The organism is Enterococcus avium ATCC 14025 (genome assembly GCF_000406965.1).
GTDB classification, from domain to species: Bacteria; Bacillota; Bacilli; order Lactobacillales; family Enterococcaceae; genus Enterococcus_A; species Enterococcus_A avium.
The window spans coordinates 1-47809 of sequence record NZ_KE136369.1; the positions used below are offsets into that span (position 1 = coordinate 1).

46 protein-coding genes and 5 pseudogenes are annotated in these 47809 nt (G+C 36.9%); 34 read left to right on the forward strand and 17 right to left on the reverse strand.

Annotated features, from left to right (window positions below; genetic code table 11):
• A partial coding sequence (locus OMU_RS21990) for an IS256 family transposase (RefSeq protein ID WP_016182046.1) occupies positions 1–569 on the forward strand: 569 nt, incomplete at its 5' end.
• A gap of 122 nt (positions 570–691) precedes the next feature.
• Here OMU_RS21990 and OMU_RS23075 read toward each other — a convergent pair.
• Both OMU_RS23075 and OMU_RS21995 read right to left on the reverse strand, forming a co-directional pair.
• A pseudogene (locus tag OMU_RS23075) lies at positions 692–889 on the reverse strand (integrase core domain-containing protein); the annotation flags it as partial.
• A 140-nt stretch (positions 890–1029) separates the two neighbouring features.
• Positions 1030–1809: pseudogene (locus tag OMU_RS21995) on the reverse strand (IS3-like element IS1485 family transposase); the annotation flags it as partial.
• 75 nt (positions 1810–1884) lie between these two features.
• Here OMU_RS21995 and OMU_RS22005 point away from each other — a divergent pair.
• A protein-coding gene (locus tag OMU_RS22005) for an IS3 family transposase (RefSeq protein WP_115341634.1) occupies positions 1885–3047 on the forward strand; the annotation gives its coding sequence in 2 pieces (ribosomal slippage) (positions 1885–2161 and positions 2161–3047; 1164 coding nt in all).
• Positions 3048–3196: 149 nt separating this feature from the next.
• Here the strand turns inward: OMU_RS22005 and bsh are convergent.
• Positions 3197–4171: a choloylglycine hydrolase gene (gene bsh, locus OMU_RS22010; RefSeq protein ID WP_002287105.1), complete on the reverse strand. Its 975-nt coding sequence runs from the start codon at positions 4169–4171 to the stop codon at positions 3197–3199.
• Between the two features lie 161 nt (positions 4172–4332).
• Here bsh and OMU_RS23615 point away from each other — a divergent pair.
• Both OMU_RS23615 and OMU_RS23245 read left to right on the forward strand, forming a co-directional pair.
• Positions 4333–4589, forward strand: a pseudogene (locus OMU_RS23615) (hypothetical protein).
• A 193-nt stretch (positions 4590–4782) separates the two neighbouring features.
• Positions 4783–5183 (forward strand): annotated as a pseudogene (locus tag OMU_RS23245) (transposase); the annotation flags it as partial.
• A 113-nt stretch (positions 5184–5296) separates the two neighbouring features.
• Here OMU_RS23245 and OMU_RS22025 read toward each other — a convergent pair.
• Positions 5297–6459, reverse strand: a protein-coding gene (locus tag OMU_RS22025; protein WP_115341635.1) for an IS3-like element ISEfa8 family transposase whose coding sequence is annotated in 2 segments (ribosomal slippage) — positions 5297–6183 and positions 6183–6459 — 1164 coding nt in all. Because the reading frame shifts where the segments join, the coding sequence is not laid out codon by codon here.
• 801 nt (positions 6460–7260) lie between these two features.
• Here OMU_RS22025 and OMU_RS22035 point away from each other — a divergent pair.
• Positions 7261–7974, forward strand: coding sequence for a helix-turn-helix domain-containing protein (locus OMU_RS22035; protein WP_016182050.1), 714 nt, complete (start codon positions 7261–7263; stop codon positions 7972–7974).
• A gap of 1115 nt (positions 7975–9089) precedes the next feature.
• Here the strand turns inward: OMU_RS22035 and OMU_RS23255 are convergent.
• Positions 9090–9236 (reverse strand): annotated as a pseudogene (locus tag OMU_RS23255) (ISL3 family transposase); the annotation flags it as partial.
• 51 nt (positions 9237–9287) lie between these two features.
• Between OMU_RS23255 and OMU_RS22040 the strand changes: the two are divergent.
• The 12 genes from OMU_RS22040 (at position 9288) to OMU_RS22095 (ending at position 19792) form a co-directional block, all read left to right on the forward strand.
• On the forward strand, positions 9288–11309 hold the full coding sequence (locus tag OMU_RS22040; RefSeq protein WP_016182052.1) for a BglG family transcription antiterminator: 2022 nt from the start codon (positions 9288–9290) through the stop codon (positions 11307–11309).
• A 155-nt stretch (positions 11310–11464) separates the two neighbouring features.
• A complete protein-coding gene (locus OMU_RS22045; RefSeq protein WP_071875980.1) occupies positions 11465–11860 on the forward strand; it encodes a PTS sugar transporter subunit IIA in 396 nt (131 codons plus the stop codon).
• A gap of 26 nt (positions 11861–11886) precedes the next feature.
• A complete protein-coding gene (locus OMU_RS22050) occupies positions 11887–12345 on the forward strand; it encodes a PTS sugar transporter subunit IIA (RefSeq protein ID WP_016182054.1) in 459 nt (152 codons plus the stop codon).
• A gap of 16 nt (positions 12346–12361) precedes the next feature.
• Positions 12362–12640, forward strand: coding sequence for a PTS sugar transporter subunit IIB (locus OMU_RS22055; RefSeq protein WP_016182055.1), 279 nt, complete (start codon positions 12362–12364; stop codon positions 12638–12640).
• An 11-nt stretch (positions 12641–12651) separates the two neighbouring features.
• Positions 12652–14025 carry a PTS galactitol transporter subunit IIC gene (locus OMU_RS22060; RefSeq protein ID WP_016182056.1) on the forward strand — a complete coding sequence of 458 codons (1374 nt, stop codon included), beginning with the start codon at positions 12652–12654 and terminating at the stop codon, positions 14023–14025.
• A 19-nt stretch (positions 14026–14044) separates the two neighbouring features.
• Complete coding sequence (locus OMU_RS22065) at positions 14045–15055, forward strand: Gfo/Idh/MocA family protein (RefSeq protein ID WP_016182057.1); 1011 nt, start codon at positions 14045–14047, stop codon at positions 15053–15055.
• A 15-nt stretch (positions 15056–15070) separates the two neighbouring features.
• Positions 15071–16246: an SIS domain-containing protein gene (locus tag OMU_RS22070; RefSeq protein ID WP_016182058.1), complete on the forward strand. Its 1176-nt coding sequence runs from the start codon at positions 15071–15073 to the stop codon at positions 16244–16246.
• A 27-nt stretch (positions 16247–16273) separates the two neighbouring features.
• Positions 16274–16390 (forward strand): copper homeostasis protein CutC, encoded by a 117-nt coding sequence (locus OMU_RS22075; RefSeq protein ID WP_016182059.1) that lies wholly within the window; start codon positions 16274–16276, stop codon positions 16388–16390.
• A 717-nt stretch (positions 16391–17107) separates the two neighbouring features.
• On the forward strand, positions 17108–17536 hold the full coding sequence (locus tag OMU_RS22080) for an RNA polymerase sigma factor (protein WP_016182060.1): 429 nt from the start codon (positions 17108–17110) through the stop codon (positions 17534–17536).
• Positions 17523–17765 (forward strand): helix-turn-helix domain-containing protein, encoded by a 243-nt coding sequence (locus OMU_RS22085; protein ID WP_016182061.1) that lies wholly within the window; start codon positions 17523–17525, stop codon positions 17763–17765. Before OMU_RS22080 ends, OMU_RS22085 begins: the two co-directional genes overlap by 14 nt.
• 435 nt (positions 17766–18200) lie before the next feature.
• Positions 18201–18509 (forward strand): helix-turn-helix domain-containing protein, encoded by a 309-nt coding sequence (locus OMU_RS22090; RefSeq protein ID WP_016182062.1) that lies wholly within the window; start codon positions 18201–18203, stop codon positions 18507–18509.
• Positions 18510–18613: 104 nt separating this feature from the next.
• On the forward strand, positions 18614–19792 hold the full coding sequence (locus OMU_RS22095) for a site-specific integrase (protein WP_016182063.1): 1179 nt from the start codon (positions 18614–18616) through the stop codon (positions 19790–19792).
• 222 nt (positions 19793–20014) lie between these two features.
• Here OMU_RS22095 and OMU_RS22100 read toward each other — a convergent pair whose 3' ends face one another.
• The gene (locus OMU_RS22100; RefSeq protein ID WP_016182064.1) at positions 20015–20620 is read right to left on the reverse strand and encodes a DUF1349 domain-containing protein; all 606 of its coding nucleotides are present in this window, start codon (positions 20618–20620) and stop codon (positions 20015–20017) included.
• 331 nt (positions 20621–20951) lie between these two features.
• Between OMU_RS22100 and OMU_RS22105 the strand changes: the two genes are divergently transcribed.
• Positions 20952–21497, forward strand: coding sequence for a hypothetical protein (locus tag OMU_RS22105; protein ID WP_016182065.1), 546 nt, complete (start codon positions 20952–20954; stop codon positions 21495–21497).
• 112 nt (positions 21498–21609) lie between these two features.
• Here OMU_RS22105 and OMU_RS22110 read toward each other — a convergent pair whose 3' ends face one another.
• A complete protein-coding gene (locus tag OMU_RS22110) occupies positions 21610–23145 on the reverse strand; it encodes a helix-turn-helix domain-containing protein (RefSeq protein WP_016182066.1) in 1536 nt (511 codons plus the stop codon).
• 451 nt (positions 23146–23596) lie between these two features.
• On the opposite strand from OMU_RS22110, the gene OMU_RS22115 reads away from it, so the two are divergent.
• Complete coding sequence (locus tag OMU_RS22115) at positions 23597–25144, forward strand: helix-turn-helix domain-containing protein (protein ID WP_016182067.1); 1548 nt, start codon at positions 23597–23599, stop codon at positions 25142–25144.
• A gap of 320 nt (positions 25145–25464) precedes the next feature.
• A complete protein-coding gene (locus OMU_RS22120) occupies positions 25465–26163 on the forward strand; it encodes a winged helix-turn-helix domain-containing protein (RefSeq protein WP_016182068.1) in 699 nt (232 codons plus the stop codon).
• A 97-nt stretch (positions 26164–26260) separates the two neighbouring features.
• Here OMU_RS22120 and OMU_RS22125 read toward each other — a convergent pair whose 3' ends face one another.
• The 3 genes from OMU_RS22125 to OMU_RS22135 form a co-directional block, all read right to left on the reverse strand.
• Positions 26261–28009: an NADH-dependent [FeFe] hydrogenase, group A6 gene (locus OMU_RS22125; RefSeq protein ID WP_016182069.1), complete on the reverse strand. Its 1749-nt coding sequence runs from the start codon at positions 28007–28009 to the stop codon at positions 26261–26263.
• 12 nt (positions 28010–28021) lie between these two features.
• Entirely contained in the window at positions 28022–29899 is a 1878-nt protein-coding gene (gene nuoF, locus OMU_RS22130; RefSeq protein ID WP_016182070.1) for an NADH-quinone oxidoreductase subunit NuoF, read from the reverse strand.
• A 113-nt stretch (positions 29900–30012) separates the two neighbouring features.
• Positions 30013–30516 (reverse strand): NADH-quinone oxidoreductase subunit NuoE family protein, encoded by a 504-nt coding sequence (locus tag OMU_RS22135; protein ID WP_016182071.1) that lies wholly within the window; start codon positions 30514–30516, stop codon positions 30013–30015.
• A 503-nt stretch (positions 30517–31019) separates the two neighbouring features.
• Here OMU_RS22135 and OMU_RS22140 point away from each other — a divergent pair.
• From OMU_RS22140 to rsgA, 6 genes are all read left to right on the forward strand, one after another.
• Positions 31020–32105, forward strand: coding sequence for a hypothetical protein (locus tag OMU_RS22140; RefSeq protein WP_016182072.1), 1086 nt, complete (start codon positions 31020–31022; stop codon positions 32103–32105).
• Positions 32106–32321: 216 nt separating this feature from the next.
• Positions 32322–32990 (forward strand): MmcQ/YjbR family DNA-binding protein, encoded by a 669-nt coding sequence (locus tag OMU_RS22145; protein WP_016182073.1) that lies wholly within the window; start codon positions 32322–32324, stop codon positions 32988–32990.
• A gap of 119 nt (positions 32991–33109) precedes the next feature.
• Positions 33110–34090 (forward strand): LacI family DNA-binding transcriptional regulator, encoded by a 981-nt coding sequence (locus OMU_RS22150; protein ID WP_016182074.1) that lies wholly within the window; start codon positions 33110–33112, stop codon positions 34088–34090.
• Positions 34080–34460 (forward strand): VOC family protein, encoded by a 381-nt coding sequence (locus OMU_RS22155; RefSeq protein ID WP_016182075.1) that lies wholly within the window; start codon positions 34080–34082, stop codon positions 34458–34460. Before OMU_RS22150 ends, OMU_RS22155 begins: the two co-directional genes overlap by 11 nt.
• Positions 34461–34571: 111 nt before the next feature.
• Entirely contained in the window at positions 34572–34898 is a 327-nt protein-coding gene (locus OMU_RS22160) for a carboxymuconolactone decarboxylase family protein (RefSeq protein ID WP_016182076.1), read from the forward strand.
• Between the two features lie 406 nt (positions 34899–35304).
• Positions 35305–36645, forward strand: a complete 1341-nt coding sequence (gene rsgA, locus OMU_RS22165) for a ribosome small subunit-dependent GTPase A (RefSeq protein ID WP_016182077.1) — start codon at positions 35305–35307, stop codon at positions 36643–36645.
• A 45-nt stretch (positions 36646–36690) separates the two neighbouring features.
• On the opposite strand, the gene OMU_RS22170 is transcribed toward rsgA, so the two are convergent.
• Positions 36691–37107 (reverse strand): Lrp/AsnC family transcriptional regulator, encoded by a 417-nt coding sequence (locus tag OMU_RS22170; RefSeq protein ID WP_016182078.1) that lies wholly within the window; start codon positions 37105–37107, stop codon positions 36691–36693.
• Between the two features lie 144 nt (positions 37108–37251).
• Here OMU_RS22170 and OMU_RS22175 point away from each other — a divergent pair, with 144 nt between their 5' ends.
• Both OMU_RS22175 and OMU_RS22180 read left to right on the forward strand, forming a co-directional pair.
• The gene (locus tag OMU_RS22175) at positions 37252–37839 is read left to right on the forward strand and encodes a DJ-1/PfpI family protein (protein ID WP_016182079.1); all 588 of its coding nucleotides are present in this window, start codon (positions 37252–37254) and stop codon (positions 37837–37839) included.
• Between the two features lie 102 nt (positions 37840–37941).
• Positions 37942–38406, forward strand: coding sequence for a VOC family protein (locus OMU_RS22180; protein ID WP_016182080.1), 465 nt, complete (start codon positions 37942–37944; stop codon positions 38404–38406).
• A 38-nt stretch (positions 38407–38444) separates the two neighbouring features.
• On the opposite strand, the gene OMU_RS22185 is transcribed toward OMU_RS22180, so the two are convergent.
• Positions 38445–39185, reverse strand: a complete 741-nt coding sequence (locus OMU_RS22185; RefSeq protein ID WP_016182081.1) for a cyclase family protein — start codon at positions 39183–39185, stop codon at positions 38445–38447.
• Positions 39186–39200: 15 nt separating this feature from the next.
• On the reverse strand, positions 39201–40424 hold the full coding sequence (locus OMU_RS22190; protein WP_016182082.1) for a cysteine desulfurase-like protein: 1224 nt from the start codon (positions 40422–40424) through the stop codon (positions 39201–39203).
• A gap of 223 nt (positions 40425–40647) precedes the next feature.
• Here OMU_RS22190 and OMU_RS22195 point away from each other — a divergent pair, with 223 nt between their 5' ends.
• The gene (locus OMU_RS22195) at positions 40648–41337 is read left to right on the forward strand and encodes a GntR family transcriptional regulator (protein ID WP_016182083.1); all 690 of its coding nucleotides are present in this window, start codon (positions 40648–40650) and stop codon (positions 41335–41337) included.
• Positions 41338–41429: 92 nt separating this feature from the next.
• Here the strand turns inward: OMU_RS22195 and OMU_RS22200 are convergent, their stop codons facing one another.
• Complete coding sequence (locus tag OMU_RS22200; protein WP_016182084.1) at positions 41430–42026, reverse strand: PadR family transcriptional regulator; 597 nt, start codon at positions 42024–42026, stop codon at positions 41430–41432.
• A gap of 25 nt (positions 42027–42051) precedes the next feature.
• Positions 42052–42423 (reverse strand): hypothetical protein, encoded by a 372-nt coding sequence (locus OMU_RS22205; protein ID WP_034876421.1) that lies wholly within the window; start codon positions 42421–42423, stop codon positions 42052–42054.
• Between the two features lie 162 nt (positions 42424–42585).
• Between OMU_RS22205 and OMU_RS22210 the strand changes: the two genes are divergently transcribed.
• The 3 genes from OMU_RS22210 to OMU_RS22220 all read left to right on the forward strand — a co-directional run bounded on the left by OMU_RS22210 (position 42586) and on the right by OMU_RS22220 (position 44518).
• A complete protein-coding gene (locus OMU_RS22210; RefSeq protein WP_016182086.1) occupies positions 42586–43407 on the forward strand; it encodes a MerR family transcriptional regulator in 822 nt (273 codons plus the stop codon).
• A gap of 63 nt (positions 43408–43470) precedes the next feature.
• A complete protein-coding gene (locus tag OMU_RS22215; RefSeq protein WP_016182087.1) occupies positions 43471–43875 on the forward strand; it encodes a BtrH N-terminal domain-containing protein in 405 nt (134 codons plus the stop codon).
• On the forward strand, positions 43757–44518 hold the full coding sequence (locus OMU_RS22220; RefSeq protein WP_229078977.1) for a BtrH N-terminal domain-containing protein: 762 nt from the start codon (positions 43757–43759) through the stop codon (positions 44516–44518). The genes OMU_RS22215 and OMU_RS22220 overlap by 119 nt, the downstream gene beginning before the upstream one ends.
• Positions 44519–44570: 52 nt before the next feature.
• Here the strand turns inward: OMU_RS22220 and OMU_RS22225 are convergent, their stop codons facing one another.
• Entirely contained in the window at positions 44571–46046 is a 1476-nt protein-coding gene (locus tag OMU_RS22225) for an AcpB/EbpR/MafR family transcriptional regulator (RefSeq protein WP_016182089.1), read from the reverse strand.
• A 184-nt stretch (positions 46047–46230) separates the two neighbouring features.
• On the opposite strand from OMU_RS22225, the gene OMU_RS22230 reads away from it, so the two are divergent.
• Positions 46231–46962, forward strand: a complete 732-nt coding sequence (locus tag OMU_RS22230; RefSeq protein ID WP_016182090.1) for a TraX family protein — start codon at positions 46231–46233, stop codon at positions 46960–46962.
• A 17-nt stretch (positions 46963–46979) separates the two neighbouring features.
• Positions 46980–47471: a GNAT family N-acetyltransferase gene (locus tag OMU_RS22235; RefSeq protein ID WP_016182091.1), complete on the forward strand. Its 492-nt coding sequence runs from the start codon at positions 46980–46982 to the stop codon at positions 47469–47471.
• A 92-nt stretch (positions 47472–47563) separates the two neighbouring features.
• Here the strand turns inward: OMU_RS22235 and OMU_RS22240 are convergent.
• A partial coding sequence (locus tag OMU_RS22240; RefSeq protein ID WP_016178671.1) for an ISL3 family transposase occupies positions 47564–47809 on the reverse strand: 246 nt, incomplete at its 5' end.

Consider the following 47809-nt stretch of genomic DNA (forward strand, 5'->3'; position numbering starts at 1 on the left):
AAGCACGTGGTGTCGAAGATGTTTTTTTCATTTCTATGGATGGGGTTTCTGGTCTTGAAGAAGGCGCAAAAGCGATCTTTCCATCGGTAATTGTTCAGCGCTGTATTGTTCATCTTGTTCGAAATGCATTGCGCTATATTCCAAGTAAGGATTATAAGGAAGTCTGCCGAGATATGAAAAAATTCTACGGTGCTTCGTCTCTAAACGCTGCACATGCTGCTTTTGACAGTTTTCAAAATCGGTGGTCTCATTATTCTGGTGCTGTAGATGTCTGGAAACGGAACTTTGCACATGTTGAACAACTATTTGATTATGGTACTGCCATTCGAAAAATTATGTACACTACCAATGCGGTTGAAAGTGTTCACTCCAGCTTCAGAAAAGTCACAAAAAAAGGAGCGTTCTCTAATGAGAATGCACTCCTAAAACTACTTTATTTACGCACGAAAGAATTACACGCGAAGTGGTCAGGTGGTCGAATTCAAAACTGGGCTATGGTGCTTAATCAGTTAATGATCAACGAGACCTTCTCCTCTAGAATTGAAAAGTATGCGATTTACCTTCCGTAACAACGGTAGGTTTATTCAACTACGTGTCCGATCAAAATTTATCTGATTTCAAAATAGCCAAGAGAATTATGGTTGTTAAAAACTCTTAACTATTTAACTTCCACAGTTTAGTTGACAAACCCCAACCGTACTTCTTCAATTGAATGGAATGAACGGCGATTTAATTCTTCTTTTTTCATATATTTAAAAAAAGCTTCGGTAACGGCGTTATCCCACGGATAACCTGGTTTTGAAAGTGAGTGGACAATCGGATGATCCTCTATAAATTTTCTAAATTCAAAAGAGGTATATTGAGACCCTTGATCTGTATGAAAAAGAACAGAACTCGTTAATGGAATGGCAACAGTTTTTTTGACAAATTTTATAAGGTGCAGAACTTCTTTCCGTATACTATTCCGATTGTCCTAGACAATGAGCCTCCTCGGATGTGACGATCTTCGGCAGGAGCTAACAGTTAAAGTTAGACTGCCTCGCTAGCGTTAGCACATCCGAGCTCATTATCAAGGATTCGCTGCGCCAATCTCTGGTTACGGTAACCAACCAGTGTCTCGTAGCCAAGTGTACCGTGCAACCGAAGGTGGTTCCACCAATTGACATAGTCAAATAACTCCAAATCCAATTGTTGTAAGGTTTCAAATGTGTATTGACAGACAAATTCTACTTTCAGCGACTTATAAGTTGATTCAGCTACGGCATTATCAAAAGGACAGCCTTTATGACTCAATGATCGATTGATGTCAAAAGTTGTTAATAATTCATCAATAGCTTGGTTATCAAACTCTTTTCCACGATCAGTATGAAAAATCTCAACCTCTGTCAGAGGTTGTTTGATACGGCTAAATGCTTTTTTTACTAGAACGGCATCTTTATGTTCTCCACAAGAATAGCCGAGAATTTCTCGATTGAACAGATCCAAAATGAAACAGACATAATTCCATTTTTTCCCGACTCGTACATAAGTCAAGTCTGTTACGATCGCTTCTAATGGGTTGTCTCTTAAGAATTTACGATTCAATACGTTTGTCGTTTTGGCTTCATTGCAAGTAGAATGATGTACTTTAAAATAAGCAACAGTATAGCTCGATTTTAATCCTCTATTTTTCATGATTCTACTAATTTTTCGTCGGCTGATCTGAATGCCTCGTTTTGATAAGGCTTTTTTTATTTTTCTTGAGCCGTAGGCCTTTCGGCTGCAGATAAATTCTTCAGCGACTACTTCTTCAAGTTCTGATTCGTCTTTCTGAATCGGCTACACTAGACTAGACAGAAAAAATAAGGTGTGTAGAATAATAAAAAACACACTGGAGGATTTTTCATGTCAAGACGTCAACGAAGAACCTATTCAAAAGAATTCAAACAACAAATCGTCGATCTCTATCTCGCTGGTAAGCCTCGCGCAGAAATTATTCGAGAGTATGAGCTTACGCCTTCTTCTTTCGATAAATGGATGAAGCAAGCACAATCAACGGGCCCATTCAAAGAAAGAGACAACTTAACACCAGAACAAGCAGAATTGATCGCACTAAGAAAGAAAAATAAGCAACTCGAAATGGAGAATGATATTTTAAAGCAAGCGGCGCTGATATTCGGACGAAAAGACAAGTAATTGATGCCAACAAGCATAAATATTCCATATCAGCGATGTGCAAAATTCTAAATATTTCTCGTCAAACCTACTATTATCAAGCGAAACCGATCGAAAATGAGTCCGACTTAGAAGAGATCGTTCAGGAAGAGTTTATTCGAAACCGAAAGGCTTACGGTACCCGAAAATTGAAGAAGTGTTTAGCAAAGCGTGGGCTTCAACTCAGTCGGCGCCGAATCGGTCGAATCACGAAACGCCGCGGATTGACATCTACCTATACGATCGCTCATTTTAAAGGGCAACGAACAGCTTGTAATGAAGCGAAAACAGCGAATGTATTAGATCGGACCTTTACACAAGAACAGCCATTGGAAGCCATCGTTACGGATCTTACTTATGTTCGCGTGGGGAAAAAGTGGCATTATATCTGCTTAATACTTGATTTGTTTAATCGAGAAATTATTGGTTATTCCTGTGGTGAGAAGAAAGATGCCTCATTGGTAAAAGAAGCCTTTGGACGGATACCGTATTCTTTAACAGACGTCAAGCTTTTTCATACAGACCGGGGAAAGGAATTTGATAACCAAACCATTCATGAGATTCTGAATGGTTTTGGAATTACTCGTTCATTGAGTAGGAAGGGTTGTCCGTATGATAATGCCGTTGCGGAATCAACCTATAAATCTGTCAAAGTAGAATTCGTGCATCAATACCAATTTGAGACACTGGCACAGCTACGTCTAGAATTGTTTGATTATGTGCATTGGTGGAACTATCTACGCTTACATGGCACGTTGGCGTATGAAACACCGATCCAAATTCGACAACAGAGATTGGCGAAGCGAATCCTTGATAATGAGCGCGGATCTGATACCTCTGGAGAGGCAGCGTAATTGAATGATTGTGCTTCTGCCGGAGAAAATCAGATCCGAGGATGCTCATTGTCAAGGGCAATCGGAGCCATAACACCGCAGCATTCACAACACCTTATAATTTTTGTCAAAAAAAGTGTTGCCATTCCAACTCAACCACAACATACTAACTAATTTATATATTTAATTTGTTGTTTTTCTATAATTGGATAACTAATTAACTTATGACTATCTAAGTCTTCTTTATTCATATCAATTGCAGTAATTTGGCTGTCTTCATATGTCCGATAATAATAGATTCCTTTGTCAACATTGCAACAAGAAGAATAAATTGTATATTCATATTTTCCATCACCAACATCACACAAACCTTTTTGTTGTTCTACTGAACCTAAGATATGGAAAAATTGACTAATACTTTCTGACTCTGAATCTCCAGATACAGAATTCAGCTTCGTAAAAGTCGCTTTAACAAAACGAGATACTGAGGATAAATCTCCAGGCAAGCCTATCCCTCCCATACCGCGGCTATAGGCATTCAAACTTATTTGATTTGAAAAATTATTTTTAGGAGTTTCACTCGATAAGACACGATAATTGTTTAAATTAAATAATTGATAGTCAAATGAAGGATTATTGGTAAGAACGCCCACAGGGTTATCATATATATGAAGTCCATCTTTCATACTTTCAATGACAATTGATTTTTCTTTATCAGCTAATAGCCAATGTAAAGGGGATAAAGGAAGTTCATCACTATAATTTATATTTGCTAAATTGATATTTTTTAACAATTTTTTAGCTTCTCCTACTGTTGAGCATTGTCCTAAAATCCAAGGAATAAATTCAAAAGGAGATACATTGTCTTTCCCTTCTTGTATTTCTTTATAATCAGCATACCCAGAAAAATTTAGCCCAGCCATACTCAATCCTTTTTCATTTGTCGCATCGTAATAAAGAGGGTAGTCAGCTATACCAGCGGCAATACCAATCATTGCATAATGAGTATCCAAATCATTTACCTTTCGAAAATTCAACTTATAATTTCTTGGAGTAACAGTGACTACTTCGTTGTAAGATATTTCATAATCAAAATTCCTTCCAAAATAATGATCACTTGTTACATAAGTAATAGACGTACACATAGTTTATTCCTCCTAAATATTGTTCTGTCCACGTTCATTTACTCCAAAGTTTTCCTCATTTCAAAAGAAAATCACAGAATACACGAAGAAGCGTTTCTATTTGTATAAACTATATCAAAGTTCTATACTTAAATTATCAAATAAAAAGGACGTGAAGATAAATGTCAAATTTAGAAAACAAAGAAGAAAAAGTTGTAAACAAAATTGTTTCTGTTGTCAATAAACTGGATAAAGAGTTAGACGAACTTGATACGTTATCTGAAAATCCAGAAAAAAAACATAACCTAAAAAATGGTTAGTTGAACGAAAGGCTATTCATGAAATTAAAAAAGTTCTTCATGAAGCTGATAAATATGAAAAATATGATGAAAAAGAACTTGATAAAGAATTTAAAGAAATCAATGACTTATTACTATAATTGATTTATACGACTCATTTTTGAGTCGTCAGACTGCAAACAACACTCTAAATTTAGGAGTTTGTCTACAGTCTGAATAAATTTTAAATTTATTGTCCATAATGTTATTATGAATTTATGGATAGGCTACAATTAACTAGACAGAAAAATTAAGGTGTGTAGACTAGAAGAAAACATACCAGGAGGAATTTTTATATCTAAGAGAACACGAAGAACTTTTTCACAAGAATTCAAGCAACAAATCGTCAATCTTTACTTAGCTGGAAAGCCACGTGTAGAAATCATTCGAGAATATGAACTAACGGCTTCAGCATTTGACAAATGGGTAAAGCAATCTAAAACGAGTGGTTCATTCAAAGAAAAAGATAATCTTACGCCTGAACAAAAAGAATTGTTAGAACTACGTAAAAGAAACCAGCAATTAGAAATGGAAAATGATATTTTAAAGCAAGCAGCGCTGATATTCGGACGAAGAGACAAGTAATCGATGCGAATAAGCATCTTTACCCTATATCAGCGATGTGCAGAATAATAGGTCTATCACGTCAGTCCTATTATTATCAATCAAAACCAAAGAATGGAATGGCAACACTTTTTTTGACAAAAATTATAAGGTGTTGTGAATGCTGCGGTGTTATGGCTCCGATTGCCCTTGACAATGAGCATCCTCGGATCTGATTTTCTCCGGCAGAAGCACAATCATTCAATTACGCTGCCTCTCCAGAGGTATCAGATCCGCGCTCATTATCAAGGATTCGCTTCGCCAATCTCTGTTGTCGAATTTGGATCGGTGTTTCATACGCCAACGTGCCATGTAAGCGTAGATAGTTCCACCAATGCACATAATCAAACAATTCTAGACGTAGCTGTGCCAGTGTCTCAAATTGGTATTGATGCACGAATTCTACTTTGACAGATTTATAGGTTGATTCCGCAACGGCATTATCATACGGACAACCCTTCCTACTCAATGAACGAGTAATTCCAAAACCATTCAGAATCTCATGAATGGTTTGGTTATCAAATTCCTTTCCCCGGTCTGTATGAAAAAGCTTGACGTCTGTTAAAGAATACGGTATCCGTCCAAAGGCTTCTTTTACCAATGAGGCATCTTTCTTCTCACCACAGGAATAACCAATAATTTCTCGATTAAACAAATCAAGTATTAAGCAGATATAATGCCACTTTTTCCCCACGCGAACATAAGTAAGATCCGTAACGATGGCTTCCAATGGCTGTTCTTGTGTAAAGGTCCGATCTAATACATTCGCTGTTTTCGCTTCATTACAAGCTGTTCGTTGCCCTTTAAAATGAGCGATCGTATAGGTAGATGTCAATCCGCGGCGTTTCGTGATTCGACCGATTCGGCGCCGACTGAGTTGAAGCCCACGCTTTGCTAAACACTTCTTCAATTTTCGGGTACCGTAAGCCTTTCGGTTTCGAATAAACTCTTCCTGAACGATCTCTTCTAAGTCGGACTCATTTTCGATCGGTTTCGCTTGATAATAGTAGGTTTGACGAGAAATATTTAGAATTTTGCACATCGCTGATATGGAATATTTATGCTTGTTGGCATCAATTACTTGTCTTTTCGTCCGAATATCAGCGCCGCTTGCTTTAAAATATCATTCTCCATTTCGAGTTGCTTATTTTTCTTTCTTAGTGCGATCAATTCTGCTTGTTCTGGTGTTAAGTTGTCTCTTTCTTTGAATGAGCCCGTTGATTGTGCTTGCTTCATCCATTTATCGAAAGAAGAAGGCGTAAGCTCATACTCTCGAATAATTTCTGCGCGAGGCTTACCAGCGAGATAGAGATCGACGATTTGTTGTTTGAATTCTTTTGAATAGGTTCTTCGTTGACGTCTTGACATGAAAAATCCTCCAGTGTGTTTTTTATTATTCTACACACCTTATTTTTTCTGTCTAGTCTAGTGTAGCCGATTCATGGAAGCAGAGGAGGTTCTTCGTTTAAAACAAGTAACAGGACTAAAAAGAGCTTTTATGGATCATAAGTTTAGTGAATCTTGGTATGAATTTGTATCAAAAAATTATAAAGTTTCTAAGGAAAATGAGAAGCAAATTTAGCTACCTGAAGAAAAGTAAAGGAGTTTATTTCGATGTATCACCTGATAGTTAGATTACAATTTAACTAGGCAGAAAGCGTCCAGCTTTTACATGTCAGGAGTGAATGTCGCTAAGGGGAACTGATTCATTACTTAGAATGAATCAAGAACTGTAGAAGCTACGGGGAAAACCAATGAAGGGAAATAATTACCATAAGATATAGTATATCAACTTTCTATGATGGATACCTGTTTCTCAAAAAACGTATTTCATTTTCACTTTTAGAAAATGTTAAGTTTAGAGGCTATCTAACTCTCTTACTTAATCAGATAATCGTGTTACGATAACTTCTGATTATATAGTGAAAGAGAATTTTTTGCGTTCAGATTTCTTGACTACGCCTAAGATAAAAATTCGAAGAAATGCTTATTACATTAACATTGAATACAGAAAAACTGATAAATTTTAAAATAGTCCAAAATAGAAAATTAAAAAAATATTTGGATGTGATTACGAAGTTATAGCGTTGAATTGATTTGAAACATGTATGACTTTGAATAAATAAAATCTTGTTGTTTATTGTTATTTTAGAATAAGGAGTGTAATTTATGACAAGAGTATTAATTGTGACAAAAAATTTGTTGGCAGAACAAAGTTTGCAGGATGTTCTGCAACGTTCAGACATTGAAGTGTATTGTTCAAATGATTTGATGAATGATACCATTTTTTTATCGCAAATTGTCAAGTATTTTTCAATGGTCATTTTCAGCGATACGGTTTCCAATTTTGAAATTTCAAAATACTATTCTTTTTTTCAAAAAGAAGGATTACTCATTTTAAGAAAAGGAAATAAGGAAGATTTGAAAAATTCGGATTTTTCCTACTTGCTTAATGAAATCAGTGCCTGGATTGATCCCAAGATGCCAGATATTATGGTTATTGAAAAAATAGCCAAATTAATGAACAATCAAGAAAGGCTCGCTTCTTCCTTGAATGAAAGGAATCATAATCTTTTTTCAAAAAATGAAAATAATTCGAAAGGATTTTTTTTCAGCCTTTCACCAAATGAAAAAAAGTTTTTGTATTACTTATATCAGTATCAAAAAGACGGAAGGATTGTGTCACGTAATGAGCTATGTAATTTAATTTGGGGATCAGATGTAACCAATTCAAGGTTATGTCAGTTATCTAATTTAAGTAACCGAATTAAAATGAAACTTGAAATGAATCATTTTCCAGAGGGGGAGTTAATAAACTTACGGAATAAAGGATATCTTTTAGGAGATTTGCTACTTATTGAAGTTGGAGAAAATCTAAGTTAACAAAATGAATTTATTAGATACCTCTAATTTTGTTTAGAGAACTAAATAATGTTCAGTTCAAGTTATTCAGAAGAAACAGGTGTTAGTATCAAATCATAGAATGATTTTCATAGAGACAAAACAAATTAAACCTATCTACGACATGAACTGCTTTCCGTATGCAACTCATGTCGATAGTGATTATCCACATAGTTATTAAAATAGTAAAACGGCATGTTTTAACCCTTACTTTCAAGTAAATTTTATCAAGTGCAGGAGTGAAATATCAACAACAGCAGATGGCCTTATTTGATGATATAAATCCGCCATTTAGATAATTAAGAATATGAAAAATCTTTCTAAGTTTCAAATTGATGGGAAAATAGAAATTGATAAGGTAAACAAAGAAATACTGATATTAAATGGCATAAATACAATTCGAGATGTTCGCAAAAAGTAAAGAAAATCGCTGTAAAAGATGTTTTTTTATCTTTTGTATTTGTAAAGCATAACAAAATGGCAAAACACTATTGAGTAGCATTATTTCAGATGTCGTGTATTATAATTTTGCAATTAATAGTGATTTATCTTGATGCTTATAAAAAATAGGAAATAAGCAAATAGCGGTGATAAATAAGTTAGATAACCACCACAACAACTGAGGTTTTAAAAAATGATATTAATATAGTATAAAAAAATAGCGATTTAGTTAACTTAGATTATTAATGAATCATATACTCGAAATAACGTTTTTAGTTGGATAGAATAGAGATGTGTAAAATAAATTACAAAAAAGAACATCTAACAAAAAGATGTTCGATAATTTTACTTACATTTAATCGATATGATCAGATCATGATTGATTGCATCGTTTGCAACCAATAAATTTAAAACCAGTATCTTTGTTAAGACTGTACAAATATTCAATAGCTTGTTTACAGTTATCAAATCTCCCTACAATTTGTCTGCGGTTTTCATGAGGGAGAGAAGGACAAAACAAGGTGTGCACTAAATGCTGTCCTTTATAATTGGCTTTTTTGTCACAAATAAAATATCGCATAATGTAGTCACCTCAAATTGTATTTTTATTTGAGAAAAATTATAGCAAAATTTTTCATTTATTAAAATACTTTCAATGTTAGTTGATGGTGTTCATCAACTAAGTCCGATTTCGCAGAAAATGTTTGTCCGCAATCATGGCAGAGAAAACCACTGCATTTTAATTCTAAAATAGTAGTCAGCTTTTCTTTGAATTTCAACACCTGAGTGCGTGTCGTATAGGATCTGTAGATTATTTAATCTATTGAAACAGAAAATGAAAGGAGTTTCTAGAAGTGGAAAAATTCGTATTAAATGATAGCCAAGTAAGAATCGTCACTATGCTACTAGATAACGAAGAGCCTCTAATGATTAGCGATATTCAAGATAGTACGCATCTCTCCAAACGATCTGTATATAATAACTTGAAAGTGATCTACGAATATTTTCAGAAAATAGGATTTTCTGATTTTTCGATTCGGGAGCAAAAAGGACTGTTTTTAGATCCAGAGGAAAAGAGAATCTTAAAGAACACGCTGAGGTCCAGTCAAACAGAGTTGGTTCTTTGTCCTGAACAGCGAGTGATTTTGATTGCCTGTTACTTAATGTTTCCAGAGAAAAAAATTTTGATTGAATCAATTGAAAAAATGTGTCAGGTTTCACGAAATACAATCATTTCAGATATTAAGAAAACGAAAATAGAATTGGAAAACTATCAATTAACGATTGGCTATTCTCCTAAAATGGGCTATCAGATCGAAGGAAAATTGATCAATAAGAGAGAGGTATTCCTATTTTTCATTGAACGTCTATTAAAGTTTGTCGATATTCGTTTGCTTACTTTTCTGAATATCAACGATGTAAATGAAAATTTTAATAAGTTAAAAATCATATCAAATGAATTAGATAGTAGTTACAATGAGGAATCCCTACTGGCTTTAGCGGCGCTTCTTTCTGTCATCAGGCGCGGTGATGAACGTTATGAGTTCAGTATTAAGGAACTACATTTTATTCAGGATACGATAGAATTAGCTAAAGTAGATGAACATTTTACGGAGTTCTCGATCCATGACCGCTTCTACTTGACTGTGCATCTGTTGGGGACCCGATCGGCGACCGAATTCAAAATCGACAGAGAAAAGAATGTTGAGCTATTAAAATTATCAGAAAAGATCGTTGAGAAATTTGAAGTCGTCACCAATAATACGCTATTTGATAAAGATACGTTAGTCAACGAAATTTATCTACATTTGAGTTTATCCCTCCATTATCATGAATTATCCATACAAGCAGTGAATCCATTGTTGGAAGAGATTAAGACGAATTACTCAAGCATTTACTCCGCAACAAAAATCGTCTGTGAATCCTTAAAAAATGATTTTCTTGTTCCCATATTTGAAAGTGAGATCGCAAATATCACGTTGCATTTAGGGAGTCATTTAAGAGATCCTTTTGAAAAGAGCTCTAGCAAACGAGTTCTGATCGTTTGTCCAAGCGGTCAATCAACTTCAAATTTGTTACAGGTGGAAGTGACAAAGCTATCTCCAGAGATCAAGGTCGTTGGCGCTTCTGCTATCAGTGATATAGCGGATAAAGAATCGGAATTTGATTTCATTATCTCGACCATTGATCTGGACACAGAGTTTCCTTTTATCAAAGTAAATCCGATTTTGACAAAAGAAGACAAAGAAAAAATTGCCACCGTTCTTTTTTTGAGTCAAAGTCGCTACCATGCGGATGATCAGCAAATCAATGGTTTGTTTGATATTATTGCTCGATATGTGGAATCGGAAAAAATGCCGATTATCACGAAAGAAATCATTGATTTTGTCAATCATTCTAATCCAATCATTAAAGTTGAACATGAATACCGTTATTCTTTAACGGAACTAATTGGCCAGCATAATATTCAAATCGCCGCAACTCCTTTAGGTTGGCGTGAAGCGGTAGCGATGGCAGCAGAACCGCTAAGAGCGACCAAAACGATTGATCAGGAATACGTGGAAGAGATGATCCGCCTAGTGGATGTATACGGACCGTATATTGTATTAGGGAAAAATGTCGCGTTGGCCCATGCGAAACCAGAGAATGGTGTCAATCGATTAGGGATATCTATGCTGGTGTGTCCAGAAGGCATTTATTTTGATGAGGAAAATGAGATCAACGTTCTATTTGTTGTCGCGTCGCCTAATGAGTATGAGCATCTCAATTACCTGAATGATATTTTGAAATTCGCGAAAAATTCCGATGCTGTTAAAAGCATCATTCAAACAAAAAATGTAACAGAATGCTATGAATTAGCTAAAGGAATGTTCTAGTTTTTAGAGAAGTCCAAGATGGTGCACACTCTTTGTGCACCATCTTGGACTTCTTTTTTGCTAGCGTTTTCACTATATTGTAAGTACAGATAAGAAATGTAAAAACAACGAAGGAGGGGAGGAATATCTTACCTTATAGCCTAATTGTACAAATATTGGAGGAAGTGAATGGCTGGAAGCAATTGACCAGTTTCGTGGCTGACCAGCTAATAAAAAATGAACAGGAACGAAGTAACTACAAAGATGAAATTAACGAAAGCCTAGAACAATTCGGACCTTATTATTTACTGCCTAATGTCATCTTGTTTCACGGAAAGCCAGATAAAAAGTATTCAAATGCATTAGTAATTGTGAAACTGAATAAAGCGTTCACAGCTGTTGAAGATAACTTGCCCGTCAAACTGATCGTAGGAATGACTGCGGAGGATTCAAATGCTCATTTGAAGGTGCTTCAGCATTTAGTTGAAAAGCTAAACGTTTATCAGAATGTTGTCGACATATTGTCGGCAAAAAAAAAGGAAGAAATAGAAAAAGTAATACACGAATTCTAGTAATCGTTTGAGGAAGGAGGAAGCAAATGAATGACTTTGAATTTTTACCAGATCTGATTTATTCTGATCTGCGCGTAGCAGATCAAAAAGAGGCGATTAATCGTCTAGCAGAATTATTGGAAAAAAGTGGATTAGTAGGAGGAGATTACAAAAAGGATGTACTTTCGAGAGAGAAAGTATTTCCCACTGGAATAGCAGTCAAAAGCGGGGCCGTTGCTATTCCTCATGCCAGAAGCTCCAAAGTTTTTGGAAATGGAGTAGCCGTTGGAGTTCTTGATAGACCTGTCATTTTTCATTCTATGGAAGATTGTGATACAGAGATCGACGTTGAAATCGTCATGCTACTTGCGATTTCCGAGTCGGATAAGCAACTGAAGATGCTGCAGACAATCATGAAAATGTTAAGTAAGGAAGAATTCATTCTTTTGTTGAAAGAAAAAGAGAGCGAAGAAGAGATAGCACAGCTATTGAATAGTTTTTTATAAATAAGGAGGGAAAACAATGGAAAAAACAGTCGTTATTGCGTGCGGAGCGGGTTTAGCTACATCTTCAATGGTAAGGGATAAGATCGAAGAGGTATTGAGTGAGAATAATATTCGGGCCAATATCATTCAAACAACACTAAATGAATTGGAAGGATACGATGACAAGGCAGATATATTCATCACAACAATGAAGATCAATTCAGACTATACAACACCTGTGGTCCATGGGAGTGCCTTTTTAACAGGGATTAATGAAGAAACAGTCATTGAACAAATTGTAGAAATCTTAAAATAAGGAGGTTAATTATGCTAGTAGATATCATTCAATACATTGTTGATCTTGGCAGCTATGTTTTTGTTCCAATTTTAATGTTTATTATTGGGTTGATTTTTGGGCTGGGCTTTTTAAAAGCACTAAAGGCGGGAGCTACAGTTGGTATCGGACTCATTGGTGTATCGATTGTTAGTACCTTGACAGCAGAATCTTTATCTCCAGTCATTCAAATCATGGTGGAACGCTTGAATTTGAATTTGACTGCAATTGATGTAGGGGGCGGACCTGCAGCAGCCGTTGGTTTTGGTTCTTCCTTAGGCGCAGTACTGATCGTGGTGATCTTAGTTCTGAATATTGTGATGGTCTTTTTCAAATTAACGAATACAGTGAATGTAGACATCTATAACTTTTGGTATTTTGCAATTACAGCCGGGTTTGTCAATCTGTTAACAGGTAGCTTCATCGTTGCGATTTTAGCCGGTGTGACTCATGCAGTATTAGGATTGAAGATCGCAGATATCACAGCGAAGAAAACCCAAAAAATTATTGGTATCGAAGCCATTTCGATTCCTCATGGTTTTGCTGCAATGAGTGCGCCTTTGTTCATTGTATTAGACAAAATTTACGACTTTATACCATTGTTTGATCACAAAGACGAAAATGAAATCAAAAATGAAAAAGGGATTGCGAATGTTATTGGGACGATTTTTGGCGATCCGTTGTTCTTGGGATTAATTCTGGGGGCAGTCTTTGGAATCATTGCTCAATATGATGTTCCTGGCATTCTTGAAGTAACAATGAAAACTGCCGGAATCATGGTTCTATTCCCTAATATGGTCAAATTGATTGTGAATGGATTGATCCCAATTTCAAATCAGGCGAAGAAATTCTTTGCTACTAAATTCAAGGATCGTGAGTTATATATCGGCTTAGATTCTGCTGTTACTATTGGACATCCTGTTACTATCAGTGTTGGTATGTTAATGATTCCTGTATTTATGATTTTTGCAGCAATTTTACCAGGAAATACGACACTTCCACTAGGCGAGGTACCTTTCGCAGCGTTCTACGTTTGTTTTGCTACAATTATCCACCGAGGAAATCGTTTAAGAACAATCGTATCAAGTGTGATCTTTATTCCAATCGTTTTGTGGATTTCTAGCTGGGCGGCGCCACTGTTTACACAATTAGCAGATAGTGCCGGTTTGAGCTTCGTTCAGGAAGGGCAGCAAGCAACGACCATGGCGTTGGGGAATTTTGGTATCTGGTTCCCAACAATGATCGCACAGATTCCAACGGTTGGACCGATCCTGTTGGTGGCAGTCATTCTAGTGGTAATATTCGGCGGAAAGATGATCGAAAATAAACGAAGCGCAGAAGAAACGAGTGCGACAGAAAAAGTATAAAGAAGAGATGAGGTATAAAATGCTAACAATTGGTGTAATTGGTGCTGGAATCTATGGAACATATCACATTCGAACTTACATGAAAGACCCCAACATTGAAAAAGTGATCGTTTGTGATTTGAATGAAGAACGTTTAAAAGTAGCGGAAGATTCCTATGGGATTACGGGGTATACAAATATGGGAGAGATGTTGGAAAAAGAAAGCATTGATGCTATTAGCATCGCAACTTCTGATCCTTATCATTTTGCTCCTTTGAAAGAGGCAATCGAAGCAGGGATCAAGAACATTTTTGTTGAAAAGCCCTTGGCAACGACGGTCGATGAAGCAGAAGAAATCGTTCGGCTGGCTAAAAAACATGACACGAAAATCATGGTGGATTTCCACAAACGCTGGGATCCTGCTTACAACAATATGAAAGATCTTGTTAAAAATGATCAAATCATTCGTGGCTATATCTCATTGGATGACGTGATCTCTGTCCCGTTAAACTGGTTCTCTTGGACGGCTAAATCTTCACCAGTTTGGTTTTTAGGAGTTCATTGTTATGACCTGATCAGATATATGACCAATAGTGAAGTTCAATCTGTTTATGCAGTAGGCAACAAGAAGATGCTTGCAGACAAAGAAATCGATACGTATGATTCCGCTCAAGCAATCTTGCAGATGACTGACGGCAGCAATTGGGTCGTTGAAAGTTCGTGGATACTACCAGACTCGTTTCCTAAATCGAATGATGGTCAGCTAGTAATGTTGACGGATAACCATTACCTAAAAAATGAATCCTATCGTGGGGTAAAGAGCTATGGCGAAAAGGCCAGCTTGCCAAACTATATTTTCATGAACTTTGGTGAAGATGAAGTTTCCGGCTTTGGTCTTGATCCTATGAAAGAGTTTATTCGTAATATCATTGAGAATAAAGACTTTCGCTGCGATGCTGTCGATGGGTTAATGGCAACGAAGATCGCCGCAGCTGTCCATCAATCGCTTGAAACAGGAGAAGTAGTCCTTTTAAATGAAGGGAATTTATAAAAAAGGAGCACAGCTATGAGTATTTTTGCATTAGATAATGAAACGCTAAAAGAAAAAAAAGCAGTATTCACCGCTACAGAAATCGATCAACAGCCAAAAGTTTGGCAAAGAACTATAGATATTTTGGCAGAGAAAAAAGAAGAGTTGGAGCAATTCATCCAAAAGATTGTGGATCAAAAAGAGTACCAGATCATTTTTACTGGTGCAGGAACGAGTGAATTTATCGGTAATGCTTTGGTACATTCTTTAGAGAAAAAATATAGCGGGCACATTTTTTCATACGCTTCAACAGAAATTGTAACGGATCCAGGAAGCTACTTGCCAAAAAACAAACCAGTATTGCTAATCTCATTCGCTCGCTCTGGCGATTCACCTGAATCTTTAGGCAGTGTGAGTTATGCGGACAAAATTTGTGAAAATATCTACCATTTGTTCATTACTTGTAACAAACAAGGAAAATTAGCGAACTATGGCAAGGGAAAAGAAAATATATGTACCTTATTGCTTCCAGATGAAACTTTAGATAAAGGATTTGCAATGACCTCTAGTTATAGTTGCATGTATTTATCTGCTTATCTTGCTTTAAATTTAGAAGACTTTAGTCAGATGAAGAGTGAAGTTGAGAAAATAATTCCTTCTGTGACGAATCTCATCAAGAATGATTATTCCTTAATCACAAGAATTGTTAAGGAGTTCCAGTTCAAGCGCATTATCTTTTTGGGGTCCAACACGTTAAAAGGGGTGTCTCAGGAATCGCAATTGAAGATGCTGGAGCTGACTCAAGGAGCGGTCGTAACCATGTTCGATTCACTATTAGGCTTTCGACATGGGCCTAAGTCAGCAATAGACAACGAGACACTCTTGGTACTTTATCTGAGTGACAATGAATTTTCTAGAAAATATGAGATCGATTTTCTAAATGAAGTCATAGGTCAAAAGAATGGGTACAAGATCTGTGTCCTTTACAATCAACCCTTCGATGTTGATACGACAGTGGATTATCGCTATTGCTATAAAGTAGATGGAACGATGGATAACGTATATTTGGGACTATGTTATATCGTTTTTGCGCAAATTCTAGCTTTGCACAAGTCAATGGATGTCGGCATTGTGCCAGATGATCCCTGTCCTAGTGGAGAGGTCAATCGAGTTGTTGAAGGAGTTACAATCTATCCCCTTAATAATGGATAAGAAAGTACGATTGAAAGTAGGCAAAAAATGATTAAGGAATTTTGTGGAGAAAATTTTATGAATATAGAACAGGCCATTAAAAATGGTGTGAAGAGAATCAATCTTTATGACAATATTGCTGTTGGCGGAACGACACTAAGCTAAGATGTAAATACAAACTGATAAAATGAGAAGATATTACGTGTTATGAATAACCAGGTCAAAATGGCCATGTATTAAAAGGGATGGCACCGTAAATTAAATACACGATTTAACAGGGGGAAGAAAGAGATTTCATTCTTTGGGACATATTTCTAATACTCTTTTTGAGCTAATTGATTTTTGTGAGCAAAACGATATTTTAGTGGAGTCCTATTCTCCCGTTGGACATGGGAGTTAATAGAAGACATAGAGTTTTCGTTCCTCAACTTGCTATTCGCCATTGTTTAGAGATTGAGCTGCTATATTTACCAAAATCTGAAAATGAAGAGCATATTAAAACTAAAGGGGGCTTGAATTTATTTTATCAAATGAAATTCGCACTATTGAAAAATTTTATTTAATGCTCATGAATAGACTTGATGAAAATCAGTTGATACTGTCAAGGGCGGTTTAAGATTGTAGATTTATGTTGATTTGATTAAAGTTGTTATGTTTGGCAATCTTCAATTTTAATTCTATAAAAGTCAAATACTTAAAGTGCACGATAATGAATTAGCCTAACTGTTTGTGTGAGGTGTATAGACAATTTTTGTCTGTATGCCTTTTTTGTTTTGAAAAAATTTTATTTTTTTCGAAAAATGCTCACTCCCAGATTGTAATAATAATGGAAAGGGATAGAAGTAAAACGAGTTGAATGAATTTTTTAAGGAGGAGAATTCTATGGGCGACTCAGAGGAAACCCACATTCAACACGTATTTGACAGTTTTTGTAAGAAGGTAATACGTAATGAGGCATTAAATATTCAGAAGAAATATGCTAGATTTCGCCAACGACAAGTCTCAATGGAACTATTGGAACAAAAAGGGTTGGGTACAGAGTTCAATTATTCTGAACCCAATTTTAATAGTAGTGATAGTTTTATTGTACTTGGTATAGAGATTCTTATATCAAATGAAGAGTTGGCAAATGCGATTGCAAAATTACCTATTCAAAGACAAAAGATCATTCTGATGTCCTTCTTCATCGGTCTCAATGATCGTGAAATTGGCGAAATTATTGGGAAAAGTATCGGTAGTGTTTGGTATCAACGACAAACAGCTTTGAAAGATTTAGAAAAATATTTAGGCGGTAATTATGAAGAAAAATAAACGATATGTACCGTTCATACCAGTTACCACTATTAAAGCTGCAGCTTCTGGTGATTTGCTCGCCATGTCCATTGTTCTGTCAAAATATCAAAATTATATTTCACGATTAGCCATGAAATCAATATATGAAGAAGAAAAAGGAGTAGTTATGTACGTAGATGAATATATGCGTAGACAACTGGAGACAAAACTGATTGAGAAGATACTTGAATTTGACACAACTCGTTAACGTATTTTTTCCCTTTCCTTTTCATAGGCTGAAAATAGCCTGACGATCTTTGACAAGTGAATAGTAAATCTATCAGTACATGTAGATTACGAGTTTCTAATTAGTTTCGCCATGACAAGATTATACTTTGAGCGACAGTTTTTGAAATGGAAATCGTGATTTCAATAATGATACTTCCGTAACCAAATTGGCCCGCCATTACTGGGGGGAGGTGAAATTCCTATGTGCTTGAGTAAAGCAGCTGATAGATAAGAAAAACTACTATTTAAGTATCTGTATTAAGATGGTATACCGTTAGATGTGATTTTATATGAATGTAATTAATTATATTCATATTTGAGATTCCTAGTTATATAAGAAAATTCTTTTTTAAAGTCTACTATTAGAGGGAAACTATGTTGAGTGATACAAATCTGACAGAGGAGGGTGAAAGAGTTGGAGGTTAAAACAAATGTTAATTCTTTTGAAATAGAATTCTATTCAATTTTACAAAAAAAACTAGAAAGCTACACAGAAGAATTGCTTGCAATAAGTCAGTTACCGTTAGTCTTAACAAACTCTGATTTAAAGAAACTTTTCCAGATCAGTGATAGTACACTGAATCGTTTAATAAAACTTGGTGATTTTCCATCTTGCTGGTATGGGATTCGGGGACATTATCTTCGTGATGATATTTTACAATGGATGAGAAAGAGTGATTCGAATGATTATCGTGAAAAACTTCGACTTTTGCGTTCTTTATAATATTCCATTTTTTCTATACTTGCGGTACTATTTATATAGAGAGAATAAGAGATTTTGTGTTTTTCCGATTAAGGGGTTCTTCTTTCAAAAGGAGGAATCTGTAATTGAAAACAAAAGATCGATTTAAGAAGCACATTAGTTCTACTGGTAGAGTCACGTGGTATTTCCAAGCGTTTCGGACAACAAGACGTGGTTTTAAGTCAAAACGTGAGGCACAACTTGCATATCTTGAAATGGAGAAGCAACAAAGGATTAAGAAAAAAATCATTGCGAGTAACGATAAGTTCAGTGTTGTAGGTGAGCAATGGTTTAAATATTATCGTTCGTTAAATGAGCAAAAAGAAACAACTTATGATAAGCGAGAAGAACAATTAAAAATTATTGTTCGATGGATTGGTGATAAAAAGTTATCTGATTTATCACCAGAGTGCCTTCAAGAACTACTTTTCAATTTGAAAGAACGTGGTGTTAATGGAACAAATGTGGGCTATGCAAAAAATAGTTTGCAATCACTTATTCAAGTTTTGAATATGGTTTTCAAATATTGTCAAAGGAAGAATTTGATAAGTGAAAACCCAATGAAGTCTGTGAGAATGCCAAAATATCAGTTGACGGTAAATGATTTAAAAGAAGCCGTGAATAATATTGAGGACAAGTTTCTTACTGTCGATGAATTGAGAACTTTTTTGAATTATGGCCTTGTTCATGAGGAATTACCGATGTCTGTCCTTTTCCATGTTTTGTTTTACACTGGTTGCCGCGTCAGCGAGGCTCTTGCTCTACAGCCTGAAGATATAGATTTCAAAAGAAATGAAATTCTATTCTATAAGCAAACAGTAGTTAAGGGTAAAAGTAAGGATTTTCGGATTGAAACTACTAAGACAATTAGTTCTGCTAGGCGAGTTCCGGTAACGCCTCTGGTTATGGAAAAACTGCAACACTTGATTGAGGCTTTGGATGAGATGAGACAATATCACAGGTTTAATATAGAAGAAACATATTTGTTTGTTTATCTTGATTCTAGTAAACGTGGTGTTCCTTATCGTCGAGAGTATGTAAATGATCATGTCAAACGGTGTGTTAATCGTTCGGGAATTAATAAACCCTTTCATACTCATCTGGCTCGCCACACAATGGCAAGTTTAGTAGCTGAGTATTGTAGTTGGGATGTCTTAAAGGATCGATTAGGTCACACAGATCGAACAACTTCTAAAATTTACCGCCATTTAACATCAACTGAAAAGGTAAAACCTCTGATTGCTTTTAGTTCTTTAGAAAGTTAAAAAAACGGTAAAAACACTGGTATTAAAAGATTCTTGAAAACTGCATTTTTTTAGAAGTAGTCAATATGTAGTCAGAAGTAATAAAAATCCTTTTATATCAACACTTTAACGACTTTTCACAAGTATCAAAGAAATCCGTCGTTAATCCTAAAGATGTATTTCGAACCCTTGAGGAATCAAGGGTTTTTTGTTTTTTAGAAAATCTTTGAAAAGCAGCGACGCTTATGATTCATCCGGCTGTTGTCCATCATGAGCCGGCCATTGACAATCCAGCAACTGCATATTCGTAAAGATAGCTTTGAAAGAAGATGCTTCAGGAGAGCAGGCGTAAATTCCAAAGCGGATTTTATTCTTTCCATTGAACATGTGGCAAATGCGCATTTGCTGAAATGTTTTGCCATCAGGTGAGCACTCAATACAATAGTCGTCTTCGCGTCTGCTTAGGCGGTACCACATAGACTTAATCGAAGCATCGATTTCGGTTGTTGCCCAGTCAGAAAACCCATGATTTGTGACGACACTTCCCAAATGCTGAAACTCTTCATTTTCATATTCAATCGAACCTTTTAGCCAATTTTCACTATCTAAATACATGACAATCCCACATTGATCAAAACGATGGTAACTTTCAGTAAAATCTGTTTTTACGACAAAGCTAAAATACTTTTCATCCGTTTCCATCTGGAAAACGGGCGCGTTATCATTTTGAAAATGATAATATGTATTTTGCCACAGATCCGTATGCGGTTTTGTAAGAACCTCTATTTTGTCATCCAACAGCTCGTAGCTTTCTGGCAAACGAGTCCACTTAAAATCCTGCAAGTTCATATTTTTACCCTCCATAGATTCTGTCTTAATAAAAGGGTATCAAAAAAGCAGCTAGTGTTCTAAGAAAAAGACTATGCAAAGAGAAATTTGAATACAACTGTATGAACAATCTTTGCAAATATTTGATAACGTCCTAATTTTTACTTTGATTCCTTTCATGCAAATAAATGATAAATGACTGTTGAATTTGGTTTTCTATCTCGGAACCAAATCTGGTACAATTAGGTATGGTATTTATCGTTTACTTATTTTCGCATTTTTTAAAATGAAAAGAGAAAGGAAGTGAAGGATAACTATTTGTGAATCCATAAACAAATAGGGCTCCGAAGATATGAATCGAAAAGCACTATGGGTAACACAAACAGGCGTTTTATTGGCATTATTGATTGTCGTACAGGCAGTAACAGCTGGATTGGGAAATACCTTAGTCACGGGTTCTTTAGTCAATTTGATTTTGATTGTCGCTGTAACTACAGGCGGATTAGCTAGTGGATTATCAATTGCGTTGTTATCACCGATTTTTGCATTTATGCTTGGTATTGGGCCGGCATTTCCACAAATTGTATTTTGTATAGCAATTGGAAACGCAGTTTTAGTAACTATCTGGCATTTTATCGCTGGATTCAATAAAAAACAGGGAATTGCGAATTTCGCATTAGCGACGGTGATTGGTGCCCTTGCGAAGTTTGGGGTATTATATTTGTCAATTGTTCAATTCGTTGTTCCGATCTTATTAAAAATGCCAGCTCCTAAAGCTGCAATGGTTTCCGGAGCATTTTCGTTTCCACAGCTGATTACAGCTTTGATCGGCGGCGCATTATCTATTTTAGTCGTTCCTGTCCTTTCTAAAGCGCTAGGCCGTCAAAGAGTGAGCTAAGACGTTTTTTACAAATATTTTTGCTAAATAGATTTCAAGATAAATCCTTTCAGTTATAAAATCTTTCTAGATTTTTTATAACTGAGAGGATTTTTTTAGTTATCAGATGTGATTAAGAACTAGTTGACTTAAATTTTTTTTTAGCAATCTTGACTAAAGCTTCGGTGATTTTTTCGTAGTCAGATTGAACAAGTTTTTGATGACAATAGATGATCGGTTGATGCAAACGCAGAGCAGAGATAGTATCAACCGAAATAGGAATCTCACTAATGATGATGTCAACACTGTCATCGAGACTATTGGCCGCTTTTAAATTGAAATAAGATGAGAAATATTGACACACGTCATTTTGCAATGCTTGATTTGAAATGATCGAAAGAAAAGCGACTGTAATTGGTGCTGTATGTTTACCAAATTCAATGCTTTTATCATAGATTAAGCAATATTGAGAAAGAAGATAATTATAAAAATCATCGTCGCAATCATATTCGATTGATCTCATTTCAGCTTCAACGAGCGATTGAATATGTTCAATCTTATATTTCTTTCGAGAATCAATTGCTTCATGTGAATAATATGGAAGCAGCGTCAGAGTATAATTCAGCGGTGCACCAATAAAAGCAACTCGATAATGTAAGCACAATATGGAGTAGAAAATTTTATTTTGTTCTTTTTTAGTTAACGGAATATCTAAATGATAATTTATTCGATCCATAATTTGAAAAGCATTGTGAGCGAATTGTTGGTCGTTAAGCCGTTCATCTAAAAGAAAAAAATCAGGAGGTGTATCAATAGAAGAGAAACTGCCAATAGCAAGCAGACTGCTACAAATCAGCTGCGTCTCAACCTTCAGCTTCTTCTCTGAATGATGAGGCAGATATCTACCAATAGAGGTAGCGAAGGTACTAAAGGCTTCTGTATTAGAAAGCGAGTATGGTTTGTAAAGGGAGATCGAAATAGTTTCTTTATCAATACTAAAGCCCCGCCGTTCTCTTAAAAGGTGAATGGCTAAGTAATAATGAGTTAGTACATTTTTGTCCAGTGATCTAACGTTGTAAACTTCATCAGGACAATCGTCTAAGAGTGAGGACAGGTCTAAATAACTGAAGGATGGAAATGGCCAGTACCCAGCACCGTAAGTCGCGAGATATAACGCAGTATAGAAAAATCTTAGACTGACTTCATTACCGTCTAGATTGACTTTTCGTCGTGAATGAATCCTTAAGCCCATTGGTTTGAAGTAGTGGTTCAATTCGGTAATGATCCTGCGGACGTGAGAGTAAGATACGTGTAGGCTGTTTGCTGTGTCTTGCAGGGTATCAAACGAGGTCATTAACAATGATTCAATCAACTTAAACTTAGCCGATCGCTTGATATAGAAGTTTATAAAATTTTGAATATTAAAGGATTCAGAAAGCTGTAATTTAAATAACTGGTTTGATTTAGAATAGCTTAAATCGATAAAACTAGAACTCTCAGAAAGACGAATATCTTCAAGAATCGAATGGAAAATAGAAATAGCAGTTTGATTATTGATGTTTAAAGATTGCAAAAGTGTTTCCAAAGTACAGATATGATAATCAGAATCAAAGATTGTTTGAATGAAAAGCAGTTTCTTTTTATCAAGCTTATCGACTAAAAAATCCATTTTATTCTCCTTTTGTCATCATATTTAGATGAAGAGTATCATATAACACTTATTAGCGATAGAAATTAAGTTTGAAAGCACTTTAAGTGAAGGGACTTTAAAAATATTTTTAATAATAGTGTTTGTTTTTATATGGAAAAATATTAAATAGGAGAGATACCAACAAGTAATAATAATTATCGCAAGTGTTCTTTTTTTATTACATATCAAGAAAAATTGAACAAATCACAGAAATAAATTCTTGTAACCTAAACTCAATAATAATTTAAAAATAAAGGGATAGAAAAAGGAATTTTTTTATTACTAAATTTTAATTTCTTGCAAAATAAGCTTTTTTAATCTAAAATTAATTTATTTTTCTAATATTAAGAAAAGAATGTAATTAATAGTAACGCTATCTTTTGTAGAATATGGTAAGAATGAATTTCTAGTTCGAAGGGAGTGGTTGGAAATGATTCTTGAGCTAATGGATAGTCGTTATTTAAAACGTTTTTTGTTACTCGATTATTTACATATCAATCAAAACCATTCAATTGAACTAATGGAATTAGTAAAGTTATCACAGGTTTCTTATCCCACTGTTAAAAAAATCATTACTGATATACGGATGGATATTATTGATTTAGGCTATAGCGAGTATGTGGAATTGATTGATTTGCCGGAGCAGAACAAAGTGATTTGGAATGTGAAGAAAAATTTCTCATTAATGATTTTTCGACTTTATTATTTAGAGAATTCTTACCGTTTCCAGTTGTTTTCATTATTTTTAGAACCAAAAGAATGGACGATTTCTGAAATAACGAAAAAAATAAATACTACATATACAATGGTCAAAAAAGAACTCATCTATTTGGAGCGATTTATTACTATAAATGCCAATAATCTTCATCTAAGAACAGACCGCAGGCTGACTTTATTAGGAGACGAGGTAACGATTCGCTTGTTTTATACAGGGATTTTTCAACAAGTTTACGGTGGGTATAAATGGCCATTTGTTTTTATCAGCACGAATGAAATAATAAATTTATTAGAGAGTTTAGATGTTGGAATATATCGAAAATTCTCAGCAAGATTTGTAAGTATTCATTATGGATTAGCGATCTCGTTATTGCGAGCAAACAAACGCTCGATTCCCGACAATGTTTATTACTGGGAGCCCATTAGTATTCAGGAAAAGAAAATGTATGACCATTTATTTTCGTTACTAAAAAAGAAAATGGCTATGATTCATCCAACTATTTTAAAACGAGAGGTTAAATTCATTATCAGTTGCATCATCGCCAGCGATCTTGGACACCATGATGGCAGCCTTCCTGTTTTCTTTAATGAATCTCCGAAGCTAAAAGAAATTGGCTTCCTACATATGATAAACGAAAAAGTACATATGGTTGAAAGATTTGCATTGCGTGAAATGACAACTAAAGAACGTGATAAACTATTTGCTCGACTGGTGGGTGTATTTTATCAAATTTTGATTTACCAAGAGGCTCTGCATCAACGGCTGATTGACCTTTATGTCTATCATCCTTTTGATTTTCCTGCTAATAAAGAGCGAGAGCGGACTTTCTATCAAATTTTTATGAGTAAATGTAGTAGAAATTTGAACGCATTTGAAGCGGAATATATTGAGTATTTCTGTGTAGCCTATTATAAAATTCTGTTCTTTGAATTGGATAGGCAATTGTTTCATCCTAAGATTCGTATTTTTATTATTAGTAATCGAACACCGGAAATGCTAGTTAGCACGAAGCTACAGACGATTGGAGACTATTTTTACATTGAAATAGCTGATTCTCTTTGCAGAGAAGTAGATTTAATTCTTACGGACATCGCTTTGTCGAATCAAACAAAATCATTTTTACCAAGAAAAATTCCGATTCTTTATCTAACTGAGGGATATTGTCCAAGTGACAATAAACTACTTCAAGAAATATTGCCCAAAATTGCGGATAAAAAATATCGTGAAATTAAAAAAATTGGGCATGAAAAGAGATTTTGATAAAAATAGGACGTTACTAGGAGCAAATTAGATTAATACTTTATTCGAATTTGCAAAATTAAGCATCAGTTGCAGGAGCGAATCTATTAGAGATTTATAGGAACACATCTTTTAGATTCTCTTGTTTAACATTTGTCATAGTTTGAATGATTAAAAAATATAATGTAGATCTATTCTGCTATATAAACAACGAAAAATAGAATGATTTCTTCATCTAGCTAATAGATACGCTTAGAAGATCAATGCTTTTCTCTTCTTTTTAACATTCTAATGAAGAAGAGAAACTAAGATGGATTAACCATAAGTAAAGGAGCAAAACGATGGGACAAATATTATTTATTACAAAATGTATCGAACGAGAGCGTTTTTTAGAAGGCGCTTTTAGACAATTAGGGCATGAGGTTTTTCTTTCTGATCAGTTTTTAACTCTTCATATAAAAAGAGACACAGTTGCTTCATTAACTGATTTTTTTAAAATAATTGTTTTGAGTGAGACATTAACGAATCAAGAAGTTCTTTTATTATTGAAAAGCTTTAAGGGGCAATCGTTAAGCATTTTTAGAGAAGTAGAAAGGCTGCCGACTAAAAAGGAGCAACAACTTTGGACTGAAAGAGGCATCAATGAATGGCTTGTAAAGGATATGATGCTGGAAGAAATAAGAGAAATGCTGGATGGCTACATTGATTCTTCAAAGGAGAGGCAGATCTTCACGGAAGAGGAGGAGAATGAAAAACGATCATTGAGTAGTTTAGCACTAAATTCAACGCAGTTACGTTTTTTACAAATTCTTTATCGGGAACACGATCAAATCATCTCTCGGGAAAAAATGTGCGAATTACTTTGGGAACGCCCCGGTAATGCCTCCAACTTATCTCAATTGTCTTGCTTAGTGAAACTATTAAGAAAAAAACTTAATGACCAAGGAGTCGAAGGGGAATCGATCCTTACAGTTTGGGGACAGGGTTATCGGTTAAGTGACACCTTCTTTAAACAAATAACAACTGAAATAAAAATTTAAAAGTAACTAAATAAAATGAGTTTTCGTTCATTCGTAAAAAAGAGCTGACCCGAAAGTCTATGAGACTTTTGGGTCAGCTCTATCTTTATACAGGGAGTTAAACTTTGACTTTTGTACGATCACGATAACTGGTATGAAGAATATGATGCGCTTTTAAACTGCCCGGTTTTTCCAAGAACTCTTGATAGATTTTTTGGACGATTGGGCTTTCGTTTGATTTCCGCAGTCCTTTACCTTTGTCTTCGGCATATAATGCAGCTGCTCGTTTTGTTTTTAGATCAACGAAATTACGGACTGATGCAGGTTGAACAGGTTGACCGCCACCGTTGATACACCCACCAGGACACCCCATGATCTCAACAAAGTGGTAGAATTTTTCACCGGATTGAATCTGTTCCAGTAATTTCTTTGCATTGCCGATTCCGGAGGCGACTGCAACATTGATCGTTGCACCACTCATTTCGTAGGTTGCTTCTTTAATGCCGGACATTCCACGCACCTCTGTAAATTCTACTTGTTCCAGTGATTGTCCGGCTAATGTTTCAGCCGCAGTTCTTAAGGCCGCTTCCATGACACCTCCGGTAGCTCCGAAGATATATCCAGCTCCTGTCGCTTCATCCAGTGGATTATCGAAGGCTTCGTCTTCTAAATCCACGAAGCGAACACCAGCTTTGTCGATCATTCGAGCTAATTCGCGAGTGGTCAACGCAACATCACAGTCGGAATAGCCAGCCGCTGCTTCGTCCTCCCGCGTGACTTCGAATTTCTTAGCAGTACAAGGCATAATTCCCACCACAAAGATATCCTTTGGATCGATGCCTTCTTTTTCAGCATACCAAGTCTTCGCAAGGGCACCGAACATTTGCTGCGGTGATTTACAAGTCGACAGATTGGGAATCAATTCTGGATGATAGTGCTCACAATATTTGACCCAGCCCGGCGAACAGGAGGTGAACATTGGGAATGGCCCATTATTTCCCACACGCTCTAAGAATTCGTTGGCTTCTTCCATGATTGTAAAGTCAGCGGCTACATTGGTATCAAAGACTCTGTCAAAACCAATTTGACGTAAAGCGGCGATCATTTTTCCTTCCACGTTGGTACCAATCGGCATATTAAAGGCTTCTCCTAAAGTCACACGAATCGAAGGAGCAGTCTGAACAATCACATGTTTGGTTGGATCTTCCAAGGCATCCCAAACTTCTTGTGTCTGGTCTTTTTCATGGATTGCGCCCGTCGGACAAACTACGATACATTGTCCACAGGAAATACATGGAACTTCACTGAGATTTTGTTCATAAGCGCTGCCGATATGGGTTTCAAATCCGCGATTATTCGGACCAATTACACCAACTGCCTGCCATTTTGAACAAGCAGCGACGCATCTGCGGCAGAGAATACATTTATTATTATTTCGAACCATATGAACTGCGCTGTCATCAAACTCGTATTCACAGTTTTCCCCGTTGAAGTAATCTTCGTCGGCAACATTGAATTCTTTACAAAGCTTTTGCAGTTCACAATTTCCGCTGCGGATACAAGAGAGGCATTTCCGCTCGTGAGTCGAGAGAATCAGCTCCAGAGTCGTCTTTCTTGATTCAAAGACTTTTTTCGAGTTAGTCTTGATATCCATACCTTCAGAAATTGGATAGACACAGGCTGTTACTAAACTACGGGCACCTTTGACTTCTACCACACACATGCGGCAGGCACCGATTTCATTGATTTCCTTTAAAAAGCATAAGGTAGGTATTTCGATATTATTCACCCGTGCTGCTTCAAGAATAGTCGATCCTTCTGGAGCAGTACAGACTTTTCCGTTGATGGTAATCATAACTTCTTTCACTTGCTCCACCTCCTATATGACTGTAATCGCATCGTAGCGACAGGTATCAATACATAAGCCACATTTCGTACAGATCGACTGATCAATTTCGTGTGCTTGTTTCACTTCACCACTGATCGCACTTACTGGACAACCTTTGGCACAGGCTCTGCATCCTGTACATTTATCTGGCAGAATACGGTATTGAATCAAGTTTTTACATACGCCAGAAGGACAACGGCGCTCTAAGACATGAGCTTCATATTCTTCTCTAAAATAGCGCAGGGTAGAAAGCACAGGATTCGGTGCTGTCTGTCCTAGGCCGCAAAGTGAGTTCTCTTGGATATGATGACAGAGTTCTTCCATCCGATCCAAATCGTCTAGCGTTGCCTTACCCAGAGTAATTTTTTCTAGGATTTCTAAAAGACGTTTTGTTCCGACACGACATGGGACACATTTTCCGCAGCTTTCCTCAACAGTAAATTCTAAGAAAAATTTGGCGATGTCCACCATACAGTTGTCTTCATCCATGACGATCAAACCGCCCGAACCCATCATTGAACCGATTTTCTTCAGGTTTTCATAATCAATTGGTACATCATAATGCTCTGCTGGGATACAGCCGCCAGAGGGACCGCCTGTTTGAGCTGCTTTGAATTTCTTGCCAGCAGGAATTCCTCCGCCGATATCTTCAACGATTTCTCGTAAAGTAGTTCCCATTGGAATTTCCACTAGTCCAGTATTCTGGATTTTTCCGCCAAGAGCAAAGACTTTAGTTCCTTTTGATTTTTCTGTTCCGAAGCTGGCAAACCATTCAGGCCCTTTAAGAATGATTTGAGGAATATTCGCTAATGTCTCAACGTTATTAACGATCGTCGGTTTTCCAAACAGTCCCTTGACGGCAGGAAAAGGCGGACGTGGACGAGGCTCGCCGCGATGACCTTCAATACTTTCGAGCAAAGCGGTTTCTTCCCCGCAAACGAAAGCGCCAGCACCTAAGCGCAAATCCAGATCAAAAGAGAAACCGCTACCAAAAATATTTTTGCCTAAAAGTCCCTTTTCACGTGCTTGCTTGATGGCGATACGCAAACGATTTACAGCAATGGGATACTCTGCTCGGACATAGATATAGCCCTGGTTCGCACCGATTGTATAACCCGCGATGGCCATGGCTTCGATGATTGCATGAGGATCACCTTCCAATACGGAACGGTCCATAAAGGCACCCGGGTCGCCTTCATCGGCGTTACAGATAACGTATTTTTGATCCGATTGGCTGGCTTTGGCGAAAGACCATTTCATGAAAGTAGGAAAGCCAGCACCACCACGGCCTCGCAAGCCTGAAGTTTCTAAAAGACTCAACACATCATCGCGAGAGTATTCATTTACAACAGTAGCTAAAGCTTGATAACCATCGAAGGCGAAATATTCTTCGATTTTTTCCGGGTTGATCCGTCCACAATTTCGCAGAGCAACTCGTTTTTGCTTGTGATAGAAGGGAGTGTCCATTAATTTGTTAATAATCTCTTTGGTGTCGGAGTCATGATAGAGTAATTTCTCAACTAATTTCCCATTGATTAAATGATCTGAAACAATTTTTTTCGCGTGTTTTGGTTGAACTTGATGATAGAAAACGGCTTCTGGATAAATAATAACAATCGGACCTTGAGCACATAAACCAAAACATCCCGTTTTTACGATATTTACTTTATTCGTCAATTCATTCTTCGCTAATTCCTCTTTAAGAGCATTGACAAACTCGCCGCTTTTAGATGAAATACAGCCGGTTCCAGCACATATAAGAATCTCTTTCTCATATTGCTGTCCTTCGATAACTTCATCATCTAAACGCATCGTAATCATCTGACGATAAGTATTTCGAAGTTCGTTTAACTCATTCCAATCTTTCATATTTTTTCTCCTGACTCTTGAAGTTTTGTATAACAAAAAACAATTTTTCCACAAATCTTTTTTCAATTGGCTTTTAAATATGTAGTAGATTTCTGGAGAGGGAGGATCAATAATCAGTTATTCTCTTTTTGATATGTGACGAGCACTTTATCAGCTTTTTTCTTAGACAAACGACCATAGACTTCTTCATTGACTGTTAATACAGGTGCTAACCCGCAGGCACCAATACAACGGCAAGATTCTAAAGTAAATTTGCGATCTGCAGTGGTTTCACCAGGTTCAATCTTTAATTCAGAGGAATACGAATCTAAGATATCCCCAGCTCCTTTCACATAGCAGGCGGTTCCCATACATATACTGATCGTATATTCTCCTTTGGGCACGAAGGTGAATTGGGCATAAAAGGTTGCGGTGCTGTAAAGCTCTTCCATAGGAATCTCCAATTCTTTAGAAAGCCTTTTCAAAATATCGATTGGCAAATAACCATAGATTCTTTGAGCTTCCTGCAAAGCAGGCATCTGTGCGCCACGCTGCCCCTTTAGTGCCTCTATGCAATTTTGGAACTCTTGGTACTGACTTTCGGTTTCGATAAAATCAAACGCTACTTTTGTACTCATATAATTCTGTGTCCTCCTTTCTACGCTCAACCAAATTCTCTAAATACTCACAACATTGTTTATCAAGCAAAGCTGGTTATATAGATTAAGTATATCAAAAATGACGTCAAGTTTGTGATTAATTATACAAATGAGAATGATAACTGTTCTCGGACTTAAAAATTGAATTTGGCATAAGAGAAATGAACTATTATCGGAGATAAATGAGAATCGACATTAAAAATAATTTCGTTATTATAAATAGGGGATATAGCGTCTTTAGCTTTTTAAAACAAAGAATAATATATTTATCTCTTTCATAAACTGTTCTTTTAATAGAGAAAAAAAGCTTCTAATTGTCTCGCAAAGTTAATAATACCTATATATCCAAAATTATTTTAAAAAAATAAAAAAAATAAATTGGTATTGTATGGTGATTAACGCTATGCTTATTTTATAGAAATTATTATTTTAAAGTTTAGAAATAAAAGCGCTTTAATAGAAAATAGAAAGTAGGAAATCAAATGACTGAACACGGACTGAGCCAACGCCAAATCTTTGGAGTAATAAGAAAGAACCTAGAAGCCAAAGCACTTAAGCAATTTGATGAGTTTCATGATGAAGCAACGTTGTTAGAATATGCTGTTGCGGTTCTCGTGAGGAATGCACTTGTGCTTGGCGACTATTCATTTTTCTTAAAAGAACAGATCTGTGAAGTATTCTTTACTGCTAAACCCAATGAAGCGATGCGAAAGTTTTTGCCTTTTTTCATTTCGTACTTTTCAGACAAGGAATACAATCAAATTATTCTACGTCTGTTTAAGAATAAAACATCATATTATCAACATACTAAAACCGCTCGTGAATATAGCAAATATCTAAATAAATCAACCTCTCAAATAGTTCTTCCAGATAACCAGAAAGTTTCTATTGAATCCATTTTTGAAGATAAGAGCGGGAAGAAGCATAAATGGATTCTGCGGGATGCAGATCCTTCAAAAAAGAAGGAAGAAATTGAACATATTCTTGAGGTCTTAACACTGCTGTCCATTTTTGAAGTAAATGGCGTGCGTCGCTTTGCACAGCTAGTTAAATCTAAGCGGATTGTTAGTGAAGAGGAAGAATTAGTTAAGCAAAAAGCGGCACCGAAGAAAGTAAAGGGTAAAAAAACTGCTGCGAAAAAAGAACAGCAGGAGTCTGCACAGCATTCAACTACTGAAACGAAGCAACTAAAAGATCAGCAAACGGTTCGGACAAGTATGCCTACTAATATTGATCCAAGAAAAATGGACTCTAAAGCTTTGAGGCAATCAGCCAAAACAACGATACCGTTAGAAACAGATTTGACAGCGTTTCACATTGAAAACGCTGACTCGCAGACTGATAAAATCACCACGATTCCGATAGCAACACAGGAAGTACCAGAGCATTACTTGGATCAAAGTTCACAGAACCTATCGGAAAAAGAGCTAGAACCAGCTTTAGCGACGATCGAAGCATCCGCTGAAGATACAGAAAGCCCTTCAAAACTCGACCAAGTGACTCCAACAAAGAAGAAGGTTAGTAAAAACTTGCTAAATATGCTGAAAAGGTTTAGTAAAGGAAAATAATTTAGAACTATTGTTAAGGAGTTTATTTGGCATGGAAACTGTTTTTCTATCAGTAAGTCTGTGATCATGAATCAGATTTCAGGATGAAGAGTATCTTTTTTTTAGCCCATAGATATAAAGAATTGTTTTTTAAGCAATGGAGTAATGCGCTCATTTTTGCCTAAGCTGAAAGAAATCCTATATAATAGAAAAAACAGCGACGGGAGAAGACGTATCATGACTCAGGAAGATGGATTTTTTCAAGGAAAAAAAGTGAATAGCAGGAAATTACAGGCTTACGGTTTTAAAGAAAATGGGGGAGTTTATTCTTATGATACGAAAATCATGCAAGGGGATTTTCAATTGACTGTGACCATTTCAAAAAAAGGACAAGTAGAGACAAACCTGCTGGAACTTGCCAGTGAGGAAGAGTACATCCTGCACCGAACCTCAGCAGCTGGTTCCTTTGTGGGTGCAGTCAGGTCGGAGTATCAGTCAATCCTGCAAGATATTGCCGATAAATGCTTTGAATCAGATTCTTTCAAAAATGAGTCAGCAAAAGAAGTCATCAATTATATCCGCGATACGTATCAAGATGAATTGGAATTTCTCTGGCCTAAAACTCCGGGCAATGCCATTTTCAGAAGAAAAGAGACAAAAAAATGGTATGCAGTATTATTAACGGTTCAGAGAAATAAACTTGGTTTGCCATCAGATGAGCAGATCGAAATTCTAGATTTAAGAAATCAACCAGAAAAGGTCGCAGCACTTGTAAAGGAGAAAAACTATTTTCCAGGCTATCATATGAATAAAAAATACTGGCTAACGATCTGTCTTGACGGAACGGTCCCTTTTAAAGAGATTAAACTACTGATTGATGAAAGCTATCAGCTTGCGTTGAAATAAAAATGAAAGAAGACAGTAGTTGGGGAACAGCTACTGTTTTTCTATCAATAAATTTACCTATTGACATGGGACGCGTCCCATAACCTATAGTAGTATTAGGACGGAATGAGGTGGTAGTTTTGGTAAATATTCGTGATATTGCTGAGATGACGGGAGTCTCTAAAACAACAGTTTCAAGAGTCATCAATAATCAGCAATATGTTTCTGAAGATATCCGAAAAAAGGTTCAGGCGGCGATTGAGGAAACTGGTTATGTGGTTAATGGCAATGCGGTAAAATTGAGTATGGGAAAAAACTATACGTTAGGTGTTACCCTGCCTTACAATAACTCCTGCTACGATCGTTTGGTTAATAGTTTGCTGTTTCACGCGCGAGAAAAGGGCTATCAGGTCCTGCTCTTACCTACCTATTATGATGAGAAAATCGAGAGTGAGTACTATTCATTGCTAGAAAAACGGATGATTGATGGGCTTATTTTAACATCTAGAGCGAGTAATTTGGATAATTGGACGAAGCTTAAGTCAAAAGGGCGGATCGTTTCAACCGAAAAGGTCACCAATCCTAAAATTCCGATGATCTTTCCAGATCGAAAGAAAGCCTATGAAGAATTGTTCAGCATGCTAAAAAAACAGGGTTTCTCTAAGGTTATTTTTACAAATAAACGCAGTCTTTCTGAAAGTACCAGTGCTCAAGATAAAGCCGCCTGCTACCAAAACTATTTTGGTGAAGTGATTGAAGGGCAAAATTTCTTTACTGGTATTGAGGATTATGACAGTGGGTATTATTGGGCGAAGGAAACCTTTAAAGAATTAGCGATTCCAGAGGTGATTTATGCCAATGCCGATGATACTGCTGCCGGAATTATTAACGGCTTGCAGGAACTCGGTATTACCCATAAAAAAGATTTCCAAATGATTGGCGAAGGAAATCAACCATATAGTCAGCTTTTAAATTTTTCAACGATCGATTTTCTGCCGCAAGAAATCGGAGCAGAAGTTATCAATTATATTTTATCGGATCAGGGAATGGTAAATGTGGCGAAGGAGCCGCGCTTTATTGAAAGATTGAATCAAGAAAGGAAAAATGGACATGCATATTGAACACGTAGCAATTTGGACTAAGGATTTAGAGGCGATGAAGGAATTTTACGAAAATTATTTCAATACCAGCAGTACAGAGCTTTACCACAATAAAAAGACAGGCTTTCGCTCTTACTTTCTCAGTTTTGATTCAGGCAGTCGGTTAGAGCTCACTTCAAAACAGCATTTGTCGAATCGAGTGGCTGACAGTCTAGGCTATACTCATTTGGCGATTTCCGTGGGATCGAAAGAAGATGTCGATAGCTATGTTGAAAGTTTTTTAGCTGATGGCTTTCCGTTATTAAATGGACCAAGAACAACTGGGGACGGATACTATGAAGCAGTGATCCAGGACCCAGAGGGAAATCTGATTGAACTGACGACGGATTAATTAAGAAGTAGTATTGTTTGTATGCAGCAATCAAAACGATTGCTGCTTTTTTTGAAAAAATTTTTTATTTCTGTATGATTGAACATATAATGACTGACAAGGAGTGTTTGGATGGAGCAAAGCAAGGATCGAAAAGTCTATAATAAACGGTTGGGTGAAGAGGATGATTTTTTTAAGAAATTCTCAGCATTGGATAATGAAACCTATCAAGCAAATGTATTGGATAAGCGTCAAAAAGAGTTAATCGGATTAACGATTTCAATCATGTCGAGATGTGAAGAATGTATTCTCTATCATCTGGAGGAATGTCAAAAAGCAGATGTGACACGGGATGAAGTGATGGAGGTTGTTAAAATGACTGTAATCGGAGGTGGCTCCGTGCTGTATCCTTTTGCACGGAAAGTTTTGAAGCTGCTAGATGAATTAAAGTATGAATAATCAATAAGTATTTTATTGATTTGTCTTTACGTGGTTTGCTATACTGGTGATGAAAATAAATTACGCACCTATAGATGAATGGAGTATGTTTTGTGAGTGTCACAGGTATCTAATCAATAAGCTGAATAGTCAGATAAACTCAGGTTTATTTGGCGTGCTTGTAGAAGTGATATCTGTCGAATGAATCGTATGTTTGTATTCTCTGACGATAGTATGACTATCGTCTTTTTTGTTTTTCTGAAAAAATCTGTAAGTGTCTTTTACAGGATTTTTATAGGTGAGACATTTATTTTCGAGGCAGATATCTCTGAATAAAAGATTGATAAGAAGGAGAATGGTGTATGCTATCGGAAATAAATGTTTCATTGAAAAGGAGAGAGACTAACAATAGGAGAAAAACAAAACGATGAAGACGACAATTATTGGAAACCACCCAGCTGAAACAATTGCTCAAATTACAGCTGTTTATAAAGATTTATTTGAATTTACTTGTGAAAAAGGACAGGGGCTAGCCAGAGTAAAGCGCGGCTGCTATGACAATAAACAAGAGAAATACCCAACGACAGGAGATCGTGTTGTCATTGATTGGCAAGGAAAAGATCATAGCCTCATCTTAACAACATTACCGAGAACTTCGGCATTATCTCGCTTAGATTCCGCTAAAGGAAAAGAACAAATGATAGCGGCGAATTTTGATTATGTTTTTATTTTACAATCGTTGAATGGCGATTTTAATATTCGACGTTTGGAACGCTATCTGACACTTGCTTGGCAGTCTGGCGGAATGCCGATTGTTCTGCTGACAAAGGCTGATCAAATGGACAACTACTTGGAGCAAATAAGAGCCGCCAGAGAGGTTGCATTAGGAACCGAAGTTCATGCAGTCAGTGTGAAAACTGGCGAAGGAATCTCAGCGCTAAATCATTATCTTTCACCGAATAAAACAATTGTATTAGTGGGTTCATCAGGTGTTGGGAAATCCACTTTAATTAATTATTTGTTGGGAAAAGAAATTATGGAAACTCAAGAGATTCGCAAAAGGGACGGACGCGGCCGACATACTACGAGTCATCGTCAATTATTTGAATTAGCCAATGGCGCGAAGATAATTGATACTCCCGGTATGCGAGAAGTTGGTATGTGGAGTGTTACTCGCGGGCTACAGGAAAGCTTTGCAGATATTGAGTTTTATTTTGAAAGTTGTCGATTCAGGGATTGCCGACATCAAAGTGAACCAGGCTGTGCTGTTAAAGAAGCCTTACAGAATCATGAGCTTTCATTAGAACGTTGGGAAAGTTATCTCAAGCTTCATGCAGAGGCGAAATACACCAGTGATAAAACAGCTTATTTACGGGAAAAGGAAATTTGGCAAAAGAGTATCAGCAAGTTTGCCCGACAAATCAAAAAAGATTATCAACATACTGCTTGTAAAGAAAGCTTTGTTTGTCAGAGATGTGGGATGCCAGCAAATCCTGAAAGTGCTGGGAGTAAACACCGGAATCATTGTCCACATTGTTTGGTGAGTCTTCATGTTGATAATCGCCCGGGGGATCGTTCTTCTATGTGCCATGGTCAAATGGAGCCGATTAGTATCTGGTCAAAAGAAGATGGTGAATGGGCACTTGTTCATCGCTGTCAAGCCTGCGGAACTTTAAAAACGAATCGCGTTGCCGCAGATGATAATCAGCAACGGTTGATTGAGTTAGCAGAAAAAGCAATGAAGCACCCGCCATTTAGATTTGGATAAAAAAATTCGCTCAGAGAATAATTTCTGAGCGAATTTTTCTGTGATTTAAATGGAATCATTGGCTGCGGATGAAAAAACAATATGAGTGGAAGGAACCCCAAAACGCATAGTCTCATCGATGAATTCTTCCAAATGTTCCATGTTCTCAGCAACCACTTTTACGAGATAGCTGTAATGCCCAGCAATGCGGTAGTATTTTAATACCATTTTCTGCTGCGCACAAAATTCGCGGAAGGCTTGACAATTTACTGTTTCAAATAGAATGAAGGCTGTAATACTTTTTCCCATCTTCTGATAATTGATATTGATGGTGTATTTTTCAATAATACCTAGATATTCCATTTTTGTGATTCGTTCCTTTACGGCGGGGGAACTAAGTGCTACCTGCTGAGCGATTTCACTATATGGTGCCCGAGCGTTTTCCTTCAAAAGATTTAGTATTTTTTTATCTGTCTCATCCATTTTGAACCAACCTTTCAAATATTAAGCTAAATCAGAAAAATCTTTTGCTTAGTAAGGTAAATGAGCGGAAAGACTTTACAAACTGACTGTCACTTGAAGTGGTTATACTTTATCATAAAATGAAACGAATAAGGGGGAAAACAAATGAAAAAAGTTCTTTTATTATTAGCCAATGGTTTTGAATCCTATGAAGCGAGTGTTTTTACTGATGTGTTTGGCTGGAATCTTTATGAAGGTGATCAGAATACCGAGCTTGTCTCGGTGGGATTGCATCCTGTTTTGTCTTGTACTTGGGGGTATTCTTGCATTCCGATGAGGCAAATTGAGGAAGTCGATTTGAATGACTTTGATGCGTTGGCGATTCCGGGCGGTTTTGAGCAGGCCAACTTTTATGAAGATGCTTTCAGTGAGGATTTCTTATCAATCATTCAGCATTTTGATAAAGCAAATAAACCAATTGCGGCTATTTGTGTTGCCGGGTTGGCAGTTGCTAAAAGCGGCGTTTTGACTGACCGCTTTGGAACCACCTATCGCTTCAAAAATAATCCCAGACAGGATCAAATGAAAGAATATGGTGTACTTGTTCAGTCAAACGAACGGATCGTAGAAGATCGTAATATTATTACTTCGTCGTCTCCGGAAACTGCCTTAGATGTTGCTTTTCGTTTACTGGAGCTTTTGACGAATGAAGAGAATACAGCAGAGGTCAAAAGAAGAATGGGCTTTGCATAAACGGATCAATAAAACCTCGCATAATTGGGCACATTTAGCGAGCATCGAAAAAAAATCTCATGATAAAATTATGATGGAAGGAAGTTGATAGGAGGAACGAGAATGAAATTTAAAGGACCAATGTTAGTGGTAAAGGATATGGAAAAAGCAAAAAAATTTTACACTGAAGTAATCGGCATCCGCGTAATTGCTGATTTAGGAGAGAATATCACCTTGACAGGTGGATTAGCCCTGCAAACGGAAAACTCATGGGCGACGTTTACGAATTGTGAAACAGATTTTTTCCGTTACCATGGAAATGATGCCGAGATGTATTTCGAAGAAGAAGATTTCGACGGCTTTCTAGAAAAAATCGCGGCATTAGAAGTAGAACGTGTCGGTGAAGACCTGGAAATGCCTTGGGGACAAAGAGTTGTACGATTATATGATCCAGATAAGCACGTTGTTGAAATCGGCGAAGATATGAAGGTCATGATGAAACGTCTGCATGCCATTGGTTTGACAGTTGAACAACTTTCCGAAAAAACTTATATGTCGACAAAAATGGTTGAGCGAATGTTGAAATAAAAGGTAAAACAGCGGTTACACAACCGCTGTTTTACCTTTTATTTTTGATACACTGCGATACATCTAGCTGTATAACCGGGAGCATCTAGTACGTTTGGGAAGCTGCAGGCGATGATCGCTCCAGTTGCTGGTAGCTGATCCAAATTGCACAGCATCTCAATTTGATACTTGTCTTGCTCCAAGAGATAGCGTTCTCCCTGCCAAGGAACGATTAAGTTGGCAATTGCAGGATCAGTATCAGGGGTTTCGTGACCCACTGCGGTGATCGTTCGTTCTTCGCTCAAAAACTTGAGTGCTTCTAACGACCAGCCAGGATAATGGGGCTGGCCCGCTTCATCAGGAGCAAAGAAATCTTCGCCTTTTCGTTTGGACCAATCTGTCCGAACGGCTACGAAACAATCATCAGGAAATCTCCCATAATTTTCTTCCCAAGCGGTTAAGTCTTCAACCGTAATAGCATAGTCGACATCCTCAGCGACTTTTTCTGTCAGGTCGATGACACAAAGAGGCAAGACTGTTTCTTTCACTGTGATTTGATCTAGGGTTCTTCCGCCTTCAACAAAATGTGAGGGTGGATCAATATGGGTGCCATATTGGCTGACCATTTTGTACTCGCTGGCGCAAACAGTGTGTTCATCGTAGGTAAAGACTTCTGTCATTTCAAGTTTATTGTATCCAGCATAATGTGGTGTTTCCTCATTGACTGGATGACTCAAATCGACCCATTCGTATGCCGGTGACTTCAATTCGTCTAACAATTCCCATAATTTGCTGCTCATGTTTTTTCCACCTTTCTAAGCCATGATTTGTTTGACGGCATTTAAGAAACGCTCGACTTCTTCAATCGTGTTGTAAGGAGCGATACCAGCTCGAATAAATCCGCCTGTCTGATCAATACCTAAACGTTCGACCAAGGTTAACGCGTAAAAATGCCCTTCCGCAATAAAAACGCTGTGTTCTTTACACATTCGGGTACAAAAATCGATCGGTGAGATTCCTTCCGCACGAAAGGCGATGGTTGGAGTTTTCTTTTTGTTACTTTGGTAAAGTTTGATTCCCGGTATCTCTGCTAATCCATCACGAATTTTTTCTGCAAGCATATTCTCATATACTTCAATTGCGTGATAACCGCTGATTAACTGTTCTTTGAGTGTTTCACCTTCACCCAAGCGGGCAATAAAATGAATGGCCTCAGAAACAGCTGGAATTCCTTCATGGTTTTGCGTGCCGATTTCCAATCGATCAGGAACACCTCCAGGCGCTGGTACTACTTTATAAATATCGAGGCTTTCAAATAGCTCTTTTCGAATCACCGCCATCCCAACATGAGAAGCGAAGAATTTGTAAGCAGAGGAGAACAGCATATCAATCCCTAGCTCCTGCATATCAACGTACATATGAGGAATGCTGTGAACAGAATCGACCGCAACTAAAGCTCCAACCTCTTTAGCTTTTGCTGAAACGGCCTTGATATCAGTAATTGTGCCCACACAGTTTGATGCGTGACCTACCGCAATCAGCTTGGTTTTTGGACTAATCAAGTCATCTAATTTATCTAATTCAAGTTCCAATGATTCTGTATTTAACGGAATGTACTTGACGATTACACCGCGGTCCTCGGCTGCTCTGCGCCAAGAGTCAATGTTTGAGTGATGTTCAAGTTCCGTTAAGATAATCTCATCACCAGCTTCCCACTGGTTTGCCAGAGCTCGACTAGTGTGAAACATCATAGTAGTGGCATTGGGTCCAAAGGCAATTTCGTTTGCTTGTGCATTAAATAATACAGCAATGTCTTCTTTCGCTTTTTGAATAAGTGCTTCAGTTTCTTGGCTCGTAGGAAAATTTCCATGGAGGTTGGCAACACCAATTCGCATATACTGACTGATCGCTGTAATTGAGCTTTCTAAAAATTGTGATCCTCCGGGTCCGTCAAAATAAACAACTTGTTGGCCATTGTGCACTCGTTTTAAAGCAGGGAACATCTTTCGAACTTCTTCAATTGGGAACTCTTTTTCCATTACTATCATCCTCCAAAAAGAATTTTGGTTCATCTTAATTTTAAACAATAGATGGGGGCGGTGTCTAAATAAGTTCTTTCAGCGAGCGTCAAGCAATTTTAGGTTTTAAAATAAAACAGTCGCTCAATTAAAGGAGTAAATTTGTTTATTTATGAAAGCGATTGCATAGTTTGTTGGATTGATCTATACTTATAATTTAAATGAAGGGATTGGAGAGACGTGTATGATTGATGCTGAAAAATTTGAGAAAATAAAAAAAGAACATCCGTTTTTCTCAATCACTGAACTAACCTATTTATTTCTTCGAGAGGAAATTATTCATTTACACTTGCCACCAAAACAAAAATTAAACGAAAGCCGAATTGCCAGTAGCCTAGCGATTAGTAGGACACCTGTTCGAAAAGCGTTAGATCAATTACTAGAGGAATTTTTAGTAGAAAAAAACGGCAAGCTTTATACCGTTTCCAGCATGAGCAAATCGGAAAGCCTTATGTTGTGTGAGGCCCGGATTGCAATTGAAGGACACGCAGTATTTTTAGCCACGAGTAATATTAATCCGTCTCAGTTAAAAAGATTAGAAGAATTGACGGTTACTTACGAACAAGTAAATCTTGAGGATGGTAGTTGGGAATATGCGGAGTGTGATCATGATTTTCATAATCTCCTAATTGAAGCCGCTGAGAATCTGCATATTTCTCAGATGTATGAAACGATGGAATTACGCTTGCGTCATTATCGCCATTGCCTAATCAGTGAAATCGGCAAAGAACAATTACGCCCGATTCTCGATAAGTCGGCTAGAAATCATCGAGCAATCTTGAATGCGATTAAGCTGGGGTTTGCGGATCAAGCGAAAGCATTGATCGAAAAAGACATAAAGGGAATGTATGAAGTCTTTTTCGAATGGCGCTAACAAAAAAATTACAAATAGAAAGAGACTTCACTGAGTACTTTCTATTCGTAACATTTCAGAGGCAGCAACTTGCTGTCTTTTTTTGGTTAACCTTAACATTCTTCAGAAGATAGTCGTTCTCTAAACTTCTTAAACCATTCGATCTCAAATTTTGCCTTCTCAATTCCAAGATCCAACGTTGCATATTGGAACTGAGCAATGTCTTTCACGTTTTCTAAATCCATGTATTCAACGGCACCGCCACGCTCTTTTAAGCTTTGTAGAAAGGGTTCGTCAAAAGAATAGCGAGGACTGCTTGCTGCATTGATTTGTTCTAGCGATGCTAATTCATCTTCTAATACTTGAATATAATCTGCTAGCATTTCAGATCTTTTGTCTTTGTCAGTAAAACCCATAAAGAAAAATTTGCTTAACTCCATATTTTTTTCTTTATAAAGCATCGGCTGAGTGATTGATTGTTGAAAATGTTCCTTACCCAAATCTGTAATGAAATACACCTTTTTATTTAAGCCGCCTTCAACCTGTTCCTTAAAGGTGATCATCTGTTTATTCAGCAGCTTCTTTAAAGCAGCTTGAATGCTGCCGGTACTATCACTGCTGACCGTTGAAAGAGAATTCTTAATTGATTGACGCAGCTCGTAAATTGTTGATCCTTGAATCATTAGAAAACCTAAAATGATGATATCCAATTTCTCACTCCTAAAAAAGCTTCTACTATAAAAATGCTGTAACAAAAAAACAGATAGACCCAATCAGGGCTAATGGTGTCATAACGTATTTTTCCTTTTTACTAAAGGACATCAGATTCATCCCTGTATTTAACAATAAATAAAATCCAAAGAAAATACAAATACCCCGAGCAATTGAAAAGGGAACAGCTAACGAAATAATCTCACCCACATATAAGATACTAACGATAGCGATTAATTGAAAAATAAATGCACTTCCACTAGCAAAACGCATCTCAATAGGAAGAACTTTATGTTTGCCGCCCATTGTAAATTCCCCTAAAGGCAGCCCTAATGTCACTAATAATGTTAAGATTGCTATCAGTCCAAAAATCATCGCACCAACAATCGAAAAAATTTCCATTTTCGTTCCTCCTAGCCATATTTATATTACTAATAGTAACATTACTAAAAGTAATGTACAAGTTTATATTAACATCTTTTGAATTTTTATTGACTCCCACGTTACGTGTGACTCTATACTATAAGTAAGCTAGCAAAATAAAAGGAGCATACATCGATGTTTAAAATTGGAGAATTCTCAAAACTATCAAATACCACTGTCCGCACGTTGGATCATTATGCCTCTTTAGGCTTATTAGAGCCTGAAACAATCGATAGTAAAACAAACTATCGTTATTACTCAGCCAGTCAATTATCTAGGCTGAATCAAATCAAACTGCTGCAGCAAACAGGCTTGCCATTAAAAACGATTAAAGAAATCATCACTACAGACGATTTGGATTTTTTAGAACAGCATTACAATCTCCAAGAAAAGAAATTGGAGGAGGATCTAGATGAGCTGTTGAAGAAGCAACGGATGATTTCCCTCCTCAAACAAAATGTGAAAGAAGGGAAAAATATGACACAATATAATGTAGTAGTAAAAGAAATACCTGAACGAAACGTCCTCAGTGTTCGTGGAGTCCTAGCAGCCTATACACTTGAAGGAGAGCTATGGCAAAAATTGCAGAAAGGTGTTACAGAGGTCCAGGCAAAAATGGCTCAACCACCAGTGAATATAACTCTTTTCCATGATGTAGAGTATGTTGAAAAGGATGCAGATGTAGAGGTACAAACAACTGTCATTGGTGAATACCCAGAGGCAAAAATTGCCGAATTTAAAACAGCACCTGCTTTTATCATGGCGTCAGTGACTTTTAGTGGCAGCTTTGATCAAATGCCAAAGGTAACCCAAACAATCGCTGAATGGTTAGAAGCCAACGAGTACCAGATCGTCGGACCAATGATTAACATCGGTCATGTTTCACCAGGAGAAGATCCAAACCCAGAGAATTGGGTCACCGAATCTGGGTTTGTTGTAGCAAAAAGAACAAATTAAGTTGGCGAGCAGTCATTTATTCGTAAGAAGGTAAATGGCTGCTTTTATGAAGGGAGCAAAAAAATGGAGTATGTGATAAGCGAGTTTAAACCTATGGGCGGCAAGCACTGTATCACAAATGCTTTGAAGCAGGTGTTCGAGTATTATCAGATACCAATGACAGAGGCAATGCTTTTTGGAATGGGGACAGCCTTGGGGTTTGCTTACATTAATTTGGCGCATTCTCCAATGATCTCTGGTCGATCAAAGCCAATCGAGTTTGAGCAGAAACTAGCGGAACGTTTGCAAATCGAAATCAACTGCCGACAGCCAAAAAAATGCGGCTACAGGCTTTGCAAAAGCGAAGAAGCTGCTTCAACAAAACCAACCAGTCATGGTCTATGTGGATATGCCTTATTTGAAGTATTTAGGAATGAATTCGGCGAGTCACTTTGGCGGCCATGCGGTGGTGCTATTTGGTTACGATGATGAACGACAGATATTTTACGTAAGTGACCGTGATCATTCGAATTTTCCGATACGTACACCAAAAGGCACGATTGCCAATGATTATCATCTAGTCAGTTATCAGGAAATGGAAAACGCGCGAAGCAGCAGCTTCAGACCTTTTCCAGCAAATAATAAGTATTTGACCTTTGATTTTTCAACCTATAAAGCACCGAGTGCTGAGACAATCAGCGCAGCAATCAACGAAACTTGCGAAACGATGTTGAGGCCTCCCGCCCAATTATTAGGTATTAATGGGATAACTAAGTTTTCACGGGAAATCATCAAATGGCGAACCTTTGATCAGAAGAAATTAAAGACAGCAGGAATCACCAGCTATTTTCAGATCAGCAAAGATGGTGGAACCGGAGGAGGCATCTTTCGGAGAATCTATGGCGAGTTTTTACTGGAAGTTGAACCGATTTTATCTAAGGAAGAGCTTGGGGAGATCGGACGCCAATTTATTAATATCGCTGAAGCTTGGGATCAGTTAGCTGAACTCTTTTGGCAGCTGGGAAGTACAGGAAACCAAGAGTTGCTTCGCTCGATGAGTGTAGAAATTGCGAGGCTAGGTGATCTTGAAAGAATTGCACTGGAAAGACTGCAGATAGTGATTAATGCGTAAATGAAGAGACTAGCTCAAACGAAAATTTCGTTTTGATTTAGTCTCTTCCATCTTAATTTAAGTAAGCTAGTTGTTGGATCAGTGTATTCATTCGATATTCTTCGATTTTCCTGCCTAAACTGGCTAATTTCTTGGCAGAGGGAATATCTTCTAGTACGAATAATTTTTCCTTTGGAATGATCGGAGTAGAAAAATTAGTAACATACAGATCAGATGTGAGTGAGCTGGCTGCTACCTCAGCGTACACTTTATCCGGTTGAACATCTAATATAATTTTCTCGTGATAATTTTTCTCCAAATAATAGGCCAAAAGCTGAGCGTGTTTGGCTCCTAAGTCGCTGCAAACTTCAGTAGAAACTGGTTGACGCAGTTCATCTAATTGTTTCGGCAGGTCATCCCAATAGATGAATAGTCTGAATAGAATCAAATGGAAGTACAGCGAGTACCAAGGAAAACGGCTCTTTGCTTCTTGATCCTTTAAGGTTTTTTCTAGAACCTTCGTAAAAACAGCAAAGTCTCTTTGAATCGCCAAACTATTGTACAGTTCGCGATTATAGGCGATATATTTTTCATAAGGGTAGGTCTTGTAGGAAGTGTAGACGGATTTCAAAAGTAAAGCACAATTTCTGCGGCTCAGATCGGAAAGTGTGATTCCCAGTGCATTGACCATTAAGGAAAGCATCGAGTGACAAAGACGATCGATGCGCGCATCTTCTTCAAGATTATCCCAAGCAAAATCATACCAAAAAATAGTTTGGATCAAATCAGTTTGTCGCTCTTGAGTAATGGGCACAGAGCATTGCAGCATTAAATCATTGATTAAAGCAGTGTAATTCTCTAAATTTTGTGCAGATACTAAATTTCGTTTCGGCTTGCTGAGAAAGCCTTGGTTTTGGCGGATCAAGCTGACTGCTATTAAGAAAGCAAACTCCGTTTTTTGAAGAAAGTTGAGCTTTAAATCAAAATTTTCATTTAAACGAGCAACGGTTGTGAAAATCATTTTCTGGTCTAATTCGAAGGGCCATTCATAGACATCATACACTTCTAAAAAATATTCAGCCATGAACATTCGAACATGCCGTTCATCTTCACCGACAAGGGTTAGATCATTACGATCAATTTTCAGTCCGCGTTTTTCCAAGCCATCGTTTAACTTAACGATTCGTCGATATAGACTTGAGGAACTTAAAAATAGTTCTTTTTCTAAATCCGACCGTAATATCCCGGGATGGTAGAAAAGTATCTCAAGTAGTTGAAAGGTGGGAGACTCCTTCAGAATATCTGAAAAAATCTCATGAACTGTATGATTATCCTTTTCAGTTAAATGTAATTCCCCGGTGCTATTTTTCTCTATTTGGACAATGTCTCCCCACTGATCTTCAATTTCTTGACAATCATTCACAATAGTTTTTGGAACCGCTTTTACTTTGTCTGCTAAATTTTTCACGGATACATAATTATTAGCAGATCTTAGAAGTTCAATTATTTCGATTTGACGATTATTAGTAGAAGATAAGGCATGTCTCATGTTAAACCTTCTTTCAATCGATTGATACTCTTAGTATAAAGGAAAAAAGAGTCACTGAAAATGATTCGTCGATTGAAAAAGAAGAAATATTTTTAACAGCTTGTGAATTATCCTACTAAAGGAGGAAGACTTCACGAATTTATTGTGGCATACTATAGTTATTATTTGAAAAAGGAAGTGGCAAATGAATTTCTCCATTGATGGCTTCAAGTTAAAAGTAATCGCAATTATCGCAATGCTGCTGAATCATATTGGCAGCGGCTTTAGTCTTTATGAACAGTCGAGTGTGCTCTTTTTCTTCACTGAGTTTATTGGGAAATTAACTTTTCCAATTATGGCCTATCTGTTAGTTGAAGGCTTTTATTATACTCACGATCGAAAAAAATACGCTGGAAGAATGACTGTTTTCTGGTTGTTATCAATTTATCCTTTTCACCTGCTGTTTGGTGGAAATCATCCTTTTCGTGCAATCGAATTGGTCAATAATATCTTTTTCACCTTACTCATGGGCTTATTATTAATGATGGCTTGTGAGAAGACAAAATCATCATTTTTAAAATTTCTACTCGTCTTTTTCTTTTCAATGATAACGGTTGTATCTGACTGGTCTTTAATTGGTGTATTATTGATCTACGGATTCTACAAATGGAAGAATAAAAAAATCGGAATCTGGCTGCCAATACTTTATACAACCGCCTTTTTAATACTTCTTTACGCTTTAATGCACATTACTGATGGACAATCGGTTCCGCTTTATCAGGTTTTCTCGGGGCTTGGTATGCTGATGGTGATTCCGTTATTGAAGGCCTATAGTGGTGAAAGAGGCTATTCGCCTAAGTGGGTCAAGTGGGGATTTTACGGCTTCTATCCGATACATTTAATTGTCTTGGCAGTTATTCATATGTTGATTCAGTAAGTTAAGGGGAGGCTTTAATGGAGTATCTCATTCGAGAAATGCATGTATCTGAATACCCATTACTAAGAGAGTTTTTGTATCAGGCAATTTATCAGCGTGATCAAGAGAAGTCTATCCCTAGAACGATCATTGATGATCCGAATATTGCTGTTTATATTCAAGATTTTGGCAAGTATCAGACAGATTTTTGTTTATGTACTCAACTTGGTGATAAAATTGTGGGAGCCGTTTGGGTTAGAAACATTGCGGGATTTGCTGCCATAGATGATCAGACGCCTGAGTTGGCTATTTCACTTTTACCAGAATATCGTGGGCGGGGGCTTGGTACTGCCTTGATGAAAGCAATGATTGGAAAAATGAACAGAGAAGGCTATGCAAAAATCTCATTGGCTGTTCAAAAAGATAATTATGCGTTGAACATGTATCTACAGATTGGTTTTGAGATTGTTGATGAAAATGAGGAAGAGTATATTATGGTTTGTCAATTGAATAAAAACCTTCACTCGTAAAACTTTACGGCTCTAAGTCAAATCGTGTTGTTCTCATTAAATCACTGAAAGGAAATGCTTCGGCGTTTCCTTTTTTCTTTTTGTTTTTTTGCTCAAATAATGTCGCAAAGATTCTGTTGAATCAGAATTCGCATACGAAGGTGGCGAAAGGTTCTAAAACCGAATGCCACTCTCTTAATCACTTTAATCAAGTTATTCTTCCCTTCAAGTTTTCCGTTCGAATAGGGGTATTTTAACGCATTGATAATCGCTTGTTTGTGTTTGTTTAAGTAAAGAATCGCTTTTTTAAATGCTGGATCAAGCATCGGAGGTAAGTGATCAATGCGTTCGTAAAAGTC

What these genes read in the sequence shown, in the direction of transcription:
- bsh (WP_002287105.1), bottom strand. Translation starts at nt 4,171, where the DNA reads ATGTGTACGTCTATTACTTATGTAACAAGTGATCATTATTTTGGAAGG.
- OMU_RS22035 (WP_016182050.1), top strand. Translation starts at nt 7,261, where the DNA reads ATGACAAGAGTATTAATTGTGACAAAAAATTTGTTGGCAGAACAAAGT.
- OMU_RS22050 (WP_016182054.1), top strand. Translation starts at nt 11,887, where the DNA reads ATGAATGACTTTGAATTTTTACCAGATCTGATTTATTCTGATCTGCGC.
- OMU_RS22055 (WP_016182055.1), top strand. Translation starts at nt 12,362, where the DNA reads ATGGAAAAAACAGTCGTTATTGCGTGCGGAGCGGGTTTAGCTACATCT.
- OMU_RS22060 (WP_016182056.1), top strand. Translation starts at nt 12,652, where the DNA reads ATGCTAGTAGATATCATTCAATACATTGTTGATCTTGGCAGCTATGTT.
- OMU_RS22065 (WP_016182057.1), top strand. Translation starts at nt 14,045, where the DNA reads ATGCTAACAATTGGTGTAATTGGTGCTGGAATCTATGGAACATATCAC.
- OMU_RS22070 (WP_016182058.1), top strand. Translation starts at nt 15,071, where the DNA reads ATGAGTATTTTTGCATTAGATAATGAAACGCTAAAAGAAAAAAAAGCA.
- OMU_RS22075 (WP_016182059.1), top strand. Translation starts at nt 16,274, where the DNA reads ATGATTAAGGAATTTTGTGGAGAAAATTTTATGAATATAGAACAGGCC.
- OMU_RS22080 (WP_016182060.1), top strand. Translation starts at nt 17,108, where the DNA reads ATGGGCGACTCAGAGGAAACCCACATTCAACACGTATTTGACAGTTTT.
- OMU_RS22085 (WP_016182061.1), top strand. Translation starts at nt 17,523, where the DNA reads ATGAAGAAAAATAAACGATATGTACCGTTCATACCAGTTACCACTATT.
- OMU_RS22100 (WP_016182064.1), bottom strand. Translation starts at nt 20,620, where the DNA reads ATGAACTTGCAGGATTTTAAGTGGACTCGTTTGCCAGAAAGCTACGAG.
- OMU_RS22105 (WP_016182065.1), top strand. Translation starts at nt 20,952, where the DNA reads ATGAATCGAAAAGCACTATGGGTAACACAAACAGGCGTTTTATTGGCA.
- OMU_RS22110 (WP_016182066.1), bottom strand. Translation starts at nt 23,145, where the DNA reads ATGGATTTTTTAGTCGATAAGCTTGATAAAAAGAAACTGCTTTTCATT.
- OMU_RS22115 (WP_016182067.1), top strand. Translation starts at nt 23,597, where the DNA reads ATGATTCTTGAGCTAATGGATAGTCGTTATTTAAAACGTTTTTTGTTA.
- OMU_RS22120 (WP_016182068.1), top strand. Translation starts at nt 25,465, where the DNA reads ATGGGACAAATATTATTTATTACAAAATGTATCGAACGAGAGCGTTTT.
- nuoF (WP_016182070.1), bottom strand. Translation starts at nt 29,899, where the DNA reads ATGAAAGATTGGAATGAGTTAAACGAACTTCGAAATACTTATCGTCAG.
- OMU_RS22135 (WP_016182071.1), bottom strand. Translation starts at nt 30,516, where the DNA reads ATGAGTACAAAAGTAGCGTTTGATTTTATCGAAACCGAAAGTCAGTAC.
- OMU_RS22140 (WP_016182072.1), top strand. Translation starts at nt 31,020, where the DNA reads ATGACTGAACACGGACTGAGCCAACGCCAAATCTTTGGAGTAATAAGA.
- OMU_RS22145 (WP_016182073.1), top strand. Translation starts at nt 32,322, where the DNA reads ATGACTCAGGAAGATGGATTTTTTCAAGGAAAAAAAGTGAATAGCAGG.
- OMU_RS22155 (WP_016182075.1), top strand. Translation starts at nt 34,080, where the DNA reads ATGCATATTGAACACGTAGCAATTTGGACTAAGGATTTAGAGGCGATG.
- OMU_RS22160 (WP_016182076.1), top strand. Translation starts at nt 34,572, where the DNA reads ATGGAGCAAAGCAAGGATCGAAAAGTCTATAATAAACGGTTGGGTGAA.
- rsgA (WP_016182077.1), top strand. Translation starts at nt 35,305, where the DNA reads ATGAAGACGACAATTATTGGAAACCACCCAGCTGAAACAATTGCTCAA.
- OMU_RS22170 (WP_016182078.1), bottom strand. Translation starts at nt 37,107, where the DNA reads ATGGATGAGACAGATAAAAAAATACTAAATCTTTTGAAGGAAAACGCT.
- OMU_RS22175 (WP_016182079.1), top strand. Translation starts at nt 37,252, where the DNA reads ATGAAAAAAGTTCTTTTATTATTAGCCAATGGTTTTGAATCCTATGAA.
- OMU_RS22180 (WP_016182080.1), top strand. Translation starts at nt 37,942, where the DNA reads ATGAAATTTAAAGGACCAATGTTAGTGGTAAAGGATATGGAAAAAGCA.
- OMU_RS22185 (WP_016182081.1), bottom strand. Translation starts at nt 39,185, where the DNA reads ATGAGCAGCAAATTATGGGAATTGTTAGACGAATTGAAGTCACCGGCA.
- OMU_RS22190 (WP_016182082.1), bottom strand. Translation starts at nt 40,424, where the DNA reads ATGGAAAAAGAGTTCCCAATTGAAGAAGTTCGAAAGATGTTCCCTGCT.
- OMU_RS22195 (WP_016182083.1), top strand. Translation starts at nt 40,648, where the DNA reads ATGATTGATGCTGAAAAATTTGAGAAAATAAAAAAAGAACATCCGTTT.
- OMU_RS22210 (WP_016182086.1), top strand. Translation starts at nt 42,586, where the DNA reads ATGTTTAAAATTGGAGAATTCTCAAAACTATCAAATACCACTGTCCGC.
- OMU_RS22215 (WP_016182087.1), top strand. Translation starts at nt 43,471, where the DNA reads ATGGAGTATGTGATAAGCGAGTTTAAACCTATGGGCGGCAAGCACTGT.
- OMU_RS22225 (WP_016182089.1), bottom strand. Translation starts at nt 46,046, where the DNA reads ATGAGACATGCCTTATCTTCTACTAATAATCGTCAAATCGAAATAATT.
- OMU_RS22230 (WP_016182090.1), top strand. Translation starts at nt 46,231, where the DNA reads ATGAATTTCTCCATTGATGGCTTCAAGTTAAAAGTAATCGCAATTATC.
- OMU_RS22235 (WP_016182091.1), top strand. Translation starts at nt 46,980, where the DNA reads ATGGAGTATCTCATTCGAGAAATGCATGTATCTGAATACCCATTACTA.